The sequence below is a fragment of the Leifsonia sp. ZF2019 genome, assembly GCF_019924635.1.
In the GTDB taxonomy this organism is placed as follows: domain Bacteria; phylum Actinomycetota; class Actinomycetes; order Actinomycetales; family Microbacteriaceae; genus Leifsonia.
Genome location: NZ_CP065037.1, coordinates 2,714,889 through 2,769,864 on the forward strand (window position 1 = coordinate 2,714,889; position 54,976 = coordinate 2,769,864).

At 71.2% G+C, this 54,976-nt stretch carries 56 protein-coding genes and 4 pseudogenes (2 of these 60 only partly in view); 38 read left to right on the top strand and 22 right to left on the bottom strand.

The window, feature by feature from the left end:
• Together IT072_RS13235 and IT072_RS13240 are read right to left on the bottom strand one after the other, a co-directional pair.
• On the bottom strand, positions 1-1,022 hold the 5' portion of the coding sequence (locus IT072_RS13235) for an ABC transporter substrate-binding protein (protein ID WP_223357309.1). The gene continues 283 nt to the left of window position 1, outside the view; 1,022 of the gene's 1,305 nt are visible here — the first part of the coding sequence; it begins with the start codon at positions 1,020-1,022; its stop codon lies off the left edge, out of view.
• A 238-nt stretch (positions 1,023-1,260) separates the two neighbouring features.
• Positions 1,261-2,271: a LacI family DNA-binding transcriptional regulator gene (locus IT072_RS13240; protein ID WP_223357311.1), complete on the bottom strand. Its 1,011-nt coding sequence runs from the start codon at positions 2,269-2,271 to the stop codon at positions 1,261-1,263.
• Between the two features lie 116 nt (positions 2,272-2,387).
• On the opposite strand from IT072_RS13240, the gene IT072_RS13245 reads away from it, so the two are divergent.
• Together IT072_RS13245 and IT072_RS13250 are read left to right on the top strand one after the other, a co-directional pair.
• Positions 2,388-3,803 (top strand): NAD(P)/FAD-dependent oxidoreductase, encoded by a 1,416-nt coding sequence (locus IT072_RS13245; RefSeq protein ID WP_223357312.1) that lies wholly within the window; start codon positions 2,388-2,390, stop codon positions 3,801-3,803.
• Complete coding sequence (locus IT072_RS13250; protein ID WP_223357313.1) at positions 3,800-4,102, top strand: cupin domain-containing protein; 303 nt, start codon at positions 3,800-3,802, stop codon at positions 4,100-4,102. The genes IT072_RS13245 and IT072_RS13250 overlap by 4 nt, the downstream gene beginning before the upstream one ends.
• Here the strand turns inward: IT072_RS13250 and IT072_RS13255 are convergent.
• Complete coding sequence (locus tag IT072_RS13255) at positions 4,087-5,628, bottom strand: PucR family transcriptional regulator (protein WP_263282046.1); 1,542 nt, start codon at positions 5,626-5,628, stop codon at positions 4,087-4,089. The two genes, IT072_RS13250 and IT072_RS13255, sit on opposite strands and share 16 nt — an antisense overlap.
• Positions 5,629-5,810: 182 nt before the next feature.
• On the opposite strand from IT072_RS13255, the gene IT072_RS13260 reads away from it, so the two are divergent.
• The 5 genes from IT072_RS13260 to IT072_RS13280 all read left to right on the top strand — a co-directional run bounded on the left by IT072_RS13260 (position 5,811) and on the right by IT072_RS13280 (position 11,904).
• Positions 5,811-7,295: a CoA-acylating methylmalonate-semialdehyde dehydrogenase gene (locus IT072_RS13260; RefSeq protein ID WP_223357315.1), complete on the top strand. Its 1,485-nt coding sequence runs from the start codon at positions 5,811-5,813 to the stop codon at positions 7,293-7,295.
• Between the two features lie 28 nt (positions 7,296-7,323).
• The gene (locus IT072_RS13265; RefSeq protein ID WP_442786762.1) at positions 7,324-8,739 is read left to right on the top strand and encodes an aspartate aminotransferase family protein; all 1,416 of its coding nucleotides are present in this window, start codon (positions 7,324-7,326) and stop codon (positions 8,737-8,739) included.
• A 96-nt stretch (positions 8,740-8,835) separates the two neighbouring features.
• Entirely contained in the window at positions 8,836-10,020 is a 1,185-nt protein-coding gene (locus IT072_RS13270) for an NYN domain-containing protein (RefSeq protein WP_223357316.1), read from the top strand.
• A gap of 132 nt (positions 10,021-10,152) precedes the next feature.
• On the top strand, positions 10,153-11,088 hold the full coding sequence (locus tag IT072_RS13275; RefSeq protein ID WP_223357317.1) for a quinone oxidoreductase family protein: 936 nt from the start codon (positions 10,153-10,155) through the stop codon (positions 11,086-11,088).
• Positions 11,089-11,112: 24 nt separating this feature from the next.
• Entirely contained in the window at positions 11,113-11,904 is a 792-nt protein-coding gene (locus IT072_RS13280) for a nucleotidyltransferase domain-containing protein (protein WP_223357318.1), read from the top strand.
• A gap of 8 nt (positions 11,905-11,912) precedes the next feature.
• Here the strand turns inward: IT072_RS13280 and IT072_RS13285 are convergent, their stop codons facing one another.
• Both IT072_RS13285 and IT072_RS13290 read right to left on the bottom strand, forming a co-directional pair.
• Positions 11,913-12,233, bottom strand: a complete 321-nt coding sequence (locus IT072_RS13285; protein WP_223357320.1) for a DUF7882 family protein — start codon at positions 12,231-12,233, stop codon at positions 11,913-11,915.
• Entirely contained in the window at positions 12,233-12,598 is a 366-nt protein-coding gene (locus IT072_RS13290; protein ID WP_223357322.1) for a DUF7882 family protein, read from the bottom strand. The genes IT072_RS13285 and IT072_RS13290 overlap by 1 nt, the downstream gene beginning before the upstream one ends.
• A 78-nt stretch (positions 12,599-12,676) precedes the next feature.
• Here IT072_RS13290 and IT072_RS13295 point away from each other — a divergent pair, with 78 nt between their 5' ends.
• The 11 genes from IT072_RS13295 (at position 12,677) to IT072_RS13345 (ending at position 25,142) form a co-directional block, all read left to right on the top strand.
• Positions 12,677-12,922: a hypothetical protein gene (locus IT072_RS13295; RefSeq protein WP_223357324.1), complete on the top strand. Its 246-nt coding sequence runs from the start codon at positions 12,677-12,679 to the stop codon at positions 12,920-12,922.
• A gap of 23 nt (positions 12,923-12,945) precedes the next feature.
• A complete protein-coding gene (locus tag IT072_RS13300; protein ID WP_223357326.1) occupies positions 12,946-14,346 on the top strand; it encodes an MFS transporter in 1,401 nt (466 codons plus the stop codon).
• Between the two features lie 133 nt (positions 14,347-14,479).
• The gene (locus IT072_RS13305; protein ID WP_223357328.1) at positions 14,480-15,139 is read left to right on the top strand and encodes an alpha/beta hydrolase family protein; all 660 of its coding nucleotides are present in this window, start codon (positions 14,480-14,482) and stop codon (positions 15,137-15,139) included.
• Between the two features lie 67 nt (positions 15,140-15,206).
• Positions 15,207-18,311 carry a hypothetical protein gene (locus tag IT072_RS13310; RefSeq protein ID WP_223357330.1) on the top strand — a complete coding sequence of 1,035 codons (3,105 nt, stop codon included), beginning with the start codon at positions 15,207-15,209 and terminating at the stop codon, positions 18,309-18,311.
• A complete protein-coding gene (locus IT072_RS13315; protein WP_223357331.1) occupies positions 18,308-21,043 on the top strand; it encodes an ABC transporter permease in 2,736 nt (911 codons plus the stop codon). The genes IT072_RS13310 and IT072_RS13315 overlap by 4 nt, the downstream gene beginning before the upstream one ends.
• A 5-nt stretch (positions 21,044-21,048) precedes the next feature.
• Positions 21,049-21,954 carry an ABC transporter ATP-binding protein gene (locus IT072_RS13320; protein WP_223357333.1) on the top strand — a complete coding sequence of 302 codons (906 nt, stop codon included), beginning with the start codon at positions 21,049-21,051 and terminating at the stop codon, positions 21,952-21,954.
• Positions 21,950-22,705 carry an ABC transporter ATP-binding protein gene (locus IT072_RS13325; protein ID WP_223360981.1) on the top strand — a complete coding sequence of 252 codons (756 nt, stop codon included), beginning with the start codon at positions 21,950-21,952 and terminating at the stop codon, positions 22,703-22,705. Before IT072_RS13320 ends, IT072_RS13325 begins: the two co-directional genes overlap by 5 nt.
• A 173-nt stretch (positions 22,706-22,878) precedes the next feature.
• Positions 22,879-23,211: a PadR family transcriptional regulator gene (locus tag IT072_RS13330; protein WP_025158723.1), complete on the top strand. Its 333-nt coding sequence runs from the start codon at positions 22,879-22,881 to the stop codon at positions 23,209-23,211.
• A gap of 1 nt (position 23,212) precedes the next feature.
• Positions 23,213-23,584, top strand: a complete 372-nt coding sequence (locus IT072_RS13335; protein WP_223357334.1) for a DUF1048 domain-containing protein — start codon at positions 23,213-23,215, stop codon at positions 23,582-23,584.
• Positions 23,581-24,369: an ABC transporter ATP-binding protein gene (locus IT072_RS13340; protein ID WP_223357336.1), complete on the top strand. Its 789-nt coding sequence runs from the start codon at positions 23,581-23,583 to the stop codon at positions 24,367-24,369. Before IT072_RS13335 ends, IT072_RS13340 begins: the two co-directional genes overlap by 4 nt.
• On the top strand, positions 24,366-25,142 hold the full coding sequence (locus tag IT072_RS13345) for an ABC transporter permease (protein ID WP_223357339.1): 777 nt from the start codon (positions 24,366-24,368) through the stop codon (positions 25,140-25,142). Before IT072_RS13340 ends, IT072_RS13345 begins: the two co-directional genes overlap by 4 nt.
• 88 nt (positions 25,143-25,230) lie before the next feature.
• Here the strand turns inward: IT072_RS13345 and IT072_RS13350 are convergent, their stop codons facing one another.
• Entirely contained in the window at positions 25,231-25,797 is a 567-nt protein-coding gene (locus tag IT072_RS13350) for a GNAT family N-acetyltransferase (protein WP_223357341.1), read from the bottom strand.
• A gap of 57 nt (positions 25,798-25,854) precedes the next feature.
• Here IT072_RS13350 and IT072_RS13355 point away from each other — a divergent pair, with 57 nt between their 5' ends.
• From IT072_RS13355 to IT072_RS13365, 3 genes are read left to right on the top strand one after another with little or no spacing between them, the layout of a single operon-like run.
• Positions 25,855-26,322 (top strand): hypothetical protein, encoded by a 468-nt coding sequence (locus IT072_RS13355; protein ID WP_223357343.1) that lies wholly within the window; start codon positions 25,855-25,857, stop codon positions 26,320-26,322.
• Positions 26,323-26,348: 26 nt separating this feature from the next.
• Positions 26,349-26,903: a phosphoribosyltransferase family protein gene (locus IT072_RS13360; RefSeq protein WP_223357345.1), complete on the top strand. Its 555-nt coding sequence runs from the start codon at positions 26,349-26,351 to the stop codon at positions 26,901-26,903.
• 12 nt (positions 26,904-26,915) lie between these two features.
• The gene (locus IT072_RS13365) at positions 26,916-27,458 is read left to right on the top strand and encodes a sugar O-acetyltransferase (RefSeq protein WP_223357347.1); all 543 of its coding nucleotides are present in this window, start codon (positions 26,916-26,918) and stop codon (positions 27,456-27,458) included.
• 103 nt (positions 27,459-27,561) lie between these two features.
• Here the strand turns inward: IT072_RS13365 and IT072_RS13370 are convergent, their stop codons facing one another.
• The 3 genes and pseudogenes from IT072_RS13370 to IT072_RS13380 all read right to left on the bottom strand — a co-directional run bounded on the left by IT072_RS13370 (position 27,562) and on the right by IT072_RS13380 (position 28,921).
• Positions 27,562-27,900: a hypothetical protein gene (locus tag IT072_RS13370; RefSeq protein WP_223357349.1), complete on the bottom strand. Its 339-nt coding sequence runs from the start codon at positions 27,898-27,900 to the stop codon at positions 27,562-27,564.
• 336 nt (positions 27,901-28,236) lie between these two features.
• Positions 28,237-28,512, bottom strand: a pseudogene (locus IT072_RS13375) (WapI family immunity protein); the annotation flags it as partial.
• A gap of 16 nt (positions 28,513-28,528) precedes the next feature.
• The gene (locus IT072_RS13380; protein ID WP_223357353.1) at positions 28,529-28,921 is read right to left on the bottom strand and encodes a DUF2510 domain-containing protein; all 393 of its coding nucleotides are present in this window, start codon (positions 28,919-28,921) and stop codon (positions 28,529-28,531) included.
• A 220-nt stretch (positions 28,922-29,141) separates the two neighbouring features.
• Between IT072_RS13380 and IT072_RS13385 the strand changes: the two genes are divergently transcribed.
• Positions 29,142-29,489, top strand: coding sequence for a YciI family protein (locus IT072_RS13385; protein WP_223357355.1), 348 nt, complete (start codon positions 29,142-29,144; stop codon positions 29,487-29,489).
• A gap of 7 nt (positions 29,490-29,496) precedes the next feature.
• Here IT072_RS13385 and IT072_RS13390 read toward each other — a convergent pair whose 3' ends face one another.
• On the bottom strand, positions 29,497-29,838 hold the full coding sequence (locus IT072_RS13390) for a hypothetical protein (protein WP_223357357.1): 342 nt from the start codon (positions 29,836-29,838) through the stop codon (positions 29,497-29,499).
• 57 nt (positions 29,839-29,895) lie between these two features.
• Entirely contained in the window at positions 29,896-30,507 is a 612-nt protein-coding gene (locus IT072_RS13395) for an LON peptidase substrate-binding domain-containing protein (RefSeq protein ID WP_223357359.1), read from the bottom strand.
• 35 nt (positions 30,508-30,542) lie between these two features.
• On the opposite strand from IT072_RS13395, the gene IT072_RS13400 reads away from it, so the two are divergent.
• Positions 30,543-31,040 (top strand): DUF427 domain-containing protein, encoded by a 498-nt coding sequence (locus IT072_RS13400; protein ID WP_223357361.1) that lies wholly within the window; start codon positions 30,543-30,545, stop codon positions 31,038-31,040.
• 210 nt (positions 31,041-31,250) lie between these two features.
• On the opposite strand, the gene IT072_RS13405 is transcribed toward IT072_RS13400, so the two are convergent.
• The 3 genes from IT072_RS13405 to IT072_RS13415 form a co-directional block, all read right to left on the bottom strand.
• A complete protein-coding gene (locus tag IT072_RS13405) occupies positions 31,251-32,429 on the bottom strand; it encodes an SIR2 family protein (protein WP_223357363.1) in 1,179 nt (392 codons plus the stop codon).
• 112 nt (positions 32,430-32,541) lie between these two features.
• Positions 32,542-33,615, bottom strand: a complete 1,074-nt coding sequence (gene ychF / locus IT072_RS13410) for a redox-regulated ATPase YchF (RefSeq protein WP_223357365.1) — start codon at positions 33,613-33,615, stop codon at positions 32,542-32,544.
• A gap of 32 nt (positions 33,616-33,647) precedes the next feature.
• Positions 33,648-34,394, bottom strand: a complete 747-nt coding sequence (locus tag IT072_RS13415) for a class I SAM-dependent methyltransferase (protein ID WP_223357366.1) — start codon at positions 34,392-34,394, stop codon at positions 33,648-33,650.
• 97 nt (positions 34,395-34,491) lie between these two features.
• Between IT072_RS13415 and IT072_RS13420 the strand changes: the two genes are divergently transcribed.
• Both IT072_RS13420 and rmuC read left to right on the top strand, forming a co-directional pair.
• Complete coding sequence (locus IT072_RS13420; protein WP_223357367.1) at positions 34,492-35,073, top strand: exonuclease domain-containing protein; 582 nt, start codon at positions 34,492-34,494, stop codon at positions 35,071-35,073.
• Between the two features lie 183 nt (positions 35,074-35,256).
• Positions 35,257-36,663 carry a DNA recombination protein RmuC gene (rmuC, locus tag IT072_RS13425; RefSeq protein ID WP_223357368.1) on the top strand — a complete coding sequence of 469 codons (1,407 nt, stop codon included), beginning with the start codon at positions 35,257-35,259 and terminating at the stop codon, positions 36,661-36,663.
• A gap of 27 nt (positions 36,664-36,690) precedes the next feature.
• Here the strand turns inward: rmuC and glpX are convergent, their stop codons facing one another.
• Complete coding sequence (gene glpX, locus IT072_RS13430) at positions 36,691-37,692, bottom strand: class II fructose-bisphosphatase (protein WP_223357369.1); 1,002 nt, start codon at positions 37,690-37,692, stop codon at positions 36,691-36,693.
• Between the two features lie 205 nt (positions 37,693-37,897).
• Between glpX and fbaA the strand changes: the two genes are divergently transcribed.
• Both fbaA and IT072_RS13440 read left to right on the top strand, forming a co-directional pair.
• Entirely contained in the window at positions 37,898-38,926 is a 1,029-nt protein-coding gene (gene fbaA, locus IT072_RS13435; RefSeq protein WP_223357370.1) for a class II fructose-bisphosphate aldolase, read from the top strand.
• Between the two features lie 63 nt (positions 38,927-38,989).
• Positions 38,990-39,628, top strand: a complete 639-nt coding sequence (locus IT072_RS13440) for a DUF6264 family protein (RefSeq protein WP_223357371.1) — start codon at positions 38,990-38,992, stop codon at positions 39,626-39,628.
• Positions 39,629-39,669: 41 nt separating this feature from the next.
• Here the strand turns inward: IT072_RS13440 and IT072_RS13445 are convergent, their stop codons facing one another.
• Positions 39,670-40,542, bottom strand: coding sequence for an SDR family oxidoreductase (locus IT072_RS13445; RefSeq protein ID WP_223357372.1), 873 nt, complete (start codon positions 40,540-40,542; stop codon positions 39,670-39,672).
• A gap of 94 nt (positions 40,543-40,636) precedes the next feature.
• On the opposite strand from IT072_RS13445, the pseudogene IT072_RS13450 reads away from it, so the two are divergent.
• Together IT072_RS13450 and IT072_RS13455 are read left to right on the top strand one after the other, a co-directional pair.
• Positions 40,637-41,014 (top strand): annotated as a pseudogene (locus IT072_RS13450) (winged helix-turn-helix transcriptional regulator); the annotation flags it as partial.
• Positions 40,994-41,821, top strand: coding sequence for a PP2C family protein-serine/threonine phosphatase (locus IT072_RS13455; protein WP_442786807.1), 828 nt, complete (start codon positions 40,994-40,996; stop codon positions 41,819-41,821). The pseudogene IT072_RS13450 and the gene IT072_RS13455, both read left to right, overlap by 21 nt.
• 7 nt (positions 41,822-41,828) lie before the next feature.
• On the opposite strand, the pseudogene IT072_RS13460 reads toward IT072_RS13455, so the two are convergent.
• Positions 41,829-41,948 (bottom strand): annotated as a pseudogene (locus tag IT072_RS13460) (4-hydroxy-3-methylbut-2-enyl diphosphate reductase); the annotation flags it as partial.
• 302 nt (positions 41,949-42,250) lie between these two features.
• On the opposite strand from IT072_RS13460, the pseudogene IT072_RS21400 reads away from it, so the two are divergent.
• The 3 genes and pseudogenes from IT072_RS21400 to IT072_RS13475 form a co-directional block, all read left to right on the top strand.
• Positions 42,251-42,514: pseudogene (locus IT072_RS21400) on the top strand (hypothetical protein); the annotation flags it as partial.
• A gap of 58 nt (positions 42,515-42,572) precedes the next feature.
• On the top strand, positions 42,573-43,007 hold the full coding sequence (locus IT072_RS13470) for a hypothetical protein (protein WP_223361036.1): 435 nt from the start codon (positions 42,573-42,575) through the stop codon (positions 43,005-43,007).
• A 7-nt stretch (positions 43,008-43,014) separates the two neighbouring features.
• Positions 43,015-44,223, top strand: a complete 1,209-nt coding sequence (locus IT072_RS13475; protein ID WP_223357373.1) for an MFS transporter — start codon at positions 43,015-43,017, stop codon at positions 44,221-44,223.
• A gap of 11 nt (positions 44,224-44,234) precedes the next feature.
• Here IT072_RS13475 and IT072_RS13480 read toward each other — a convergent pair whose 3' ends face one another.
• Positions 44,235-45,275 carry a 4-hydroxy-3-methylbut-2-enyl diphosphate reductase gene (locus IT072_RS13480; protein WP_223360983.1) on the bottom strand — a complete coding sequence of 347 codons (1,041 nt, stop codon included), beginning with the start codon at positions 45,273-45,275 and terminating at the stop codon, positions 44,235-44,237.
• A 77-nt stretch (positions 45,276-45,352) separates the two neighbouring features.
• Between IT072_RS13480 and xseA the strand changes: the two genes are divergently transcribed.
• From xseA to IT072_RS13505, 5 genes are read left to right on the top strand one after another with little or no spacing between them, the layout of a single operon-like run.
• Entirely contained in the window at positions 45,353-46,654 is a 1,302-nt protein-coding gene (xseA, locus tag IT072_RS13485; RefSeq protein WP_223357374.1) for an exodeoxyribonuclease VII large subunit, read from the top strand.
• Positions 46,655-46,664: 10 nt separating this feature from the next.
• A complete protein-coding gene (locus tag IT072_RS13490; RefSeq protein ID WP_223357375.1) occupies positions 46,665-46,949 on the top strand; it encodes an exodeoxyribonuclease VII small subunit in 285 nt (94 codons plus the stop codon).
• Positions 46,946-47,602: a DUF4245 domain-containing protein gene (locus tag IT072_RS13495; protein WP_223357376.1), complete on the top strand. Its 657-nt coding sequence runs from the start codon at positions 46,946-46,948 to the stop codon at positions 47,600-47,602. The genes IT072_RS13490 and IT072_RS13495 overlap by 4 nt, the downstream gene beginning before the upstream one ends.
• The gene (locus tag IT072_RS13500; protein ID WP_223357377.1) at positions 47,603-48,271 is read left to right on the top strand and encodes a carbonic anhydrase; all 669 of its coding nucleotides are present in this window, start codon (positions 47,603-47,605) and stop codon (positions 48,269-48,271) included.
• 38 nt (positions 48,272-48,309) lie between these two features.
• Entirely contained in the window at positions 48,310-49,716 is a 1,407-nt protein-coding gene (locus IT072_RS13505; protein ID WP_223357378.1) for a class II fumarate hydratase, read from the top strand.
• 104 nt (positions 49,717-49,820) lie between these two features.
• Here the strand turns inward: IT072_RS13505 and IT072_RS13510 are convergent, their stop codons facing one another.
• The 4 genes from IT072_RS13510 to IT072_RS13525 all read right to left on the bottom strand — a co-directional run bounded on the left by IT072_RS13510 (position 49,821) and on the right by IT072_RS13525 (position 54,188).
• Complete coding sequence (locus IT072_RS13510; protein ID WP_223357379.1) at positions 49,821-50,453, bottom strand: prepilin peptidase; 633 nt, start codon at positions 50,451-50,453, stop codon at positions 49,821-49,823.
• A 107-nt stretch (positions 50,454-50,560) separates the two neighbouring features.
• Positions 50,561-51,910, bottom strand: a complete 1,350-nt coding sequence (locus IT072_RS13515; protein WP_442786808.1) for a PhoH family protein — start codon at positions 51,908-51,910, stop codon at positions 50,561-50,563.
• Positions 51,911-52,267: 357 nt separating this feature from the next.
• Positions 52,268-53,272 (bottom strand): aminotransferase class V-fold PLP-dependent enzyme, encoded by a 1,005-nt coding sequence (locus IT072_RS13520; protein WP_223357381.1) that lies wholly within the window; start codon positions 53,270-53,272, stop codon positions 52,268-52,270.
• Between the two features lie 121 nt (positions 53,273-53,393).
• Positions 53,394-54,188 carry an isoprenyl transferase gene (locus IT072_RS13525; RefSeq protein ID WP_223357382.1) on the bottom strand — a complete coding sequence of 265 codons (795 nt, stop codon included), beginning with the start codon at positions 54,186-54,188 and terminating at the stop codon, positions 53,394-53,396.
• A 72-nt stretch (positions 54,189-54,260) separates the two neighbouring features.
• On the opposite strand from IT072_RS13525, the gene trhA reads away from it, so the two are divergent.
• Positions 54,261-54,976, top strand: partial view of a PAQR family membrane homeostasis protein TrhA gene (gene trhA / locus IT072_RS13530; protein WP_223357383.1) — the 5' portion only. The gene runs 103 nt beyond the window's last position; only the first 716 of its 819 coding nucleotides appear in the window; the start codon lies at positions 54,261-54,263; the stop codon falls past the right edge of the window.

The window sequence follows — 54,976 nt, forward strand, 5'->3', positions numbered from 1 at the left end:
TGGGTGTCCTCGCTGGTCATGTACTTGACGAACTTCAGCGCCGCATCCTTGTTCTTCGTGTTCTTGAAGATGGACAGGTTGATGCCCGCGACGTGACTGGCGACGGGCTTGCCGCCGTCGGGCGCCGGGAACGGGACGACGCCGTACTGGTCGGACTTCATGCCGTTGGCGACGATCGACGAGTCGGCGTTGTTCTGGCTGAGGATCATCGCGACCTTGCCGGTGGCGAAGTCGTTGACCGCCTGCACCCCGTTGTCGTACTGGGCGTTGGAGGTGTTGACGACCTTGTCGGTCTGCATCAGGTCGAGGTACCGCTTGATCCCGTCGACGTTGGCGCTGGTGGTGAACGTCGGGTCGCCCTTGCTGTCGAACCACGCGCCGCCGTTCTGCGCCGAGTTGATGAAGGCGAAGTGGGCGTTCTCCGTGTAGCTGCCCGCGGCGAGCGAGAAGCCGTAGGTCGTGCCGTTGGTGAGCTTCTTCGCGTCGGTCACCAGCTCCTCCCACGTGGTCGGCGGCTGCACGCCCGCGTCGGTGAACATCTGCTTGTTGTAGTACAGCCCGTAGGCGAGGCCGTAGAGCGGGACGCTGGTGGGCGTCTTGCCGGCCGCGCCACCGGTCTCCAGCGCGGTCTTGACGAACTTGTCGCTGCCGCCGATGGCCTTCATCTCGCTGTCGCCGAACGGCAGGAACGCGCCGGTCGCCTGCAGCGAGGCCGCCCAGGTGTTGCCGATGTTCAGCACGTCGGGGCCCTGGCCGGAGGTGACCGCGGTCTGGATGCGGGTCTGGAGGTCGTTCCAGCCGATCACCTCGAGCTTGACCTTGACGCCCGTCTGCTTGGTGAACTCGTCGAGCACCGGCGTCAGGACCTCTTTGTCGTTGTCGAGGCTGGTGCCCTGGTTGCTCGCCCAGTACGTGATCGTCGACCCGCTGGACGAGGATCCCGATCCCGATCCGCTGCACCCCGCGAGTGCGAGTGCGGCCGTGGCGACCGCCGCGGCGACCGCGATGGCGCGTTTCCTCATGATGACTCCTTCGTCTCGTGATGTGCCCGCCGGCCCTGCTCGTCCGTCATCCTCGTACGGAGCGACGCGGCGTGCCACCGGCAGGATAACTGAACCGGTTCAGTAAAACCAAGCATTGAATTCTACCCTCGAACGAGGTAAGGGCCGCGCGACGATGTGGACCGAATGTGGCGAATGGCGACGTCAGAGTGCACATTCGGTCCAAATGTCACGGGGCGGGCGTCACGGGGCGGGGGCGTCACGGGGCGGGGACGCTCGTCGCGCGCGGGACCAGCACCGAGCGGCGGGCGCGCAGTGCGGGGGCGTCGCTGCGCTGGAGGCGGTCGAGCAGCATCCGGGTGGCGCGCCTCCCCTGCTCCTCCGGGAATCGGTCGAGAGCGGTGATCGGCCGCGAGCCGAGCCTGCACAGCAGCGAGTCGTCCCAGCTCGCGACCGCGACGTCGCGCCGCGCCACCCGCGCGACCGCCTCCTGGGCACCCAGCGCCAGGAGGTCGTTGGAGGTCACGACGGCGAACGGCTCCTGATCCTCCCCCAGTCGCTCGCCGACGAGACGGTCCCCCGCGTCCATCGAGTAGTCCGAGGCGACCGCGGCGACGCGGATCCCGTGCACTCGGGCGTGCCGCGCGATCGCGTCCCGGCGCTCCAGCTCGTGCTCGAACTCGTCCGGCCCGCTCACGTGGAGCAGCGACCGATGACCCAGGTCGGCCACGTGCTCCACCAGCAGACGGGCGTCCTCGTCGGCGTCGTAGAGGAGGACGTGCCCCGGCGCCACGTCGTCCCGGTTGCCGTGGACGACGAACTCGATCCCCAGGTCGTCGAGGAGCGCTGGGCGGGGATCCCGGACCGCGATGTCGAACAGCATCACTCCGTCGACGCGCCGCTCCGCGCTCCAGCGCCGGTAGGCGGCGCTGTCCTGACCGCCGTCCGGGCCGACCATCCGCAGCAGGAGCGACTGGCCGGTCGTCGCCAGCTCGGCCTCCACCCCGGCGAGCAGGCTCATGTAGTACGGCTCCGCGCCCAGCAGGCTCGGATCGCGCCGCAGGACGATGCCGATCGCATCCGACCGGGCCCGCGACAGCGCGCGCGCGGACGACGACGGATGCCAGCCGAGCTCATCGGCGAGCGCGAGCACACGGGCGCGGGTCTCCTCGCTCACGCCGGGCCGACCGTTGAGCGCGTACGAGACCGACGCCTTCGACAGACCGAGGCGGTCCGCGAGGCCGCTGATCGTCACGTGCGCTGCTGCCACGCGACAAATGCTAGTGCGCGCACGCCGGGACCCCCGGTCGCACAGCCGGACGGAATGCCCGAACCGACCGCGAAAAACTGACACCGAGACACCGGCGGGCGGGGCAGAATAGCGCCGTGCCCCGATCCGAGTCGACCGTCTTCGAACGCCACCGTCCCGACGCCTCCGTCGTGCGCCATGCCCTCGCGCCCACGCGCCAGGCGGTCTTCTGGACCGAGGACGCGCCGGGCGAGCGCTACCCGCGTCTCCAGGGCGACGTGAGCTGCGACCTCGCCGTCGTGGGCGGCGGCTACACCGGCCTGTGGACGGCGCTGCTCGCCAAGCAGCAGGACCCGGACGCCCGCGTGGTGCTGCTGGAGGGCCGGCGGATCGGCTGGGCCGCCTCCGGCCGCAACGGCGGTTTCTGCGAGGCGAGCCTCACCCACGGCGACGAGAACGGGCGCACCCGCTTCCCCGGCGAGTTCGACGAGCTGCAACGGCTCGGGATGCGGAACCTCGATGAGATCGAAGGCACCGTCGCCGAGCTCGGACTCGACGCCGGTTTCGAGCGCAACGGCGCCTTCGACGTTGCGACCGAGCCGCACCAGGTCGAGTGGCTCCGCGAGCTGGCCGGCGGCGACGATCCGGTCTTCCTCGACGCGGCGGCGATGCGCGCCGCGGTGCACTCGCCCACCTACGAGGGAGGCCTCCAGCGCTTCCGCGACTCGGCGCTCGTCCACCCCGCCAAGCTCGCACGGGCGCTGGCACGCGCCTGCGTGGAGGCCGGGGTCGAGATCTTCGAGAACACTCCGGTGCAGGCGCTGGGCGACGGCATCACCCTCTACACGCCGGACGGCGTCGTGCGCTCGCAGCGGACCGCGCTCGGCACCAACGTGTTCCCGAGCCTCCTGAAGCGCAACCGCCTGGCGACGGTCCCGGTCTACGACTACGTGCTCATGACCGAGCCGCTGACCCCGCAGCAGCGCGCCTCCCTGGGCTGGGAGGGACGGCAGGGCATCGGCGACTCCGCCAACCAGTTCCACTACTACCGGCTGACGGAAGACGACCGCATCCTCTTCGGCGGCTACGACGCCGTCTACCACTACGGCGGACGCGTGCGGGAACGCTACGAGGACCGCCCGGAGACATTCCGCCGGCTGGCCGCGCACTTCTTCACCACCTTCCCGCAGCTGGAGGGCGTGCGGTTCAGCCACAAGTGGGCGGGCGCGATCGACACCTGCAGCCGCTTCTGCGCCTTCTTCGGCACCGCACGCGCCGGCCGCGTCGCCTACGCCACCGGCTACACCGGCCTCGGTGTCGCCGCCACGCACTTCGGCGCCCGGGTCATGCTCGACCTCCTCGCCGGCCGCCGCACGGAGCGCACCGAGCTGGAGATGGTCCGCAGCCGCCCCCTCCCCTTCCCGCCCGAACCGGCCGCCGCGATCGGCATCAACCTCACCCGCTGGTCGCTCGACCGCGCCGATCACCGCCGCGGCGAGCGCAACGCATTCCTCCGCACCCTCGACGCCGTCGGCCTGGGTTTCGACTCGTGACCGCCCTCGACAGCACCACGCGCATCCCGGCGCTGACGGTGCCGCTGACCGACGGCGCCGCCGAGCTCGGCCGGTTCGGCGGCCTGGAGGTCGGCGTCTGGGAGATGGCGCCCGGAACCGACACCGACGTCGAGGCGGACGAGCTCTTCATCGTCATCGCCGGCCGCGCGACCATCGACTTCCCGCGCACCGGCCGCCGCCTCGAGCTGGCCCCGGGCGATGTGGTGCGCCTCAGCGCCGGCGACGAAACGGTGTGGACGGTCACGGAGACCCTGCGCAAGGTCTACATAGCGGGGTAGGCGCGGGAGCCCGCCCGCCGCGCGAGCACCGCCGCGTGCAGGGCGCTCACGGTCTCGCCGTCGTCGAGGTCCATGCCGAGCAGCTCCTCGATGAGGGCGATGCGCTGGTAGAACACCGAGCGCGAGAGGTGGCTGGCGGCGGCTGCTCGGGTGCGATTGCCGGGGTGGGTCAGGTAGGCGGCGAGCACCGGGACGAGGTCGCCGCCGGTGGTGAGGTCGTGTTCGATGAGGGGGCGGAGCATCTGCTCGGTGTGCTCGGCGAGGCGTGGGTCGCTGCCGAACGCGTTGACGAGGCGGAGGAGTGGGCGGCTGTCGACGCGCTGGACGCTCGGACGGCCACCGGCGCGGGCGGGTTCGGCGCGGCCCGCCAGCTCGACCGCCTCCTCGACCGAGCTCAGCAGGCCGGAGACGCTGCGCGCGTCCGAGCCGACCGCGACGGCGGTCGCACCGGTGTCGTCGGCGGCGCGGGCCAGCCCCTCGAAGAACACGTCGGCGGCCGGGCGGGAGGGCCGCGCCGACAGGGCGACCACGAGCACGCCCGGCTCCGTCGGATGCCGTCCGGCGACGGCGTCGGCACCGGCCGCCCGCGCCGCGTCGACGACCCGGGAGGCGGCGGACGCCCCGAAGGCGCCGGTCCGCGAGCGCAGCGCGACCCCGCAGAGCAGCCGATCACGGAGGGGGAAACCGGCGGCCTCGAATCGGGCGGCGAGACCCGCCTCCCCCGCGAACCGCCGACCGAGGAGGGCTCCGAGCAGTGCGTCGTGGCTGCGGCGGGTCCACTCGTCGGCGTCCCGGTCGGCGAGTCTGCTGAGCGCCAGCGCGACGGCCGCCTGCTCGACGACGTTGCTGCGACCGGCGGGATGCGGCTGACCGGGGAGGGCGATCAGCCGCCCCCAGCGCATGCCGCGCGCCTCGACCGGTGCGATCGTCCAGTCGCCCGCTCCCCGGTGTGCCGCGCGCGAGCGCTGCTCCCAGGCCGCCAGATCGCGCTCGTCCTCCGCCCCCGCCGCCGCGACGACCTGGTGACCGGTGTCCTCGAGCACGACGGGGCAGCCGAGCACCCGTGCCGCCTGGGCGACGATGAAGTCCGCGGGGCTGCCGCGCAGGCTCAGCTCGGTGAAGAGCGCGTGGATCTCGTCCCGGGCGCGCAGGGCGCCCATCTGGTCGGCGATGATGCGCGCGTGCACGGCCTCCGTGATCGCGACGAACCGCGCCTCCCGGTGCAGCACCACGAAGGGCAGCCCCGCGGCCCGGAACTCGGCCACCAGGGCCCCGGGGGCCGCGGGCATCCGCTCGCCCAGCTCCAGCACGAGCCCGGCGACACGACCGCCGACGAGCTGCCGGCCCAGGCGGCCGAGCGCGTCGTCGTCGGGTGGCCAGCCGATGCCGGTCGCGAGCAGCAGCTCCCCGCCGGAGACGAGGCGGGCGGCCTCCGCCGTCTCGGCCACGTGCACCCAGCGCACCGGGGCGTCGAGGGCGGCGGCGCCCGTCAGCAGTTCGGGCAGCGCGCGGGCGACGGCCTCCATCCTGAGCACCTCCCGCACGGTCGGGAGCACTGCGGGAGCACCATCCGGACGAACTGTACTGTCGCGGGACAAGCCCCGACGATCTGGCATCACCTGTCACACCTTCGCTCTGTGATCATGGGGACACAAGCTTACGCGCCGCTCCGGGCAATCCGTCCGGCGCGCATCCTCTGGAGGTTTCCGTGGCCCTGATCCGTCATCTCATCGCCGGCGCCGAGACCGGGGAGCCGGTACGCACCGGCCCGGTGTTCGATCCCGCGACGGGCGAACGGCAGCACGAGGTCGTGCTCGGCAGCCGCGCCGACGTCGAGTCGGCGATCGCGGCCGCACGTGCGGCGCTTCCCGCGTGGCGGGCGACGAGCCTGACCAAGCGCGCCGACGTGCTGTTCCGTCTCCGCCACCTGCTGACCGAGCGCAGGCACGAGCTCGCCGCCGTCGTCACGAGCGAGCACGGCAAGGTGCTCTCCGACGCCGCGGGCGAGATCGGACGCGGGCTCGAGAACGTGGAGTTCGCCTCCGGACTGATCGACAAGCTCAAGGGCGAGTTCAGCGAGCAGGTCTCGACGGGCATCGACGTGCACAGCGTCAAGCAGCCGGTCGGGGTCGTCGCCTGCATCACCCCGTTCAACTTCCCGGTGATGGTGCCGCTGTGGATGGTCGCCAGCGCGATCGCGTGCGGCAACACCGTGGTCCTCAAGCCGAGCGAGAAGGATCCGTCCGCCTCCGTCTTCCTGGCGAGGCTGTTCCAGGAGGCCGGCCTCCCCGACGGCGTGCTCAACGTCGTCCACGGCGACAAGGAGGCCGTCGACACCCTGCTCGACAGCCCCGAGGTCGCCGCCGTCAGCTTCGTCGGCTCCACGCCGATCGCCCGCTCGATCTACCAGCGGGCGAGCGCGAACGGCAAGCGCGTCCAGGCGCTCGGCGGCGCGAAGAACCACATGGTCGTGCTCGAGGACGCGGACATCGAGTCGGCGGCCGACGCCGCGGTCTCGGCGGCGTACGGCTCGGCCGGCGAGCGCTGCATGGCGGTCAGCGTGCTCGTCGCCGTCGGCGAGGTCGGCGACCGCCTGGTGCCCGCCATCGAGCGCCGGCTCGGCGCCCTCGCCATCGGGCCGGGCACCGACCCGGCCAGCGAGATGGGCCCGCTCATCACCCGCGAGCACCGCGACAAGGTCGCATCCTATGTATCCGGCGCGGCCGCCGAAGGTGCGACCGTTGTCGTCGACGGTACCGCGCAGCGCTTCGAGGGCGACGGCTTCTTCGTGGGCGTCAGCCTCGTCGACCACGTGAAGCCCGGGATGCGCGTCTACGACGACGAGATCTTCGGGCCGGTGCTCTCCGTCGTGCGCGTCGACACCTTCGAGGACGCGATCGCCCTCGTCAACGCCAACCCGTACGGCAACGGCACGGCGATCTTCACTCGCGACGGCGGAGCGGCCCGGCAGTTCGAGTTCGAGATCGAGGTCGGGATGGTCGGGGTCAACGTGCCCATCCCCGTCCCCGTCGGCGCCTACTCGTTCGGCGGCTGGAAGAACTCGCTGTTCGGCGACTCGCACATCTACGGCCCCGAGTCGTTCCACTTCTACACCCGCAGCAAGGTCGTCACGACGCGCTGGCCCGACCCGGTGCAGTCGAGCATCCAGCTCGCCTTCCCCGGCAACTCCTGACCCGCCCCACCAGACCGAGGAGCCTCCCGTGACCGACACCCTCCCCACCACAGCCCGCACCGGCTTCGACGACCGCCGCGGCGTGCGGCACCCGTTCGGCGACACCGACGCGGAGACCCAGGTGCGCAGCGACGACCGCAGCCACGTGTTCCACTCCTGGAGCGCGCAGGCGCAGATCGACCCGCTTCCCATCGCCGCAGGTTCCGGGTCGACCTTCTGGGACTATCAGGGCAACGCGTACCTGGACTTCAGCTCGCAGCTGGTGAACCTCAACCTCGGCCACCAGCACCCGGACCTCGTCGCCGCCATCCAGCAGCAGGCGGGACGGCTCGCGACCATCCAGCCGTCGATGGCGAACGACGTGCGCGGGGAGCTCGCGCGCCGCATCGCCGGCGTCGCGCCCGGCAGCCTCGACAAGGTGTTCTTCACCAACGGAGGCGCGGACGCGAACGAGTACGCCGTGCGCCTCGCCCGCCGGGTCACCGGCCGGCGCAAGGTGCTGTCGATGTACCGCTCCTACCACGGCGGCACGTCGACGGCCATCTCGCTGACCGGGGATCCGCGCCGCTGGCCGAACGAGCCGAGCGACCCCTCGGTCGCCCACTTCTTCGGGCCGTACGCCTACCGCTCCGCCTTCCACTCGACCACGCCGGAGGAGGAGACGCAGCGCGCGCTCGAGCATCTGGAGAGCGTCATCGTGCTGGAGGGGGCCGCCACGGTCGCCGCGATCATCATCGAGACGGTCGTCGGCACCAACGGGGTGCTCGTACCGCCGCCCGGCTACCTGCCCGGCGTGCGGGCCCTGTGCGACAAGTACGGGATCGTCTACATCGCCGACGAGGTCATGGTCGGCTTCGGGCGCATCGGCGAGTGGTTCGCCGTGGACGCCTTCGACGTCGTGCCGGACCTCATCACCTTCGCCAAGGGCGTCAATTCGGGCTATGTGCCGCTGGGCGGCGTCGTCATCTCCGCACCGATCGCGTCGTACTTCGACGATGTCGCGTTCGCGGGCGGACTCACCTACTCCGGGCACCCGCTGGCGTGCGCCGCGGGCGTCGCGACCTTCGAGGTGTTCGAGCGGGACGGCATCCTGGAGCGCGTGCGCGATCTCGGCGAGCGCGTCGTGGAGCCGGAGGTCACCTCCTGGCTCGACCGGCACCCCTCGCTCGGCGAGGTGCGCGGGCGCGGCCTGTTCTGGGCGCTCGAGCTGGTGCGCGACCGCGGGACGCGGGAGCCGCTCGTGCCGTTCAACGCCGCGGGCGCCGACGCCGCGCCGATGGCCGCCGTCGCCGCCGCCTGCAAGAAGGCGGGCGTCTGGCCGTTCACGCATTTCAACCGCGTGCACATCGCGCCGCCACTGGTGATCGAGGAGGACGAGCTGCGCCGCGGCCTCGCCGCCATCGACGCGGCGCTCGACGTCGCCGACACGTACGTCACCGCCTGACCCCGGGCACGATTTGGACCGAATGTGGGGAAAGCGTGACGCTTTCCCCACATTCGGTCCAAATCGCGCACCGCTCAGGCGGGATATCGTGGGGCCATGAGTGAACCTGGGCACGGCCGCGTCGCGGTCTACATCGACTTCGACAACATCATCATCTCGCGGTACGACCAGGTGCACGGGCGCGGGCAGTTCATGCGCGACCGCCAGAAGTCCGCGGGCGACAAGCCGAAGCCCACGTTCGCGGCGAAGCTCGAGGAGGCACGGGTCGACCTGGGCGCGATCATCGACTTCGCGTCGTCGTTCGGCACCCTCGTGCTCACCCGGGCGTACGCGGACTGGTCCGCGACCGTGAACGCGGAGTACCGCGGGCAGCTGGTGGGCAGGGCCGTCGACCTCGTGCAGCTCTTCCCCGCCGCGGCGTACGCGAAGAACGGCGCCGACATCCGGCTCGCGGTGGACGCTGTCGAAGACCTCTTCCGCCTCCCGGAGCTGACCCACGTGGTGGTCGTCGCCGGCGACTCGGACTACGTGCCGCTCGCCCAGCGCATCAAGCGCCTCGGCCGCTACGTCATCGGGATCGGGGTGGCCGGGTCCACCGCCAAGTCCCTCGCCGCGGCGTGCGACGAGTTCGACAGCTACGACGACATCCCCGGTGTTGCGCACGACGACGCGACCGACCCGGACGACGCGGACGACACGGAGGCCGGGGCCGAGGCGGCGACCGTACCGGCGCGCACCGCCGCAGCCGGTTCACGTGCCGCCGCCGCGGACCAGCGCCCGGCCCCCACGGAGTCGGCCGACACACCCGATGTACGCGCGGCCGGTGCCGCCGACGCGGCCGGTGCCGCCGACGCGGCCGCACCCGCCGACGACGCCGCGACCGCCGACGACGCCGCACCCGCCCGGGGCCGCGGCTCCCGCCGCAAACGCCCGGCCGCGACTCCGGCCGCGGAGGCCGCGGAACCGGCCGACGGCGAGCAGTCCGACGACGAGCTGCAGGCGGAGGCCACCCGGCTGCTCACCCGCGCCCTGCAGCTCGGCCACGAGAAGGACGACACCGAGTGGCTGCACAGCTCGTCGGTGAAGGGCCAGATGAAGCGGATGGACCCCTCGTTCAGCGAGAAGGCGCTCGGCTATCGGTCGTTCAGCGATTTCGTGAAGTCCCGCAGCCCCCTCGTCGAACTGGACGACAGCTCCACCGCGCAGATGCTGCGGCTGGCCCGCACCCGTTCTCGCCGCGCACGTCACAGCGGCCGCGCGACGGACCCGGTCTCCTCCTGACGGCGCCGTCTCGTCCTGACGGCGCCGTCTCGTCCTGATGGCGCCGTCTCGTCCTGACGGCGCCGTCTCCTCCCGACGGCGCCACGCGACGACACGGAGCCGGCACACAGCCTCCGGGCGTTGACTGGCCGCATGGCACGACAGTGGATCGCGACGCAGTGGGGTGAGCCGGAGGGCTGGGAGTTCGTGGATCGGGAGGTCGCCGCACCGGGTCCGGGAGAGGTGACGATCCGGGTGCGCGCCGCCGGGGTCAATCCGGCGGACTACAAGCACGTCTCCGCTCCGCGCCCGGGCGTGGAGCTGCCGATCCCGATCGGCTACGAGGTCGCCGGAGTCCTGACCGCGATCGGCCCCGGGACGAGCATCGGCTCCGGCGACGCGCAGGTCGGCGACGCCGTCGTCGCGTTCCGCATCCAGGGCGGATACGCGGAGGAGCTGACCGTGCCCGCGAAGGACGTCTTCGCCAAGCCGGACCGGCTGCCGGACGAGGAGGCCGCGAACCTTCTGCTCGCCGGAACGACCGCGGCGCAGATGCTGCACACGGTCCGGGCCCGTGCCGGAGAGACCATCCTGGTGCACGGCGCCTCCGGCGCGGTCGGCGTCAGCGTCCTGCAGCAGGCCGGCGAGCTCGGCGTCCACGTCGTCGGAACCGCCAGCGAGGCGAGCTTCGCCCGGGTGCGCCGCTTCGGCGGAACGCCCGTGGAGTACGGCGACGGGCTCGCCGAACGGGTCAGGCACGCCGCCCATGCGCCCATCGTCGCGGCACTCGACACGGTCGGCACGGACGAGGCCGTCGACGTCTCCCTCGAACTCGTCGCCGACCGCTCCCGCATCGTCACGATCGTCGCTGCGGCACGCGCCGAGCAGGAGGGGTTCGCTGCGGTCTTCGGCGCCCAGCCCGAGAGCCAGGCCTACCGCGACTCGGTGCGGTCGCCGCTGCTCGAGCTCGCAGGAAGCGGCCGCCTGCAGGTGCCGATCGCGCGCACCTACCCGCTGGCCGAGGCTCCCGAGGCGCTGCGCTTCCTCGCGGAGGGGCACCCCGGCGGGAAGATCGCGCTGATCCCCTGACGCGCGGCCGATAGCATCGGGCTCATGCGCGCCGTCCCCGACACCCTCGACGTCTCCGTCGTCGCGAATATCGACGCCCGCCTCGCCCGCCTCGCGGAGGAGGAGGGTGTCGTCATCCCGTGGGCGATCGAGAGCGGGAGCCGCGCCTGGGGTTTCCCGTCACCCGACAGCGACTACGACGGCCGGTTCCTCTACCTGCGCTCGACCGCCGACTATCTGCGCCTCACCCCGCTGCGCGACGTCATCGAGACCCCGCTCGACGCGATCTACGACGTCAACGGCTGGGACGTCCGCAAGGCCCTCTCGCTCCTCGTGGGTGGCAACGCCACCGTCGTCGAATGGCTGCGCTCCCCCATCGTCTACACCGGTGACGCGGCGTTCCGCGACGGGATGCTCCGACTCGCCGCCGACGCGCTCGACCGCGAGCGGGTGCTCGACCACTACCTCCACATCGGCGTCCGGCACCGTGACGGTCTGGACGGCCGCCTCAAGCGGTTCTTCTACGCGCTCCGCCCCGCGGCGGTGCTGGGATGGCTGCACGCCCACCCCGCCGAGTCCGTCGCGCCGATGGACCTGCCCACGCTGCTGGCCGAGTCGGAGCCGCCCGCCGGAGTCGCGGAGGCCGCGACGGAGCTGATCGCGCAGAAGGCCGTCACCCGCGAGCTGGGAGCGGGCGAGCCGCCCGCGGTGCTGCGCCGCTACGTCGACGACGAGCTGCAGCGGGCGGCGGAGCGCCCCGCACGCCCCCGATCGGACCGGGTTGCCGCGCAGGCGGCCGCCGACGCGTTCTTCCTCGAGCTCAACGGGCTCGCCTGAGGGCGGTCCTACTCGTCGATCCGCCCGGCCTCCGCCTCCTCCTCGCGCATGACGACGATGCCTCCGGTGCGCTGACTGGAGTGCAGGAGGGCCTCCATCCAGCGCTCGTTGAGGGCGGGAGGGCGGCTGCCGGCGAAGAGGAACGCCAGCGGGACCTCGTGGCTGATCCACAGGCTGATGCGGCCTCCGCCCTGCTCGGCGGGAACCTGCCAGTTGAGCAGGAAGCTCTCGTGGCGGCGGAGCTTGGTGACGACGGCGATCTTGACGTGGGCGAGAGTGCGGTCGTCGAACTCGTACTCCTGCGCACTGCCGTAGAGGAGCGTGCCCATCAGGCGTCCCTCCGGTGCGCCCGCGCGGCCGCGAAGCTGCCGGCCGGGACCTCTTCACGGATCTCGGCGCGGAGGGCGTCCTCCAGGACCAGCCCGCTGTTGCCGTTCGCGCGCTCGGTGAGCAGCCCCAGCCAGTCCCGGTTGAGCTCGGGGAGCTCGGGATGCGCGAAGACGAACTGCAGGCTGATCGACGGGTCGAGCCAGATCGAGCGCAGGGTGCCCTCGATGCCGCTGGTGCGGTCGGTCCAGATCAGGAGGAAGCCCTCCCGGCGACGGAGCTTCGTCGCGATGACGGCCTGCAGGTGGGCCAGCACGCGGTCGTCGAACGCGAATCCGTCTGCGCCGTCGTAGATCAGTGTGCCCATCGGTTCCTCCGGTCCCACTTTCGCGGCGAGCGGGCGCGCCGTCAAGTGATCCGCCACGTGCGGCGTAGAGTCCGCCGCATGGACGCTCTCACGCGAACCATCAAAGCGGCTCTCCTCTACGAGGACGGCCAGACCCTGGACAGCGTCGTGGTCGTGCCCCTGATCGGCGGATGTCCGCCGGGCGAGATCCGCGTCGCCACCCTCTTCGCCGGTGCTCTCGCGTACGACGTGTACGAGCTGGCGGACGAGGAGGAGTACGGCGGAGTGCCGGCGTACCCCTACCGCTCCACCATCCCGATGACGACAGCCGACCTCGACGGCTGACGCCGGCTGATTAGGCTGGGCGGGTGACTCCTCCCGCCCAGCCGCCGCGCCCCCGCGGGAGCCGGGTGGGCGCGGCTGTCGCCGCGCTCAGCGTCGGGACGGTGCTCAACCCGCTCAACTCGTCGATGATCGCGGTCGCGCTGGTGTCGCTGCAGCGCGACTTCCGTGTCGACGTGACGACGGTCACCTGGGTCGTCACCTCGTTCTACCTGGCGTCGGCCGCGGGGCAGCCGCTCATGGGCCGGCTCGCCGACCGGTTCGGTCCGCGCCGGCTGTTCCTGTTCGGGATGATCGTGGTCGCGATCTCGTGCGCGGTCACGCCGTTCGCGCAGTCGTTCGCCGCGGTCTGCGCCGGACGTGTGGCGCTCGCGATCGGCACGGCGACCGCGTTCCCGTCGGCCATCGCGATGCTGCGCCCGCTCTCCGCGGGCACCGACGTCGGCACCCCGCGGCTGCTCGGGAGGCTGCAGATCGCCAACACCTCGGGCGCGGCGATCGGGCCCGTGCTCGGCGGGGCGCTCGTCACCTTCCTCGGCTGGCAGGCGATCTTCTGGGTGAACGTGCCCCTGGCGGTGCTCGCGTTCGCCGGCGTGTGGCTGTTCGCGCCCCGGGACGCCGACCGCGAGCGCGTGCCCCTGTCGCGCACCCTGGCGGAGTCCGACATCCCGGGCATCCTGCTCTTCGTCACGACGCTGAGCGCCGTGCTCGTGTTCCTGCTCGATCTGCATCCCGCGCCGCTCTGGTGGCTGATCCCCGTGTTCGTCGCGGCCGGCGCGCTGTTCGTGTGGCGCGAGCTGCGCACCGCCCACCCGTTCCTCGACCTGCGCCTGCTCGCCGCCAACCGGCGGCTGATGATGGTCTACCTGTCCTTCGCGATCTTCAGCGTCGTCTACTACTCGGCGTTCTTCGGACTCCCGCAGTATCTGCAGGCCCACGCCGGATACCCTGCGGGCGTCGCGGGGCTGCTGATGTTCCCGCTCGCCGCCGTCACCATCGTCGCCACTCCCCTGGCGGCACGCGCGATCGAGCGGGTCGGCTTGCGCACCACCCTGCTGTGGGGCGCGTCGGCGCTGATCGTCGGAGCGGGGCTCCTCGCCGTCGCATCGGCGTCGACGGCTCCCTGGGTTGTGCTCCTGCTCACGGCCGCCCTGGGCGTTCCGTACTGCGTCGTGAGCATCGCGATGAACCAGGCGCTGTACGCCTCCGCCCGCCCCCAGGACAGCGGCGTCGCGGCGGGGATCTTCCAGACCTCCCGCTACGTCGGGGCGATCGTGGCGACGACCGTCCTGGGCCTGCTCTTCAGCGGCGGCACCACCTCCGGCAGCTGGCTCACCGCCGTCACCGTCGCGACGGGCCTGGCCGTGGTGCACCTGGCGCTGCTGGTCTTCGTGCGACCGCAGCGCGCCGCCGCCGCCGGCGGCTGAGCCGCATCGGCGCGCGCAGAGGGGTCGCATTCCGCCGCTTCGGCGCGCTCGAAGCGGCGGAATGCGACCCCGCTGTGCTCGCCCGGCAGCACCGGCGTCGCACCTCCCCGAGGCGTCCGGTACCGTCGGACCGATGGACCTCTCCGCCCCCAGCTCGCTCGGGCCCGGCCGCCTCGTCGTCGCCGCGGCCGCCTCGCCGCGCGCCTTCCTCTGGCTCGGGCACGGTGCGGGTGGCGGGATCGACGCACCGGACCTCGTCGCCCTCGCCCGCGCGCTGCCGGAACGGGGTGTCACGGTGGCCCGGTACGAGCAGCCGTGGCGTGTCGCCGGCAAGCGCGTCGCATCCCGACCCGCGGCCCTCGACCTCGCCTGGCGCGAGACCGCCGCGCTGGTGCGCTCGCTCGCGGAGGGCCTCCCGCTCGTCGTCGGCGGTCGCAGCGCCGGCGCCCGCGTCGCCTGTCGCACGGCGGAGGAGGTGGAGGCCGTCGGGGTCGTGTGCCTCGCGTTCCCGCTCCACCCGCCGGGGCGACCCGAGCGCTCGCGGCTCGACGAGCTCCTGCTCCCCGAGGTTCCGGTGCTCGTCCTGCAGGGCGACCGGGACACGTTCGGCACCGCGGCGACGGTCGCCGACGAGGTGGCGGGACGACCAGGCGTCCGGGTGATCCCGGTCCCGGGCGCCGATCACGGGATGAAGCCCCTGAGATCCTCGCCGCTCGACGCGCACGGCGTCGCGGACCTCGTCGTGACGGGCGTCGCCGGCTTCATCGACGCGATCGTCCGTTCGGAACACTGACGATCACCCTGACAGGCGCGCTCGTCCGCGCGCGAATTCGCCGTCCCGTCCGCGATACGGTGTGTGGATGCGCGTGGGGGCTCCGACCGAAGAACGCCTCCGCGCGTTCTGGCCGCAGCGCTCGCTCGCACAGACCGGGGTGCTCGCGTCCTCGGCCCTCACGGTGCTGGTCATCGCCTTCCTGGCGTGCACCATGGCCGGGCTCGCCGTGCGTGCACCGAACAACGCCGTGCGGCAGACGGTGCAGGCGGGACCGGCCGCCACCGTCGCCGAGACGTACCAGGCGGCTCTCGATCCGCGCGAGGCCGGCGAGCAGGACCGCACGGTGCGGTCGGTGCTGTCGCGACTGTTCCACGGGGCACCCGTCACCGTCGACCGCACCGCCTTCGCGTCCGGTGTCGACCTGGGCGACGGCCGCTCCGCCCTCGTGCTCTCCGACGACGCCGAGCTGCGAGACCGGGTCACGCTGCGCTCCGGAGGCTGGCCCGCTGCCACCGACGAGATCGCCGTGGACGCGACGCTGGCCCGGGAGGCCGGCCTCGCCCCCGGATCGCGCCTCCGGCTCAGCGCCGACGCGGACACCGGCACGGGCGGCACCCCCGTCGTCGTCTCCGGCGTCTGGTCGCCCACCGATGCCTCCGCACCGGCTTGGCTGGGGGTGACGGCGGGAGTCGACGGCACGGACGGCCGCGCGATCGGGAGCGCCGCGCTGCTCGCGCAGGTCACGGACTCGGCGACGGCCCAGTGGGCGATCGCACCGGATCCCCAGCGCGTGACGGCGGCCGACCTCCCACACCTGCGGGCCGGTTTCGCGGGCGCGTCCGACGCGCTCACCGAGGCGGACGCCTCCTCCTCCCCTTTCTCGTCGCTCGGCGAGGCCGCGTCGACGACGGCCGACATGCGGCGGTCGATCGGCGCGCTCGCGGCCGTGCTGCCGGCGCCCCTCGCGCTGCTCGCCGTGAGCGCGGTGGCGGCCCTGGTGCTGCTGGCGCGGCTCCTCGCCCGCTCCCGCCTGCTCGAGACCCGCGTGCTCCGCGCCCGCGGCGCCTCCGTCGGGAGGCTCGTCCGTGCCGATGCCGTCGAGGCCGCGCTGGTGGCGACCATCGCCACCGCGATCGGCGCGGCCCTCTCCGTCGTGCTCGTGGAAGCCGTCGCCGGAGCGTCGGGGACCCCGATCCAGGAGGTCGTGCTCGCGACCGTCGTGCCCGCCCTCGGGGTCGTCGTGGCCGCCGTCTCCGTGGCCGCCGTCGTCACGGCCTTCACCGCCCGCGCTGCCGACGGGGCCCTCGGTCCCGCCGAGGCGGGACGTGCCCGCTCGGCCGCCCCGCTGAGCCTGGGGGTGCTCGCCCTCGCCGCCGCAGCCGTCTCGCTCTGGCGGTTCCTGGCGTTCGGCGCGCCGGACGCCGACGGCCGCGTCGATCCCGTCGGGACCATCGCTCCGGCGGCGGTGCTCTGCGCCGTCGCCGTGCTCGCGCTGGTGCTGCTCGGACCGGCTGCAGGCGTGCTGGAGCGGTTGGCCGCCCGCCGGCGTCGGCTGTCCGGCGTCCTGCCCGCGCGGCAGGTGAGCCGCGGCGTCGGTCTCGTCGCCGCCCCGGCGGCCCTCATCGTCCTGAGCGTCGGCGCGGCGACGTTCGCCGCCGGCTACGCCGGCACCTGGTCCGGGTTCCTGCACGACTCCTCCCGGCTCGTCACGGGAGCGGACGTACGGGTGGACAGGAGCATCGCGGGGAGCGTCCGGGGCCCGGAGGACCTGCCGGACACGGCGCGGCTCGGAGGGATCCCGACGGTGACGTCCGCCGTCCCCGCGCTGATCTCCGACGCCACGCTCGGCCAGGCCGATGTGACGGTGGTCGCGGTTCACGCGCCGACGCTCGCGCAGCTCTTCGACACCGGGTCGTACATGTTCGACGCCTTCACCGCCCAGGAGGAGCTGGGCTCCGGCGACCCGTTCCCCGGCGCTCCGCTCGGCGCCGATGCCCGGACGATCTCGGTCGTGGCCACCGCGACGACACCCGACGCGTCCGTTCCGCCTCCCGCCCTCCGCGTGATCTTCTGGATCGCCGACGACGACGGCGCCCTCGCTCCCCTGCCTGCCGCTCCGTCGGCCGGAAGCGCGCCCGGCACGGTCTCGGCGACACTCCCGACGACCGGCGGCCCCTGGCGCCTGCGGGCGGTGGACGTGCAGCTCGACCCCGGCGACACCGCCTCCACGGCGCAGGTGCGGCTCACCGGCCTGACGTCCGGGGCGACCGTGGCGACCCCGGGCTGGCGGCCGGAACCCCAGGCGTTCCGGGATTCCGGGACCGGGACTCAGGCGACCGCGCTGGACGACGGCGGGCTCGGCTTCGACGCGCCCCTCGTCGCTGCCGGACGGGAGAGCGTCGTGCGCCTCCTCCCGAAGGCCGCCGACGAGCTGCCCGTGCTGGTCACCCGCGCCGCGGCCGAGGCCTCCGGGCTCGGGAGCGGCTCGCGCATCGACATCGACGCCCCGTGGGGATCGGTCACTGGCACCGTCGCCGGAGTGGTCGACGCCGTCCCCGGCACCGCCGACCAGAACGCCGTGCTCATCGATCTGCCCGCGCTCGACGATCGTCTCCTCAGCACGTCGCCCACGATCCCCCGCCTGGGCTCCGTCTGGCTCGCCGCCCCCGACCCGCAGCGCGTGGCCCGGGCGGCGGCGCAGGCCGCGGGGCCCGACGCCGTCGTCACCGACGCCTCCGGCGCCTTCGTCGCTCGCTTCCTGGGGAGCGCCGTCGCCGCCCTCTGGCTGGGGGCCGCGGGATGCGCGCTGCTCGCGGTGGTCGCCCTCGCCGCGACCGCGCTCTCCGCATTGCGCTCCCGCCGCGGGGAGGTCGTGGTGCTGCGCGCGGTCGGCGTCGGCTCCCGCCAGCAGGCCGCCGCCCGGCGGTGGGAGCTCGGAGGCGTGGTCGCGGGTGCGGCGATCGTCGGCGTGCTCGGCGGCCTCGCCGTCGTCCTGCTGGCGGGCAACGCGCTGGCCCGCCTCTCCGTCGTGACCGCTCCGAGCACGCTGTCGGTCCAGGGGCGCATCGATGCGGCCCTGCCGGCGGCGCTGGGTGCCCTCGCGCTCGCCGTCGGCGTCGTGCTCTGGCTCTACGGGCGTGCCGTGCGCGCCCAGGTGCTCGACACCGCGCACCGGGAGGAGACCCGATGAGCCGGCGCTCGCTCCTCTCCGGCACCGGTCTCGCCGCCCGCGCGTTCGCAGCCTCGCGGGGCGCGCTCGCGCTGCTCGGCGTGGTCGTGCTCATCGCGACGACCGCCGTCTCGGCCTGGCCGCGGTTCGCCGAGGGCTTGCTCGGCGCCGAGCTGCGCTACCGCGTGGAGGAGGCGACACCGGTCAACCGCGACCTGCTCACCTCCACCATCACCGGCACTGTGCAATCGGCGGGAGGCGGATCGTTCGGCGGGACCGCCGAGCCGGGCGCGGTCTGGCAGGGCATGCCGGGAGCGCTCGCCTCGGCGCGTTCGGCCATGGCGCCCGCGCTGCGCGCGGTGACCGGCACCGGGGACTACGCCTCCCGCAGCGACGACGCCACGACCACCGGGCCGCCGGATGCGGCCTCCGACAGCCGCTACGTCACGGTCGTCGAGTCGTACGCGCGCCTCCGCGCTGCCGCCGCCCTCGACGCGGGAGCCTGGCCGTCCCCCATCGCGACCGTCGGCACGACCGCAACCCCACCCACCGTCGACGTCGTCCTGACGACGGACGCCGCACGCCTGGTCGGTTGGACGGTCGGCCAGACGCGCACCGCCTCCTCCGGCTCCGCGTTCCGGCTCCGGCTCTCCGGCACCGTCCGCCCGCTCGACACCGGCTCCGACTTCTGGTCCCTCGAGACCGTTCGCGCGCACGGAAGCTATGTCGACCGGGGCGACGCGGGCAAGCTCTACCGCGCCGTCGCCTGGGTCGATCCCGGGTCCTGGACGCGCGTCGCCCCGCTGTTCGCCGGAACCTTCACCCAGGGCTGGTTCCCCGTCGCCCCGTCGGCTCTGTCGGTCTCCCTGCTCGACCCGGTCCGCTCCGCGCTCGGCCGCTTCCTCTCCGCCGCGCCGACCCCGTCCTTCGGCGGCGTGCCGACGACCCTGCGCTTCTCGACGTCCCTCGACCGCACCCTCGACGCCTACAGCGCCCGCGCCCAGCCGGCGAACACCCTGTTCGCGATCCTGGCCGCTGGACCGCTCGGCGTGGCGCTCGCCGTCCTCGTGCTCGGCGTACGCCTGCTGCTCGGGCGGCGACGGGAGGCGCTGGCCCTGCTCGCGGCGCGCGGCGCCTCGCCGGCACGCCTGCGACGCGATCTCGCGATCGACACCGCGCTCGTCTCGGTGCCGGGAGCCGGTCTCGGGCTCGTCGCCGCCCTGCTTCTCACGCCCGGCGCCGACAGCCTCCTGCGTCCCGTCGCGCTCGCCCTCGCGTGCGCGCTCGCACCTCCGGCGCTCAGCGCGGCGGCGGCCGGGCGCCTCGGCCCGGGCGACGACCTGCGCGGCGGACGGACGGCCCGGCGCCGCTGGGGGTGGGTGCTGGAGGTCCTCGTGCTCGGCCTCGCCGCGCTGGGCGTCGCCGCACTGTTGCAGCGCGGGCCTGAGCCGGCCTCCGCCGGCCTGGGCGTCGACCCTCTGCTCGCCCTCACCCCGGTGCTCCTCGCCCTCGCTGCGTGCGTCGTGGTGCTCCGGGTCTACCCGGTTCCGCTGTCGTGGCTGACACGCGCGCTGCGCCGCCGCCGAGGGCCCGTCGCCTTCATCGGCGCGACCAGCGCGCTCCGCTCCCGCGCGGGCAGCCTGTGGCCGGTGTTCGCGGTCGTGACCGGGGTCGCCATCGCGGTCTTCTCCGCCGGCGTGCTCAGCACGGAGCGGGCGGGCATCGAGAGCGGCGCCCTCGCCCGCGTCGGAGCCGACCTGAGCGTGACGGCGCCCACGACCTTCACGGACGAGCAGGTCGAGCGTCTGCGTTCGGTGCGGGGCGTCGCGGCGAGCGCCGTCGTGGAGTGGGCGGGAGGGGTGCGCGTACAGGCGGGGTCGCAGGGCGGCGACCTCTCCGGCTACCTCGTCGACCCGGCGGAGCTCGCCCGGGTGCAGTCGGGCATCCCGGAGGCCGCCCGCGTCTCCTCCGCGCTGGTGCAGAAGGATCGGGCGCGTACCGGCGCCGTCATCGGCGGCTTCGACCCGACCATCCCTGTCACGAGCGCGATCCTCTACGCCGGCACCGCCGTGCATCTCGGCGTGACGGAGTTCGATTTCGCACCCGGCGTCTACGTCCGGGACGCCCAGTGGGTGATCATCGACCGGACCGCGCTGCCCGCGTCGGCCGGGCTCACGGGGCGCCCGCAGACCGTGCTGGTCTCCCTCGCACCGGGCGCCGACGCCGCGACGGTGCACGACGAGCTCGCCGCGATCGCCGGCACGGGCGCCACGATCGGCGACGCCCAGCGAGAGCAGCAGACCTTGCGGGCGGCTCCCCTCGTCGCAGGCCTCGAGACCATCGCCCTCCTCTCGATCACGCTCTCCGCACTGATGTGCGTGGGGGCGCTCCTGCTCGCCCTCGTCATCGGCACGGCCTCCCGTACCCGGCTGGTCGCGACACTGCGCACCATCGGCTACACCGCGCGCCAGACCGGCGCACTGCTGGCGTGGGAGCTCGGCCCCCTGCTCGTCGCGGGGCTGGTCGCCGGCATCGCGGTCGGGCTCGCGCTCCCGGCGATCGTGCTCGCCCCGATCGACCTCAGCGGCTTCACCGGCGGACCGATCGCTCCCGCGGTCGTCGTCGACCCGCTGCTCATCGCCGCCGCGGCCGGAGGGTTCGTCCTCGTGACCCTCGCCGTCACGCTCATCGCACTCGCCGTCGCACGGCGCCGCTCGCCGGCCGCGGTGCTCCGGGCAGGAGGGGAAGAATGACAGCCATGACATCGGGCAGGACGGACGCGAGCATCGAGTGCTCCGACCTCGTGCGCATCTTCACCGCGGAGGGCGTGGAGGTGCAGGCGCTCCAGGGCCTCACCCTGCGGGTCCGCAGCGGCGAGCTCGTCGCCATCGTCGGCGCCTCGGGCTCGGGCAAGTCGACGCTGCTCGGCATCCTCTCCGGACTCGACAAGCCGACCGCCGGCGCGGCGTCGGTCGCCGGTCGTGACCTCCTGACGATGACGGCGAAGCAGCGCGTCGACTATCGACGCCGCACGGTCGGATTCGTCTGGCAGCAGACCTCCCGCAATCTCCTCCCGTACCTGACCGCGCGCGAGAACATCGCCCTCACGATGACGATCGCCCGCCGCCCCGACCGCGTCGCCCGCAGCCGCGATCTGCTCGACCTGCTCGAGGTCTCGCACTGCGCCGACCGCCGGCCGGCCGAGATGTCCGGCGGCGAGCAGCAGCGCGTCGCGATCGCCGTCGGCCTGGCGAACGAGCCTGCTGTGCTCCTCGCGGACGAGCCGACCGGCGAGCTCGACGAGCACACCTCGGCCGACGTGCTGGAGGCCATGCGCGGCGTGAACCGGGAGCTCGGCGTCACCACGCTCATCGTGACCCACGACCCGGCCGTGTCGGAGCACGTCGCCCGCACCGTGCAGATCCGGGACGGACGCACGTCGACCGAGGTGCTCCGCCGCACCGGGGTCACCGCGGCCGGGGACGAGCACACCATCGCCGAGGAGTTCGCGGTGCTCGACAAGGTGGGCCGCCTCCAGCTGCCGCCCGAGTACCTCAGCAGCCTCGACCTGCGCGACCGGGTGCGGCTCGCGCTCGAGACGGACCACGTGGGCGTGTGGCCGCACGCCGACGACCACGAGGAGGGGGCCTCCGGTGAGCATTGACGACGCACTGGGCGCACCCGTCTCCGGCGCGGCGCGCGACGGCGAGAGGCTCGTGCCGCTGCTGCGCGCGGACGGCGTCGGCCGCATCTTCCCCACCGCCGCCGGCCCCGTCACCGCGCTCGACGCCGTGTCGCTGGACGTCCACCCCGGCGAGCTGCTCGTCGTGCGCGGCCGCTCCGGCTCGGGCAAGACCACCCTCCTGAACGTGCTCGGCGGGCTGGACACCCCCACCTCCGGCACCGTGCGGCTGGGCGACCTCGATCTCACCACGGCGAGCGAGTCGCAGCTCGTCGCCGTGCGACGCTCCCGTGTCGGCTTCGTGTTCCAGGCGTTCGGCCTCGTGCCCGTGCTGTCCGCCGCCGAGAACGTGGAGGTGCCACTGCGCCTGCTCGGCGTCGACCCGGCCGTGCGCGACGCCCGCGTGGCCGAGCTCCTCGATCGCGTCGGCCTCGGCGGTCATGCGGCTCAGCGTCCCGCCGAGCTCTCGGGCGGCCAGCAACAGCGCGTCGGGATCGCCCGCGCGCTCGCCGCCCGCCCCCAGGTGCTGCTCGCCGACGAGCCGACCGGCCAGCTCGACAGCGTGACGGGTGCCGCGATGATGGACCTGCTCGTCGAACTGGTCCACGACGCGGGGGTCGCGGCCGTGGTCACCACGCACGACCCGATCCTCATGGCACGCGCGGACCGTGTGATCGAGCTGCACGACGGACGCACCGTCCCGCGGCGGCGCGGGGCGCACGTGCGGGAGTAGCGGCCTCCCGTCGCCGGCCCGGGCTCGCGCCCTCGCCGCACGCTCCGGCTGCTTCTGATGCGGCCCTCGAGCCGCGTCGCAGAACTCTTGCTATTCAGTGTTGCTATCTACCGGTACTCGGCGTTACTATCTAGCAGTACCAAGCAACACTGAGTAGCTGGAAGGAGCGTCCGATGAGCAAGCAAGCGACGGAGATGCTCAAGGGAACCCTCGAAGGCATCGTCCTCGCCATCCTCCAGGCCCGGCCCGCGTACGGCTACGAGATCACCTCGTGGCTGCGTGATCAGGGCTTCACCGACATCGCCGAGGGCACCATCTACGCGCTCCTCGTGCGGATCGAGCAGCGCGGCCTCGTGGACGTGGAGAAGGTCCCGTCCGAGAAGGGCCCGCCGCGCAAGGTGTACTCGCTCAACCGGGCGGGTCACGAGTACCTCGACGAGTTCTGGAGGACGTGGAGCTTCCTCGCAGAACGACTGGAACAGCTCCGACACGAAGGGGAGAACTGAGATGGCGGCCAAATGGGTCGAGGCGATCACGGGATCGCTCGAGCAGAAGAAGCAGTACCGGCAGTACCGGGCGCGGCTGGAGGCCCTGCCCGAGCCCTACAACGCCGTCGCGAAGGCCGTGCAGCGGTACTTCATGTACAACGGCGGCGTCGAGGACGGCGACACTCTCCTCACCATGATGGGCGACTTCGTCGAGCTCTGGGAGCGCGCCGCGGCCGATGGGACCCCCGTCCGCGACATCGTAGGCGACGACCCGGTCGAGTTCGCGGAGGCGTTCGCCGAGGCCTACACCGGCAAGCGCTGGATCGACAAGGAGCGCGCCCGCCTGAACGCCGCCGTCGAGGCGGCCAAGAAGAAGGGGACGGACCAATGACCGCCACCACCCTCGACCGCGGCCCGGCCATCCGGGTGCACGGTCTCGAGAAGTCCTACAAGAAGCTCAGCGTCCTGCGCGGCGTCGACTTCGAGGTCGAGCGCGGCAGCATCTTCGCCCTGCTCGGCTCCAACGGCGCCGGCAAGACGACGGCGGTCAAGATCCTCTCGACCCTGTTGAAGGCCGATGCCGGGGAGACCGTCGTGAACGGCTTCGACGCCGCCACCGAGGCGGCGGAGGTGCGCGACTCCATCAGCCTGACCGGGCAGTTCGCCGCGGTCGACGAGATCCTGACCGGGAGGGAGAACCTCGTCCTCGTCGCCGAGCTGCGCCACCGGAAGAAGCCCGGCGCGATCGCGGACGAACTGCTCTCCCGCTTCTCGCTCAGGGAGGCCGGAGGGCGCAGGGTCTCCACCTACTCGGGCGGCATGCGCCGCCGGCTCGACATCGCGATGAGCCTCATCGGCGACCCGCCGGTGGTCTTCCTCGACGAGCCGACCACCGGTCTCGACCCGCAGGCCCGCATCGAGGTGTGGGACGCGGTGAAGGAGCTCGCCGGGCGCGGCACCACCGTGCTGCTCACCACGCAGTACCTCGACGAGGCCGAGCAGCTCGCCGACCGCATCGCCATCCTGCACGAGGGCCGCATCATCGCGAACGGCACCCTCGCCGAGCTGAAGCAGCTGCTCCCGCCGGCGCAGGTCGAGTACGTGGAGAAGCAGCCCAGCCTCGAAGACGTCTTCCTCGCCATCGTCGGCGAGCCCACCCCGAAGGAGGAGTCATGAGCACCGCGACCTTCATCAGCGACACCACCGTCCTCACCGGGCGGTCCATGCGCCACATCACGCGCAGCCTCGACACTATCATCACCACCGCCCTCATGCCGATCGCGTTCATGCTGCTGTTCGTGTTCGTCTTCGGCGGCGCGATCGACACGGGCTCGTTCTCGGGCTCGTACGTGGACTACCTGCTGCCCGGGATCATGCTGATCACGGTGGCGACGGCGGTCTCGTACACCTCGTACCGGCTGTTCATGGACCTGAAGGGCGGCATCTTCGAGCGCTTCCAGTCCATGCCGATCACCCGGTCGAGCGTCCTGTGGGCCCACGTGCTCACGTCGCTCGTCTCCACGATGATCTCGGTGGTCCTGGTCGTGCTCGTCTCCCTGCTGGTCGGCTTCCGCACCGGCGCGAGCGTGCTCGCCTGGCTCGGCGTCGCCGGCATCCTGATCCTGTTCAGCCTGGCGCTGACCTGGATCGCCGTCATCGCCGGCCTGTCGGCCACGACGGTGGACGGGGCGGGCGCCTTCGCCTACCCGATCATCTTCCTGCCGTTCATCAGCTCGGCGTTCGTGCCCACCGAGAGCATGCCCGGTCCCGTCCGCTGGTTCGCGGAGAACCAGCCCGTGACCTCCATCGTCGACTCGATCCGCGCCCTGTTCGCCGGCCAGCCCGTCGGCACCGACATCTGGATCGCCCTCGCCTGGTGCGTCGGCATCCTGGTGGTCGCCTACGCCTTCGCCATGGTCGCCTACCGCCGCCGCATCACCGCCGGGTGAGCACTCTCCCGGCACCGACTCCCGCCGCCCCGCTCGGGCCGGCGGTGGTCGTGTTTAACCGCGACGCTCGTCTCCGGGCCGGCCAGTGTCAGCGCAGCGTCCGCCGCATCACCCACCGGTCCGCTCCCCCGGAGTGCGCGTTCGTCTCGGCGTAGCGCTCGAACCCGTGCCGTTCGAACAGCGCGACCGTTCCCACGTACCCGCTGATCACATCCACTTTCTTCCCGTCGGTGTCGACGGGGTACCCCTCCACGATCGCCGCTCCGGACGTCCGCGCGTGCTCCACCGCCCCGTCGAGCAACTCGTGCATCAGCCCCCGCTTGCGGAACCCGCCACGCACCACGAAGCACACGATCGACCACGGGTCGAGCTCCTCGTCCAGGTGCGGGATCGTCCGCGAGTTCAACAGCCGCCGGTAGGTCGACTTCGGCGCGACCGAGCACCACCCCGCCACCTCCCCGTCGAGGTAGGCCAGCACCCCGGGCCCGGGCTCCTTCTCGCACTCGGCGCGCATGTAGTCGATCCGCGCGGGCATGTCGAGCCGCGCATCCCGGTACGACATGCACACGCATCCCCCGCCTCCGGGCTTGCGCGGAACCATGAACGTCGCGAAATCGTCCCAGCGTCCGGTCGCAGGCAGCACTTCGATGGACATGCGGGAAGCGTAGCGGGAGGGGGCGACATCGGGGCTGCGGGCCGCTAGGTTGTCGCTGTGGACGATCCCGTGGAGTACCTCACGACCGTCGTCCGGGTCTTCCCGGACTACGCGGACTCGGTGATCTGGTTCTCGCCGGGGCCGGTGGCGTACGAGGATGCGCACATCAGCCCGGAGCTCGCCAGAGAGCTGCAGACCTGGGAGGACCGCTACTACCTGATTCTCGACGACCACCACGAAGTGCGCGAGGAGTTCAGCGCGGCGTTCGACGCCGACGGGCTGTCGTTGGCCGGCCGGCTGTCCGACGAGCTCGGCGACGCGTTCGCCGTCGAGTATCTGTCCACCGGGGGCGACCGGACGACCCTCCACCGGGACCATCCCGGAAGCAACCCGGTGGCCGTTGCCGCCTTCGCACGGATGGCCGAGCGCACACGTGCTGGCCATGCCCGCATCGTCGAAGCCCAGCGCAACGGCGCGGTCTTCCGTTGGGTGGCCAGCCACGGGACGGATGATTCCATCCGGTGACGTCGCGTGGCGGTAGTCTCGTCGCCGTGACCTCTTCGGCTTCCCCCGTCCGCGCGCGGATGGCTGACCTCTTCGAATGGGTCACCGACGACGGCACGCGCTCGAGCTATGTCGAGTTCCAGCGGTTGTGGCGCGATCCCGAGATCCTCTCCGGGATCGGGCCCCTGCTCGCCGCACCGTTCGCGGAGGCCGCGCCGACGGTCGTGATCGGTCCACCGTCCAGCGGACATCTCCTCGGCCCGCTGGTCGCCGCCGAGGTGGGGGCGGGCTTCGGCGCGGTCGTGAAGGACCCGGTCCGGCTGATCGACAGCGACGACTGGGTCACCGTCACGACGCCGCCTGACTACCGCGACCGCCACCTGACGATGGGACTGCGCCGTGGAGTCGTGACGAGCGCGGACCGGGTGCTCGCCGTGGACGACGTCGCGGACACCGGGAGCCAGCTGCTGGCGCTCAAACGACTGGTGGAGCACATCGGAGCCACCTGGGTCGGCAGCTCGGTGGTCCTCGACCTCCTCTCGCTGAACACCACCCGTCGGGAGCTCCGACTCCAGGCCGTCTTCCACTCCCGCGAGCTCTGAGAGGCCCTCCCCATGCCCGGCGACCTCCTCATGCGCATCCACAGCCCCGAGTTCCAGGCCATGTCGCAGCGCGTCCTGGAGGTGACCGCCCTGACCTCCCGCCTCAACGTCCTCCCCTTCGACGACGAGGCCGGCAAGGCAGGGCTGCTCGCGCAGATCCTCGGCAGCCCCGTTCCCGACCGCACGACCATCTACCCGCCGTTCTTCACCGACCACGGGCTGAACCTCGAACTCGCCGAACGTGTCTTCATCAACCAGAACTGCACCTTCCTCGACTACGCCGGCATCCGCCTCGCCGAACGCGTCATGGTCGCCCCGAAGGTCACCTTCATCACCGTCGGCCACCCCGTCGACACCGACGACCGCCGCACCTGGCTGACCGGCGGCCCCATCACCGTCGAGGAGAACGCGTGGATCGGCGCCGGCGCGACCATCCTCCCCGGGGTGACGATCGGCCACGACGCGGTGATCGCCGCCGGGACCGTGGTGGCGGAGGATGTGCCCGCCGCGAGCCTGGTCGCCGGCCCGAAGGGCGCGATCAAGCGACGCTGGTGATGCGCGCGCCTCGCACGGCGACTGCTACGCCACGCAACGTATGCCACTGAGCGCCGCGCCGCGAACGTCCGGACGGACCGCAGACGACCGCGCGGCGGGCCCGTCAGTCCAGCGTGCGGATGAACTCGACCTTCGGGGCTGCCGGATCGCCCGAGGCGACACACAGTGCAGAGAACGCGAACGCATCGCCATCGAAATACTGGACGTTGACGTACAGGGCGTTGGGATCGCCGTTCGTGTGGTCGGCCGCGTACCCGTCGGAGGCGGCAGGCCCGAACGAGTCGTCGACGATGGGCCCGGGCGGCAGCGGCGCCTGCCCACCCCAGGTGTCGGCCGGCACGGCGGCGTCGCACGCGGCGTAGATCGCCGCCCGGTCGAATCCCGCGGCCGTGGGGCTGGGCGTGGAGGTGACCGAGGAGTCGGAGGTCGCGGTCGACGTCACCTGGGGCGATGCGCTCTCCCCCGCGGTCGGGCTCGTGGTAGCGGAGCACCCCGCTACGGAGACTGCGATGGCCGCGCCGAGAAGGACGACGGGAACGAGGGCAGCGTGACCGGCTCTCCGGCTGGCATGGCGCGGCATCTGTTCTCCTCGCGATACGCGGCGGGATCCGCGGAGCAGCCTGTCCCCCCGTCTCAGTCTAGCGAAGAGTGACGCGTGCATGAGCACCCTCAGACGGCGACGATGGCGACCATCCCGGTGGCTTCATCCATGCCCAGATCGGCGAGTTCGCCGCGGCGGACAGTCTTTCGCGTCGCGCCCGTTCTGCAGCAGACGACCCTACCTCGGCGGGAACGGAGCGATGTCCCTCTCCCATTCCGCAGCGGCGCGTCCAAGCTCCTCGATCGGCAGCGCGAGTGTGATCCCGACCTCCCTGCCATCGGTGCCGGGAGGAGCTGCTTCGAGGAAGAATTCGACGGCGATGGTCGCGGTCGCTTCGTCCACGCTTTCGAGCTCGAAAGCCAGGTTCGGTTCGATGAACCACAACGACGTCGGGGTGCGCGCGGCCTCGACCTCCCGAAGCCACGCGCCTAATTCGTCGGCTTCGCCAGTCGTGAGGCCGACGGCCGCGTCACCCCAGCCGTTCGAACACCATCGTGGCCTGGATGCGGTCGCCTCCGCCGATTCCCTTGCTCCCCGATGCGGCCGTCGAGATGGTGTGCAGCCGGTAGCCGAGCGCCGCCTGCGCGTTGATCGCCCGCTCGAGCTCGGTGAGGTTGCCGGATCCGGTCCCCCAGAGCTTCTCCTTGAGGATGACCTGCAGCACCACATAGCTCATCCCGGTCGGCGCCGGCCGCGGCTGGCCACCGGAGACAGCATCCGCCTCGATGCGATCGATCATCCCCCCGATACCGCCGGCGCGCGGGGGCGGCGGTTGCGCCTTGTCCGTCCACACGGCGCCGTCCCACCACCGCATCGTCCCGGAACCGTCGTCGTACCAGCCTGCTTGTGCCGCTGCTGCCATCGTGTCGCCCTCCTCGAATCTTCTCTGCCGATCCTGGCGGAGCCTGCGGGATGCCGCATCAGCCCCGAAGGGGTGGCAGCGGTGGGCCGGCGAGCGCGCTTTCTCGGGACGACCGCCGCTTCGCGCCCTGCAGCGGTTGTCCCGAACGACGGCGGACGCCATGGTCCCCGGTGCCGCGTGTACGGTCGAGTCCGTCGAGTCCGTCGAAAGGACCACCCTCGTGCCCCAGTACGCCGTCCTGATCTACGCGAACGACTCCGCCCACCGCCTCGACGCCACCCCCGAGGACCTCGCGGAGCCGAACGGCCACGGTGACGAGCTCGCCGCCTCCGGCGCCATGCGGGCCGCCTACGCGTTCACTCCACGCGACCTCGCCCGCTCCGTGCGTGCCGATGGAGTGACCGACGGCCCGTTCGTGGACGCCCCCGTCGCCGTGGCGGGCGTCTACGTCATCGAGGCGGACGACCTGGATGCGGCACTGGCGATCGCCGCGACGAACCCGGCCATCCGCGGGGACGGCGGTGTGGAGGTGCGGCAGGTGCACAGCGGCGGGGTGGTGGAGCCGTAGGCAACGCTCAGAACATCGACGGGATGCCGAACCCTCCCGAGAACAACACGGCCCCAAGGCCCACGACCGCCAACCCCACGAGCACGGTGTACGAGAGGCCCCGCACCCAGCCCGCGGAGCATCGTCCGCGAGCGGTGAGGAGCAGGCTCGCCGTCGGCACGAGCATGAGCCCGCCGAAGAGCAGTGCCGGAGCGACACGGACGTCGGGATCGGGGCACGGATACGCGAGCGCACACACCGTGGGAACGCTCTGCGCGAGCCACAGGAGCACCCAGGTCGTGAGCAGAATGCAGAGCGCCGGCACGACCCGTGGTGCCGGGCTCACACGTCGAGTGGCGTCAGTCGTCACAGCAGCACTCTGGCAGATATGTCGAAGCGTGGCTATGGCCTCACATTCGGCACGTGATCAGACACCTCCCCCTGCTGCCCAGAGCTCCTCCGCGTCGAGGGTCAGGTCGATCACCTGACGCAGCAGACCTCCCACCGACGTCGCCCGCAGCAGCGTGTACCTGTCGTACTCGCCGAGCGGGGCGAGCGCCGCCAGCTGCCACGCGGCCGCGACGGGATCGTCCGACAGCTCGATGTCGGCGTCGGACGACGGCTCCGCGGCGCGGGCGATCGAGCGGCGGACGATCGCTTCGGCCTCGGCCAGGAGGGGTGCGAGCGCCTCCGACCACTCCAGCTCCGGCAGCATCGCGAGCTCGGCCCGCGGATACGGGTCGTCGTCGACCCAGCGTTCGACCGTGAACCGCCGGGTTCCCACGCCGACGATGAGAAGGTCGTCCGCGCCCGCGGCGGCGCTCACCAGACGCGCCATCGTCCCGACGGCGGCGCGCTGGTCGCCGCCCCCGGCTTCGGACCCGCGCTCGATGAGGACGACGCCGAATTCGAATCCCGGTTCGTCCTCATCGAGCAGCCGTCCGACCAGGGTCAGATACCGCGGCTCGAACACCCGCAGCGGGATGGGCACGAAGGGGAACAGCACGGATCCGAGCGGGAACATCGGGGAGACGGCCATACTCCAGTGAAGCACCGCAGGCATAGAGTGAACAGGTGCCCCGACCACGTCCCGAGACCCCAGGACCGGGGCAGGAGTCTGTCTGGGACTACCCGAGACCGCCACGCATCGAGCGCGTCACCGCCGCTGCCACCATCCGTCTGGGCGGGCAGCTCATCGTCGACACGAACGACGTCGTCCGCGTGCTCGAGACCAGCCATCCGCCGGTCTACTACCTCCCGATAGCGGACTTCGCACCCGGCGCGCTGGCCGACGCCGACGGTTCGTCGTTCTGCGAGTTCAAGGGCACCGCACGCTATCTCGACGTGCGCGGCGGAGGCGAGGTGCGGCCCGCGTGCGCCTGGAACTACCCGCATCCATCGCCCGGATACGAGTCGCTCCGAGACCGCGTCGCCGTCTATGCGCAGCAGATGGACGAGTGCACGGTCGACGGGGAGGTCGTCACTCCGCAACCCGGAGGCTTCTACGGCGGCTGGATCACGAGCGCCGTGGTCGGGCCGTTCAAGGGGGCGCCGGGGTCGCTGGGGTGGTGAGGGACTAGCTTCGGTGGCGCCACCGAAGGAGTTCTCGCCCGACACCCCGGACGGAAACAGGCAACGGAGGAGTTCTGACCGGGAATCGGCCGAATCCCCTCCGTTAGCTACCAGCGGGCGCGAGCGACCACCTATACGTTCAACCGGAACTCCTATACGTTCAACCGGAACTCGACCACGTTGCGTCGCACACAAGCATAAGTCTGGTCATCAACTCCCGTGTAGCTGGGCCAGCCCTGTCGCGGCGGTCTCAGAAAGAAAATCGGACTCGATGGGAGTCCACGAGTGTCGTTCAAACGGCTCTGGTGCGCGCGTCGCCCTCTGTAGGTAGTACCAATAGTCAGGACCCCGACGATCCCACTTCGAAACGCCCCAAGTGGCGAGCGATGGATCGATAACCGAGATTCGCTTGGCTCGGTCTCCGTTAAGCCATCGTGTGAGGGCCGCGTTGATGTGGTCGTCGCGGAATGAGTAGCCGACGACTGTTAACCATTCCGTTTGAGAAAGCAGCCGATCGAACTCGACGAGCATAGCGAGGAATGGTCCGTCTGAACGCAGCTTTGACCCTTGGCCAAACACCATCGCAGGCACTCCGCCAACGAGCTGCCCCTGGCGATCCTCACCGAAGTTGGTTAGGCGATCTCCGGGCACCCGCTCGCCATCCTGGTCGCCCTGCCCCAAGACGTAGTCAAGCGATCCGTGCAGCTTCAGGAGCTTAACGTCCGCTTGGGGGGTTGCCCACTCCCACTCGTAGCCTCCACGCCACGTTTCAAGGCCGGTGTCCACGGTTAGACCAGCAGCATGACATGCCTTTTCAACAGCAAGGTCATAGTTGAGTGTGGCGATGCCAGTGAGCGAGTTGGACCTAATCATCGGCTCGAAATATCCAACTCGGCTCTCATCAGCGCGCAGGATATGGATCAGGGCGTCGAGCATCGCTGACTCTAGTTGACCAAAGAGGTCTCCATTCGACGTTTGCACTACAGCACGAACGCCTGCTTCGAACTCTTTCTCAACCTTGTGATCCCAAGTGTCGAGCATTGCCTTCTTGAAGTTGCGTGCCCATAAACCGGGGAATGAAACTCGACCGTTTGAGGCGTCCAGGTTCCGATTCCACGTCTCAACGAAGGCCGACAGGTCGATCGAGTCGCGGTCCTTCAGCGCTTTCACCGCAGCGAACACACGCTCGACATCTACTCCTTCAAACGCGCTCTTGCCACGTCCGGTGTCATGTTGCACCATCGCGCCGATAACGCCGTGCAGTAGAGGGCGAACATAGAAGTGGCCGGAGGAGCCGTCGATGTAGTCAGCGACAGCTCGCGTCAGGCCAAAGCTACCGGGAAGCCCCGCGTCGATTGATGCGCCTGCGCCAAGAAGGAAACTCTTCACGCCTAGTGTCTAGCACGACTAACCACCCACCCCACTTGTGTTGTAGCGGCGCCGCCCTTTCATCTCAACCCCGACGACCACAGAAGCCAATTCAGGACGACTAGAACCCAATTCAGTTTGAGAACCGGAACTCCACCACATCCCCGTCCTGCATCACATAATCCTTCCCCTCCATGCGCGCCTTTCCACGCGATCGCGCCTCGGCGACGCTCCCGGATTCGACCAGGTCGTCGAAGGAGATGACTTCGGCTTTGATGAAGCCCTTTTCGAAGTCGGTGTGGATGACGCCGGCGGCCTGGGGGGCCTTGGCGCCCTTGGGGATGGTCCAGGCGCGGGTTTCTTTGGGGCCGGCGGTGAGGTAGGTCTGCAGGCCGAGGGTGTCGAAGCCGATGCGGGCGAGCTGGTCGAGGCCGCTCTCGGTCTGGCCGGTGGAGGCGAGGAGCTCGGCGGCGTCTGCGGCGTCGAGGTCGATGAGCTCGGACTCGAGCTTGGCGTCGAGGAACACGGCCTGCGCGGGGGCCACGAGGGCGGCGAGCTCGGCGCGGCGGGCGTCGTCGGTGAGGATGTCCTCGTCGACGTTGAACACGTAGATGAAGGGCTTGGCCGTCAGCAGCCCGAGCTCGCGGATCGGCTCGAGGTCGATCGTGGAGGTCGAGAGGGGCTTGCCGGAGTTGAGCCACGCGGTGGCCTCCCGGGCGGTCTCGAGAACGACGGGCTCGAGCTTGCGGCCCTTGACCTCCTTCTCGTACCGGGCCTCCGCCTTCTCGAGGGTCTGGAGGTCGGCGAGGATGAGCTCGGTGTTGATGGTCTCCATGTCGCCGGCGGCGTCGACCTTTCCGGCGACGTGCACGACGTCGGGGTCGCTGAAGCCGCGGACGACCTGCGCGATGGCGTCGGCCTCGCGGATGTTGGCGAGGAACTTGTTGCCCAGGCCCTCCCCCTCGCTGGCGCCCTTGACGATGCCAGCGATGTCGAGGAACGACACCGGTGCCGGGAGGATGCGCTCGCTGCCGAACAGCTCGGCGAGCTTGTCGAGCCGCGGATCGGGGAGGTTCACCACGCCGACGTTCGGCTCGATGGTCGCGAACGGGTAGTTCGCGGCGAGCGCGTCGTTCTTGGTCAGCGCGTTGAACAGGGTGGACTTGCCCACGTTGGGGAGTCCGACGATACCGATAGTGAGAGCCACGGTCGTCCATTCTACGGTGCGACCGCGTGCCCTCAGCCCGCGAGGTCCGCCCGGTAGCAGTGCGTCACGTACGGCAGCGCGATCGTCTCCGCGCCGGCGAGCTCGGGATGCTCGGCGTGCAGCCTCCGCACGGACGCGATGACCGCCGCCTGCGCCTCGGGGTCCTTGGTGATGAAGTAGCTGCGCGACCGCACCAGGTCGAGCAGGCCGTCGAGGTCGAGCTGCTGCGTCCACGGCACGTCGTGGCGCTCCAGCGGACCGAAGGGGGCGCCGACCACAGGCTGCTCCTCCCCTCCCGTGTACGCGTCGCCCGCGCCGATCAGCTCGCTCAGGAGGCGCACCCATTCGACGCGCTCGTCGCGGTAGTTCCAGACGAGGCCGAGGCGACCGCCCGGTGTCAGCACCCGGGCGACCTCCGGAACGGCCCGCGCGGCATCGACCCAGTGCCACGCCTGCGCGACGGTCACCAGCCCCTGCGACGCGTCCGCCACGGGGATGCGCTCCGCCGTGCCGAGCAGCGCCTCGACCCCGGGCAGCCTGCTCCCGAGCACCCGCAGCATCTCCGGAGACGGATCCACCGCCGTGACGTCGAACCCCCTGTCCACGAGCGCTGCGGTCAGCTTGCCGGTGCCCGCGCCGAGGTCGAGCGCCGCCCCTTCCCGACCGTCGGTGAGCCAGGCCACCGCTTCGGCGGGATAGCTCGGCCGCGACGCGTCGTAGACGTCGGCGGCGCGGTCGAAGGAAGCGGCGTGCAGGTCGCGGTCGTGACGGGAGCGCATGCGCCGATCGTACGCGCGCGGTGCCGCGCGGTCCGGATGCTGCGGCGCGCCCGACGTGTGACCGGGCCGTGTCGGCGGCGCGTGCGAGCATGACTGCGTGACCCTGGACTTCACCGCCATCGACTTCGAGACCGCGAACTCGTCCGCGGCGTCCGCCTGCTCCGTCGGGCTGGTGAAAGTGAGGGACGGCCGGGTCGTCGACCGCGCGGGCTGGTTCATCCAGCCGCCGTTCGGGCACGACCACTTCCAGGAGTGGAACATCCGCATCCACGGCATCCGGCCCGCCGACGTTGTCGGCGCCGCGGGTTGGGAGGAGCAGCTCGCCGACCTGGTCGAGTTCGCGGAGGACGACCACCTCGTCGCGCACAACGCCGGCTTCGACATGGGCGTGATCCGGGCGGCATGCGCCGCGACCGCGATCGCCTGCCCGGAGTACCGCTATTTGTGCAGCCTCCAGGTCGCACGCCGCACGTACACGCTCGACTCGTACCGCCTGCCCGTCGCGGCGATGGCCGCCGGCTTCGAGGACTTCGCCCACCACGACGCCCTCGCGGACGCCGAGGCGTGCGCCGCGATCGTCGTCCACGCGGCGAAACGCCACGGCGCGGGCACCATCGACGACCTCGCGGCGCTCACCGGCGCCCGCGTCGGCCGCATCGGGATGGCCGCCGCCGCCTGATCCCTCGGCTCGCCTGGCCGTCGGCAACGGAGGAGTTCCCGACCGCTCCGCGCCGCATCTCCTCCGTCGCCCGCCGTCCGTCGGCGTGGCGCACCCGATCCCCTCCGTTCCCGCCGCCCACCACGGCGCCGGACCGCGGCGCGGGACCACCGCAGTGTCGGACCCCCCTGGCACACTGACGGCATGGACTTCCTCGCGCTGCTCATCGGTCTCCTCCTCGGGCTCGTCGTCGGCGCCGCCGGCGCGGGGTTCGCGGTGGCGAAGCTGCTGCGCGACCGCGCGGCGAGCGCCGCACCGACGGCGCCCGTCGTCGACCCGGCGGTCGTCGAGGCGCGTCACGCGGCGGCCCTTGCCGAGCTGCGCGCGGCCGAGCAGGCGGTGCAGGCGGAGATCCGCGCCGACCTCGCGGCGGCGCAGTCCCGGGTGGACGCCCTCGCCGAGCAGCTGCGCGGCGCCCAGGAGCTGCAGCGCGAGACGGTGGAGCGCCACCGCGCCGAGCTGCAGGCCCAGACGGAGCGCGAGCGGGCGGAGAGCAAGGTGCTCCAGGCGCTCGCGCCGGTCGCCGAGAGCCTCACGGACATGCAGCGCAAGGTGGTCCAGCTGGAGTCGCAGCGCAGCGAGCAGCACGGTCAGCTGACGCAGCAGCTGCGCACGGCCGCGGAGTCGGAGGAGCGGCTGCGCAGCACCGCGGAGGCGCTGGCGTCCGCCCTGCGCTCCAACAGCACCCGCGGCGTCTGGGGCGAGACTCAGCTGCGCAGCGTGGTGGAGGCGGCGGGCCTGCTCGAGCGGGTGGACTTCGACGTGCAGTCCAGCATCCACTCGGAGTCGGGCGCGGGCCGGCCGGACATGATCGTGCGCCTGCCCGGCGGCAAGAGCATCGCGCTCGACGCGAAGGTGCCCTTCAACGCCTACCTGGAGGCCAGCCAGATCCCCGCGACGGCGACCGGAGCCGAGGGCGCCCGCCGCGAGGCGCTGATGAAGCAGCACGTGAAGGCCGTCCGCGACCACATCACGACCCTCGGCACCAAGGCGTACTGGACGGGCCTGGAGTCGTCTCCCGAGCTGGTGATCGCCTTCATCCCGAGCGAGTCGCTCGTCTCGTCGGCGCTCGAAGCGGATCCGTCGATCATGGAGTTCGCGTTCGGCAAGCGGGTGGCGCTGGCCTCCCCCGTCACCCTGTGGTCGGTGCTCAAGACCGTCGCGTTCAGCTGGCAGCAGGACGTCCTGACCCAGGAGGCCAAGCAGCTCTTCGATCTCAGCCGCACCCTGTACAGCCGCCTCGCCACCACGGCCACTCACATCGAGAAGCTCGGCCGCTCGATCGAGCGCACCGTGAAGGACTACAACGGTTTCGTCGGCTCGTTCGAGCGGCAGGTGTTCCCCGCCGCGCGCAAGCTCGGGGCCCTCGACGAGTCCAAGGTCATCGGCGTCAACGAAGGCATCGAGGAGGCTCCACGCGAACTCACCGCCTTCGAGCTGACGAACGAGCTGGAGCCGCGCGACATGCACGGCATCGACAAGCTCGCGATCGAGGAGCAGGAGCGCGCCCACGCGCACGACGCGGATGCCGAGGAGTCCGGCGCCGCCTGACGCGCGCGAGCGCGCCGGCGCTCTGCCCTACAGCTGCTCCGGCTCCAGCCACTTCTCGGCGAGGTGGTCCGCGATCACGCGGCGGATCGTGCCCGACTTGGAGCGCAGCACGATCGACTCGGTGCGGATGATCGGCCCCTTGCGGCGCACGCCCTCGACGAGCCCGCCATCGGTCACGCCGGTCGCCACGAAGAACGTGTTGTCGCCCTTCACCAGGTCGTCCGCGCCATAGATCCGGTCGACGTCGAGACCCGCGGCGATGCCGCCGGCTCGCTCCGCATCGTCCTTCGGGGCGAGCTTGCCCTGCATGAAGCCGCCGAGCGCCTTGACGGCAGCGGCGGTGATGACGCCCTCAGGGCTTCCGCCGACTCCCACGCACATATCGATGCGCGACTCGTAGCGAGCCGCGTTGATCCCCCCGGCGACGTCACCGTCGAAGAGCAGGCGCGTCCCGGCCCCCGCGGCTCGGATCTCCTCGATCAGCTCCGCGTGACGCGGCCGGTCCAGCACCGCCACGCGGATCTCGCCGACCGGCTTGCCCTTGGCCTTCGCCAGCTCCCGGATGTTGTCCCCGATCGACTGAGACAGGTCCACGACGCCGGCGCCCTCCGGCCCGGTCACGATCTTCGACATGTAGAAGACGCTGGACGCGTCGAGCATGCTGCCGCGATCCGACACGGCGATCACCGAGAGCGCATTCTGCCGGCCCGCGGCGGTGAGGGAGGTGCCGTCGATCGGGTCGACCGCGATGTCGCAGGCCGGGCCGCGCCCGTTGCCGACGTGCTCGCCGTTGAACAGCATGGGCGCGTTGTCCTTCTCGCCCTCGCCGATGACGATCAGACCGTCGAAATTGACCGTGCCGAGGAACTTGCGCATCGCGTCCACCGCGGCACCGTCTGCCAGATTCTTCTCCCCGCGCCCGATCCACGGCGTCGCCCGGATCGCCGCCGCCTCGGTCGCTCTCACCAGCTCCATCGCCAGGTTCCGATCGGGGTGCAAATACAGGGACGCGGTGTCGGTGCTGGTCATGAGTGGGTCCTCCCGGACGGAATCGAACGACGGTGTCAAAGCCGCCCGCGGCGGCGCTGCCAGTGTATCCGCGCGGTGCGCCGACGCACCGGAATGCGCACGAACGTTCATCCGACGTGCGCGATCCGTCCACGCGGCGGGCCGAGTGCGAGGCCGCGTCGGTATGATGAGACCCGTTCGACACCCCGATTCCCAAGGAGCTGCAATGCCCATCGCCACGCCGGACCAGTACGCAGAGATGCTCGACAAAGCGAAGGCCGGCGGCTTCGCCTATCCCGCGTTCAACGTCTCGTCGTCGTCGACGATCAACGCGGTGCTCCAGGGCCTCACCGAGGCCGGCTCGGACGGCATCATCCAGGTCACCACAGGCGGCGCCGACTACTTCGCCGGCCAGTCCGTGAAGGCCCGCGCCACCGGTGCCCTCGCCTTCGCGAAATTCGCCACCGAGGTCGCAAAGAACTACCCGATCACGGTCGCGCTGCACACCGACCACTGCCCGAAGAACGCACTCGACGACTTCGTGCTGCCGCTCATCGCCGCCTCCGAGGAGGAGGTCCGCGCCGGCCGCAACCCGATCTTCCAGTCGCACATGTGGGACGGCTCCGCTGTGCCGCTCGACGAGAACCTCGAGATCGCCCAGGAGATGATCAAGCGCACCAAGGCCATCAACGCCATCCTCGAGGTCGAGATCGGCGTCGTCGGCGGCGAGGAGGACGGCGTGCGTCACGAGGGCTCCAACGAGGCCCTGTACACCACCCTCGCCGACGTCGAGAAGGCCGTCGAGGCCCTGGGGCTCGGTGAGAACGGCCGCTACATGGCCGCCCTCACTTTCGGCAACGTGCACGGCGTCTACAAGCCGGGCAACGTCAAGCTGCGCCCGGAGCTCCTCAAGGAGATCCAGGACGGCCTGGCCGCCAAGTACGGCACCGGCCCGAAGCCGCTCGATCTCGTCTTCCACGGCGGCTCCGGCTCCACCGACGAGGAGATCGCGGAGGCGGTCCGCAACGGTGTCATCAAGATGAACATCGACACGGACACGCAGTACGCGTACACCCGCGCGATCGCCGGCTACATGCTCTCGAACTACGACGGCGTGCTCAAGGTCGACGGCGAGGTCGGCAACAAGAAGCTGTACGACCCGCGCGCGTGGGGCAAGGTGGCGGAGACGGCGATGGCCGCCCGCGTCATCGAGGCCACGCAGCAGCTCGGCTCCGCCGGCCACTCCGGCAAGTAGTCCCCGAAGCGGCGGCCGGCTCCGGCCGGCCGCCGCTTCCCCTTTCGCAAGGAGGCGGCCGCCGTGGCCGATCACGAACCGCAGCCGGACGAACGGCCGCGCCCCAAGTTCGGGGAGCTCGCGCCGCCCGGCTGGGTCTGGACGCCGCCGGAGGACGTCGACCGGCTCGACACCGCACGCCCCAACCCGACCGCCCCGGACGAGGCCACGGCACCGCCCTCCCCCGCGCCGTATGGTTCGACGCCGGGGCCCGGCCATCCGTCCGCGGGTCCCCACGGCGCCACGCCGGGTACGACGACCCCGCCGCGCTGGAACACGACGTTCACCGTCCTGCTGATCGCCTTCGGCTTCTTCGGGATGGCGTACTCGGTCGTCGTCCTGCAGGGCTTCCCGGCGTCGATGGCGATCCTGCACAGCTCGCAGGGGCTCGGGGATTTCCACCCCGAGCCGCTGGTCGGCACGCTGGTGACGATCGGCACGCTGACCATGACCGGCCTGTGGGCGGTCTCCACCGGCCTCGCCGTGTGGCAGTTGCTGCGACGGCGGATGTCGTTCTACATCCCTCTCGTGGCGGGAATCGTCGCGATGGTCGCGCTCTTCGTGTTCCTCGCCGTCATCCTCACGACCGACCCGGTGCTGCTCGACTTCTACAGCGGCCTGATGCCGGCGTCGCCGGCGCCCTCGGCACCGGCGACGCCCTGAGGCACGGACCGCATGACCTCCTGAACCGCTGAGGCTCCCGGTCAGGCCGCGGCCTGCGCCTCGCGCGCCTCGGCGAGCCCCTGCGCCAGCGGGGTGGTGGGGCGGCCGATGAGCCCGCTGAGCGTGCTGGTCGCGTCGGCCAGCGCACCGTCGCGGATGTTCCCGTCGAGCGCGACCACGAAGCCCACGGTGCCCTCGTCCAGACCCGCGCCGCTCAGGATGCTCGCGTGCTCCTCCGCGGTCACCGACCGGTAGACGACCTCGCGGCCGACCAGGGCGCCGATGGTGGCCGCCAGCTCGTCGAAGGTCCACGCGGTGTCGCCGCTCAGCTCGTAGACGGCGCCCTCGTGGCCCGACTCGATGAGCACGACCGCCGCGGCCTCCGCGTAGTCCTTGCGGGAGGCGCTCGCGACGCGGCCGGTTCCCGCGCTGCCGACCAGCTCGCCGGTCGCCTCGGCCTGGTCGATCAGGCCGACGTAGTTCTCCGTGTACCAGTTGTTGCGCAGGATCGTGACGGCGAGCGACGAGGCGGCGAGGATCTCCTCGGTCGCCTTGTGCTCCGGCGCGAGCACGAGGTCCGTGTCCGTCGCCTTCGGCGCGCTCGTGTAGACCAGACGGCTCACGCCCGCGGCTTCGGCGGCCTCGATCGCGTTACGGTGCTGCGCGACGCGCTTGCCGACGTCCGAACCGGAGACGAGGAGGACGGCGTCGGCGCCGGAGAACGCGGCGGCGAGCGTCTCGGGCTGCTCGAAGTCGATGACCGCCGTCTGGACGCCGAGCGCGGCCAGCGGGGCCAGGCGGTCGGCGGAGCGCCCGGCGGCGCGGATGTCGGAGGCGGCGACGCCGCGGGCGAGGAGGGAGTCGACGGTGAGGCGGCCGAGGTGGCCGGTGGCGCCGGTGACGACGATGGTCATGAAGTGTTTCCTTTCGATCGGACACCCACTCCAACCGCCGCTCCTTCCTGTTACTTCCCGATCGAAGGTACCCACTTTTTGGTAAGTTACTGACGTGGACACCAGTCTTTCGACGCTCAACGGGTTCGGCTTCACCGACGGCGTGCTGCCCTCGGCCTGTCCCACCCGGATCGTGCTCAACCACGTCACGAGCACGTGGGGCGTGCTCGTCCTCGTCGCGCTCTCCCAGAGCGACCTCCGCTGGGGCGAGCTGCGCCGCACGGTGCAGGGCATCAGCGAGAAGATGCTGGCCCAGACCCTCCGGACCCTGGAAGCCGACGGCTTCGTCCTCCGCACGGCACAGCCGACCATCCCCCCGCGCGTCGACTACAGCCTCACGTCGCGCGGCCACGAGCTGACCGAGCATCTGCTGCCGCTGATGACCTGGATCGCGGCGAATGCGGACGACATCCTGGCAGACGAGCCGGTCACCGCTCCCACTCCGCTCGGCCTCGCGACGGGACAGGCGTCGACGACGGGCGACTTCCGTGACGGGAATGAGGATTCGCTGTACGCGTCCGCGTGGTCCGCGTTCGTCGCCGACGGCGTGGGCGGCCACGCGGCAGGCGAGGTGGCCTCCGCGACCGTCGCCATCCGGCTCGCGTCCATCCTCGACGCCACCCGGGGACGCGTCCCGTCCGAGGAGCGCCTGCGCGAGCTGATCGCGATCGCGAACGCCGACCTCGGCCTGCGGGTGCGGGTCGACCCCGCTCTGGCGGGGATGGCGACCACGCTGGTCGGCCTCTTCGCGGACGGCACACACCTGCGGGTCGCGCACACCGGCGACTCCCGTGCCTACCGGCTGCGGTCCGGCCGCCTGGAGCCGCGAACGCAGGACGACTCCCTCGTCGCCGAGCTCGTCGCCTCCGGCGCGCTCTCCGACGACGATGCGCGTTCGCACCCCCTGCGCTCCGTCGTCACGCACGTCCTCGGCGGAGCACCGGAGGACGCCGCCGCCCTGCATATCAGCGTCGAGGCCGCCCGTCGCGGGGACCGCTGGCTCCTCGCCAGCGACGGGCTCACCGACTACGTCACCGTCGAGGCGATCACGGCGACCTTGGCCTCCGGGTCGCCGCAGGATGCCGCAGACGCGCTCCTGGAGCTGGCGCGGGCGCACGAGACGCGGGACAACGTGTCGGTGATCGTCGCGGACGTCGTGGAGTATCCCGAGGACCCCGCCTACGCACCCGTCTTCGGCGGCTCGGCGGCCGACGATCCGGCCTCCTCGCGAGAGCTCTGACGGCGCCTCAGCGCCCGCGGCCGCCCAGCGCGCGGGAGTCCTGCTTGCCCGAGATGTCCTTGCGGAGCTCCTTGGGCAGCGAGAACATGAGGTCTTCCTCGGCCGTCTTGACCTCTTCGACGTCTCGGCCGATGGCATGGATCGCGGCGACCGCGGACGAGAGAGTGGCCGAGAACTAAGGCCGTCACACGCGTTAATATTCTTCTTTCAGATTCGGGGTTCTGATTCCATATTTCTGATCGTCAATCAGAAATGGGAATCATGTCACTCCTTCTTCCGCTCGATTTCGCTCACGTGTCGTTCACACGCCCCGGGTGGGAAGCGGATCCCTGGAAGCTCCTGGACGCTGCTCGACGTTGGCATGCGATGGACTCGCTCACTCTCCCCGCATACGACGTGCGGTCGTTCCAGGCTCGCCACACGCTCCGCATGAGCCTGTCACACCTCCCTCCGACGACTGAGAGCGTCGTGCACGTACTGAACGATCCGCTCTTCCGCAAAGGCTCCGCCGAGCACACGGAGCATCCCGGCGGTCCGGTGTATCGGCAGATCGACCGTGCAGTTCGCCGCAACGCTTCGATCGAGATCGTGCTCCCATCGTTCGCCGGGAGGCCACACAACCCCGCCGCCCACCGTCGAGTCGGTCCCGATCTCGGTGAGCTCTACGCGCTGCAATGGCTCAAGAACATCGCCGACGCCGTGAAGAGCTTCTATGAACCCGGCGTGATCTTCACCCTCATCCTCGACGGTCGTGCGCGCGCTGCGGCAGGGCACCGAGACCACAGCGATCTCCGCTGCCGTGATCGAGCTCTACAAGAGCGGGGCTCACGAGCACATCGACCTCCGACGCTTCTTCGGGGAGGCGGAGACCGCGATGCAGGAGCGCGCCGAGCACACCGCCTTCGAATATGCCGTCCTGATGACGAAACTCCGCGAGCTCAACGTGATCGCCGAAGCGTTCGAGGGCGCCGTCCGAGGCACGGTGCACCCCAAGCCGGGCCAGTACTCGCCCCGACTGAGCGATCCCCGGACGACGATCTCTCCGTGGCACGGAGTCGCCATCGAGCAGCCCGATGGGAGCATCGTCACGCGGTACGAGGCGGTTGTCTACCAGGATTTCGAGGACTTCACGGCGGTCTTCGTCGACGGGGATGAAGCGCCGTTCTACTACAAGCGGCGTCGGTGAGCACGGCGTGACCCGCTGTGCACTCGCCCCGCTCATGGTTGCGCAGGCGCTCGGTGCTGCCGCAGCGGGAGCATCGGTCACCGTCAGCGCCATGACGGCGTCACGACTCTCCGGTGCGGCATGGTCTGCAGGACTCGCACAGAGCGCAACGGTCGTCGGCGCCGCAGCGCTCAGCATGCCGATCGCGCGATTGGCAGCGCGCCACGGGCGCCGAACCGCTCTCATCGTCGCCTATGCCGTTGCCACCGTCGGCGCGCTTGCGGCAGCGACAGGCGTGACGATCGGATCGCTCGCACTCTTCTTCGCAGCTCTTGCCGCTCTCGGCGGAGGCACGGTCGCGGGACTCGCGCTTCGCTTCGCTGCGGCCGAACTGCAGACCGATCCGACCCGGCGCCCGGGAAGCATCGCGCTGGTGCTCTGGATGGCTGCGGTAGGCGGTCTCGTTGGACCCAACATCGCGTCGATGCTCGACACGCAGTGGGGTCGGGCCGCTCCGTTCGTGATGATCGCCGCAACCTACACCGCCGACATCGCGGTCGTCTCCACTCTGCGACGCCCACCACAGGCGATGGCTCCTGACCCTCGCTCGCGCCCGATCGAACCCGAGAGCGCTGCGCCGCCCACAGCGCTTGTCAACGCCTCCATCACAGCGGTGGCGGGTCACATGGCGATGACCGGACTCATGGGATTGGCTCCGCCTTTCCTGGCATCGGCCGGCGCGTCGGGAGCGATGATCGGTGCCGTGATGAGCGCCCATCTCGTCGCGATGTACGCGGCCAGCCCGCTCATAGGTGTGGTCGTCCGGCGTCTGACTGCCCAGCACTCGTGCGCAGTGGCGTTGATGGTGTACGCGGGAGCATGCGCTCTCATCGTCGTCGGCACGGGGTCGACGATGACCTTCGCGATCGGCCTCACCCTGCTCGGTCTCGGCTGGTCGTTCGGGATGATCGCGAGCTCCGCCATCCTCGCGTCGGCGCCCCCACCCAAACGCCTCCAGGCACAGGGACGGCTCGACACCCTGATCAACGTCGGAGGAGCCACGGCCAGCGCGCTGACCGGCATATCCGTCTCAGCGGCCGGATACCCGACTGTCGCGGCGTGGGTCGGCGCCTGTGTCGCGGTTCTCGCGGTCGGGATGGCTCTGCGGGGAACCATACGGAGACAGCTGAGTCAGCGATTCGTCGAGTCGTCCATCGAGGATCGAGCGGATTCGTGACCCAGCGGCCCTCAGCGCCCGCGGCCGCCCAGCGCGCGGGAGTCCTGCTTGCCCGAGATGTCCTTGCGGAGCTCCTTGGGCAGCGAGAACATGAGGTCTTCCTCGGCCGTCTTGACCTCTTCGACATCGCGGTAGCCGGCGCCGGAGAGATCGTCGAGGACTTCCTGCACCAGCACCTCCGGCACGGACGCGCCGCTGGTGACGCCGATGCTGGCGACGCCGTCGAGCCACTCCTGCTTGATCTCGCTGGCGTAGTCGATGCGGTAGGCGGCCTTCGCGCCGTACTCCAGGGCGACCTCGACGAGGCGCACCGAGTTGGAGGAGTTGGCGGAGCCGACGACGATGACCAGCTCGGCCTGCTCGGCGACCTTCTTGATCGCGACCTGACGGTTCTGGGTGGCGTAGCAGATGTCGTCGCTGGGCGGGTCCTGGAGGTTCGGGAAGCGCTCCCGCAGGCGGCGCACCGTCTCCATCGTCTCGTCGACGGAGAGCGTGGTCTGCGAGAGCCAGACCACCTTGTCCGGGTCCTTCACGACGATGTTGTCGACGTCGTCCGGGCCGTTGACGAGGGTGACATGGTCGGGGGCCTCCCCCGCGGTGCCCTCGACCTCCTCGTGGCCCTCGTGGCCGATGAGAAGGATCTCGAAGTCGTCGCGGGCGAAGCGCACGGCCTCACGGTGCACCTTGGTGACGAGCGGGCACGTCGCATCGATCGCGTGCAGCCCGCGGTCGGAGGCCGCGTTGACAACCGCCGGGGAGACGCCGTGCGCCGAGAACACCACGTGCGCGCCCTCGGGAACCTCGTCGACCTCGTCGACGAAGATCGCGCCCTGCTTCTCCAGAGTGGAGACGACATGCACGTTGTGGACGATCTGCTTGCGCACGTAGACCGGCGACCCGTAGTGCTCGATCGCCTTCTCGACGGCGACGACCGCGCGGTCGACCCCGGCGCAGTAGCCGCGGGGCGCGGCGAGCAGCACGCGTTTGCTCCCGGCGACCGGGTTATCCTGAAGCCGGCCGCGCGCACCGGGGGTCCGCGGGATCCGGGGCATCGGCAGGCTGATTGTCGCGTCGCTCACCCTTCGATCGTACGGGAGAGCGCTGAGGAACGGATGGGAGGCTCCCGAGCGTGACGGAGACGACGAACGCACCCTCGTTCACCCCGGGCCCGCCGACGCTGGACGCGCCGTGGCCCGTCTCGGTGCTGGCCGGCAAGATCAAGGGCTGGATCGACCGGCTGGGCACGGCGTGGGTGGAGGGCGAGATCACCCAGTGGGGCGTGTCGGGCGGCAACGTCTACGGCAAGCTCAAAGACCTCGAGGGCGATGCCACGATCAGCTTCACCATCTGGTCGTCGGTCAAGGCCCGCATCCCCGCCGACCTCACGCAGGGCGACCGGGTCATCGCCGCCGTCAAGCCCAACTACTGGGTCAAAGGCGGCACGCTCACCATGCAGGTCTCCGACATGCGCCACGTCGGCCTGGGCGATCTGCTGGAGCGACTGGAGCGCCTCCGGCAGCAGCTGACCGCGGAGGGGTTGTTCGCTCCCGAGCGGAAGAAGCGCCTCCCGTTCCTCCCCCACACCATCGGCCTGGTCACCGGCCGCGACTCCGACGCCGAGAAGGACGTGCTGCGCAATGCGCAGCTTCGCTGGCCTCAGGTGCGGTTCCGCACCATCTACGCGGCGGTGCAGGGCGACCGCACGGTTCCGGAGGTGGTCGCGGCGATCCGTGCGCTCGACGCCGATCCCGAGGTGGAGGTCATCATCGTCGCGCGCGGCGGCGGCGACTTCCAGAACCTCCTGGGCTTCAGTGACGAGACGCTGGTGCGGGCCGCAGCCGCAGCGACGACACCGCTGGTCAGTGCGATCGGGCATGAAGCCGACCGCCCGCTGCTCGACGAGGTCGCCGATCTCCGCGCCTCCACGCCGACCGACGCCGCCAAGCGCGTCGTCCCCGACGTCGCCGAGGAGCTCGCGCGGGTGCATCAGGCCCGCGCGCGCATCGGCGCGCGGCTCACGCACATGATCGGGCACGAGATCGACCGGATCGGGCACCTGCGCACGCGTCCCGTCCTCGCCTCGGCCGGGTGGATCGTCGACTCCCGCGCGCAGGAGCTGACCCGGTACGTCGCCCGCGGCGTCGAGCTCGTCGACCGCGGTGTCGAGCGCGAGACGCGCCGTGTCGCCGAACTGCGCGGTCACCTGCGGGCGCTCTCACCGCAGGCGACTCTCGACCGCGGCTACGCGATCGTGCAGGATGCCACGGGCCGTGTCGTCACCTCGCCGGCGGAGGCCGTGCCCGGAAGCCCGCTCCGCGTGACCGTCTCGGGCGGCGCGTTCGCGGCGACCGCGGGCGACGAGGTGCCCTCGCCCGCCCATCCGGACGCCGATGCCGGCCCGGACTCAGCGGGCACTCGGCAGGGCAAATAGAATGGGTGCCATGCCGACTTCCCAGACGACCCCGGCCGCGGGGTCGACCCCCGGCGCGGACCCCCTCGGCGAGCTCAGCTACGAGGAGGCGCGCGACGAGCTGGTCCGTGTCGTGACCGAGCTCGAGCAGGGGTCGGCGACCCTCGAGGAGTCCATCGCCCTCTGGGAGCGCGGCGAGGCCCTCGCCCGCCGGTGCGAGGAGTGGCTGATCGGCGCGAAGGCCCGGCTCGACGCCGCACGCTCCGGCGATGCGGCGGCGGTCGGCACGGGCGCGGGAGCCGCTGACAGCGAATGAGTCCCCGCACCAAGCCTCCGGCGGTCGTCGCCGAACTCGGGCGCCCCGAGACCCCCGAGGAGACGGCCGCGCGCAAGGCGCAGAACTCTGCGAACCATCGCAACCGGCAGACCATCAACAACCTCGTCTACTCGCTCCTCGCGACGGTCGCGCTCGTCATCGTGATCGTCCTCGTCGTGCCGCGCGGCAACCCCACCGCGACGACCCCTCCCGTCGACTACACGACCATCGCGCAGGAGGCGCAGGGCAGCGAGCCCGATCGCCTCGTCGTGCCGAGACTGCCCGACGGCTGGAAGTCGAACAGCGCCGAGCTGCGCACCAAGACCGCCGACAAGGTCGACTCCTGGTACATCGGGCTGCTCACCCCGAAGGGTGAGTACATCGGCATCACGCAGGGCTTCGACGCCAACGACAGCTGGGTCGCCGATCAGGTCGCGAAGTCGCGCATCGCCGGCACCCGCGACATCGACGGCGTCACGTGGGACGTCTACGACAACCGCAAGTCCGGCACCGTCCCGGGCGATGTCGAGTACGGCCTGACCACGAACGCCGGCCGCAGCTCCATCGTCCTCGTCGGCACCGCAGACGACTCCGAGTTCCGCACGGTCGCCTCGGCGCTGGCGGAGCAGATCACCGCACTGAAAGGCGAATAGATGCCCACCACCCGGCCCGGACGGATCTGGAGCGCGATGCTCGCCGGAAACGAGCGCTTCATCGCGGGCACCCCACAGCACCCGCGGCAAGACGTCGAGCGCCGACAGTCGGTCGCGGGCGGGCAGGCGCCGGTCGCCGCCATCTTCGGCTGCGCGGACTCGCGTCTGGCCGCGGAGATCATCTTCGACATGGGTCTCGGCGACGCCTTCGTGGTGCGCAACGCGGGCCAGGTCGCCTCCGACTCCGTCATCGGGTCGCTGGAGTACGCGGTCGCCGTGCTCAAGGTGCCGCTCATCCTCGTGCTCGGCCACGACTCCTGTGGCGCCGTCGCATCGGCGATCGCCTCCCAGGCCCCGGACGCCGAGCCCCTCCCCCCGCACATCGCGAACCTCATCGCGCCGATCGTCCCCGCTGTGCACCGGGTGACCGGGACCCCGGAAGGCGAGGCGATCGACGTCGCCGCCGCCGACCCGTCGGAGGTGGGCCGCGAGCACCTGCGTGACACCGTCGCCGAGCTGCTCGCGCGCTCGGAGATCATCAGCACCGCCGTCGCCGAGAACATCCTCGCGATCGTCGGCGCGAACTACCGTCTTCAGGAAGGTCGGGTCGTCCCCGACATCGTCGTCGGCATGGCCGATCCGGTCGCCGAACAGCAGTCCGAGCGCTGAACCGCAGCGTCGTCGGCATCAGAAAGGAAGAACACACCGTGGTGGACACCCAGGCGGACGCCGAGTACCGCATCGAGCACGACACGATGGGCGAGGTGCGCGTCCCCGCGGCCGCGCTCTACAGCGCGCAGACGCAGCGGGCCGTCGAGAACTTCCCGATCTCGGGATCGGTGCTCGAGCCGGCACAGATCGCCGCGCTCGCCCGGATCAAGAAGTCGGCTGCGCTCGCCAACGCGCGTCTGGGGGTCCTCGATCAGGAGATCGCCGACGCCATCGCCGCCGCCGCGGACGACGTCGTCAGCGGAGCGCACGACGGCGAGTTCCCGATCGACGTCTACCAGACCGGTTCGGGCACCTCCTCCAACATGAACATGAACGAGGTGCTGGCGACGCTCGCGTCGCGCCGCCTCGGTGCGCCGGTGCACCCGAACGACCACGTCAACGCGTCGCAGTCGTCGAACGACGTCTTCCCGACCTCGGTGCACATCGCCGTCACCGGCGCCCTCATCGACGATCTCATCCCGGCCCTGGACCACCTCGCGGTTGCTCTGGAGGAGAAGGCCGAGCTGTGGGCGACCGCGGTGAAGTCCGGCCGCACCCACCTCATGGACGCCACCCCGGTGACCCTGGGCCAGGAGTTCGGCGGGTACGCCGCGCAAATCCGTTACGGAATCGAGCGCGTGCAGTCCTCGCTCACCCGCGTCGCGGAGGTCCCGCTCGGCGGCACGGCGGTCGGCACCGGCATCAACACTCCCCTCGGCTTCCCGCAGCTGGTCATCGAGCTGTTGACCGCGGAGACCGAGCTGCCGATCACCGAGGCCCGCAACCACTTCGAGGCCCAGGCCAACCGCGACGCCCTGGTCGAGGCCTCCGGAGCACTCCGCACGATCGCCGTCAGCCTGACCAAGATCTGCAACGACCTGCGCTGGATGGGCTCCGGGCCGAACACCGGCCTCGGCGAGATCCACATCCCGGACCTGCAGCCCGGCTCGTCGATCATGCCCGGCAAGGTCAACCCGGTCATCCCGGAGGCCGTGCTCATGGTCGCCAGCCGCGTCGTCGGCAACGACGCCACCATCGCGTGGAGCGGCGCTTCCGGCCTGTTCGAGCTCAACGTCGCCATCCCGGTCATGGGCACCGCGCTGCTCGAATCCATCCGCCTCCTCACCCAGGCCAGCCGGGTGCTCGCCGACAAGACCGTCGCCGGTCTCGAGGCCAACCTCGACCGCGCGCGCGCCTTCGCCGAGTCGAGCCCGTCGATCGTCACCCCGCTCAACCGCGTGATCGGCTACGAGGCGGCCGCCAAGGTCGCCAAGCATTCGGTCGCCCAGGGGATGACCGTCCGCGAGGCCGTCATCGACCTCGGCTTCGTCGACCGAGGCGAGGTCACCCTCGAGCAGCTCGACAAGGCCCTCGACGTCCTGAGCATGACCCACCCGGGCTGACCCGCCCTCGGCCACACAGCCCTCGGCCATACAGGGGTCGCATCCCGCCGCTTCGCCACCGCGATACCGGCAGAATGCGACCCCTGTGGTGTTTCCACAGCACCTCACGCGAGCAGCACCACCGCCCAGAAGCACCCGAGCAGCACCGGACCGAACGCCACCTCCCGCCCGGGAGCGCCGAGCCCGCGACCGCGGACCCCGGTGCCGGACCCGGCATCGGATGCGGCCGTCGCCCGCACGCCGCACCGCGCCGCTCTGCTCGCGGCCCATTCGACCGCCCCGACCATGGCCACGGTCGCGAACGCCGCCCCAAGCCACGCTGAGACCGCGACGTTCGCTGATCCGTCACCGTGATCCAGCAGCGCGGAGAGGGCCGCAGCGAGCAAGCCGGCCAGCTTCACATCCCCCATCCCCACACCACCGGCCGCCCATAGCACCGCCATCACCGCGAGGACGACGAGCGCACACACGACCGCCTCCACCCCCGTACCGGCCTCCACCCCGGCCGCGGCACGTGCTCCCGTCCCGGAACCGAGACCCACGGCCGCCACCGCGTACCCCGGCAGCACCAGCGCGTCGGGCAGCCGCCGCTCGCGCACGTCCGTCGCGATCAGCGGTGCCGTCACCGCGGCGATGTACAGGCCGACGACGGCGGCCGGTGCGGCGCCGCGTACGAGCAGCAGCGCGGCGCCGAGACCGACCGCTGTCGCGGCCGTGATCCCCCTCCACTCCCCCATGGCTCCACGCTAGGAGACGGCGAACGGGGTGCTCCCCTCCCGGACGATCCCGTGGAGAGAGCACCCCGTCCACACTCCGGCATGCGCCGCGTGCGCGGCGCGCCCACTCAGGCGAGCTCGTTGGCCTCCAGCATCTCCGTCACGAGCGCCGCGATCGCCGATCGCTCCGAGCGCGTCAGGGTGACGTGCCCGAACAGCGGGTGCCCCTTCAGCGTCTCGATCACCGACGCGACGCCGTCATGGCGTCCGACACGCAGGTTGTCGCGCTGGGCGACGTCGTGCGTGAGCACCACCCGCGAGTTCTGCCCGACGCGGCTGAGCACCGTGAGCAGCACGTTGCGTTCCAGCGACTGCGCCTCGTCCACGATCACGAAGGCGTCGTGCAGGGAGCGTCCGCGGATGTGGGTGAGCGGGAGCACCTCCAGGATTCCGCGGTCCAACACCTCGTCCAGCACATTCTGCGAGACCAGGGCCCCCAGAGTGTCGAACACCGCTTGGCCCCACGGGTTCATCTTCTCGCCCTGGTCGCCCGGCAGGTAGCCGAGCTCCTGGCCGCCGACCGCGTAGAGCGGGCGGAACACCATGATCTTCTTGTGCTGCTGCCGCTCGAGCACCGCCTCCAGCCCGGCACACAGTGCCAGCGCCGACTTGCCGGTGCCGGCACGTCCGCCGAGCGAGAGGATGCCGACCTCCGGGTCGAGCAGGAGGTCGATCGCGAGCCGCTGCTCCGCCGACCGGCCGTGCAGGCCGAACACGTCGCGGTCGCCGCGCACGAGCTTGACCTCGCCCTCGGCGACGACGCGGCCGAGGGCCGAGCCGCGATCCGAGTGGATGACGAGGCCCGTGTTGACGGGGAGGCCGTCGACCAGGGGGGTGCGCATCCACTCGTTCTCGTACAGGTCGCTCATCTGGTCGCTGCCCAGCGCGATCTCGGAGAGCCCGGTCCAGCCGGAGTCCACGACCTGCTCGTGCCGGTACTCCTCGGCGGCCAGCCCGATCGAGGCGGCCTTCACGCGCAGCGGGAGGTCTTTGGAGACGACCGTCACGTCGAGGCCGTCGTTCGCGAGGTTGAGCGCCACGGCGAGGATGCGGGAGTCGTTGTCGCCGAGCTGCAGCCCGCTGGGGAGCACTCCCATGTTGGAGTGGTTCAGCTCCACCCGCAGCGAGCCGCCGTCGCCGATCGGGATCGGGAAGTCGAGCCGCTCGTGCTCCACCCGCAGGTCGTCCAGGTTGCGCAGAGCCTGACGCGCGAAGTACCCGATCTCCGGGTCGTTGCGCTTACCCTCCAGCTCGCTGACGACGACCACCGGGATGACGACGGAATGCTCCGCGAACCGGTGGATCGCCTTGGGATCCGACAGGAGGACCGAGGTGTCGAGCACGTACGTGCGCTCGGCCTGCTTGGTTCCGTCGGGTGCCGCCTCGAACTGCCCGGTCTTTGATTCAGCCACGACCACTCCCACCCCGCAGCCCCCGCGAGGGCTGCGGATCAACTTGGCGAGTCGGCCGCTGGGTCCCGAAACGAACTTATGTGGCCGTCTCGACCGGGCGCCATGCCCGATGCCACGAAACTACGCCGCACGACCGACACGGGCAGTCGCGGGGGCCGCGTGTCGTGTTTCCATCGGGTGAACAATCGCCCCCAGTTGTGGGAACTGGACAGCACCGCCGTCGCGGAGTGCGCGTTCGGCCGCCGACCCGGCGTCAGATCGCGGACGCGTAGGAGGTGAACGCCGCGCGCAGCATGTCGAACGTCTCCTCTGTGGTGCCCGCGTGGACGCTGAACCGCACCGACGTCTGGCGCACCGACGCGCTCACGCCGTGGTTGAACAGGGAGGCGCTGAGCGCGGTGAGGCTCTCCGGCGGCTCCACCACGACCATGCCCGCGCGCTCGGCCGGATTGCGGGGCGAGACCACCGGCAGGGCGAACTCGTCCGCCAGGTCGATGACACGCTCCACTCCGTCGGCGATCGCCGCGTTGACGTCCGCGACCCCTCGGCCGCGATCTCCTCGAGGGCCGCCGCGAAGCGCGCCTGAGCCACGGAGTCCGGATTCGAGATCGAGAACGCCTGCGCACCGTGGGCGGGCTCGACGACCTCGTCCCAGGTGAGCCCCTGGCCGGTGCCGGTCCAGCCGCTGAAGACAGGGGTGAGGTGGTCGATCGCGCGGTCGCTGAGCGCGAGGAAGCCGGTCCCCCATCCCGCGCGCGCCCACTTCTGACCCCCGGCGAGTACGACGTCGGCCACCTCGTACGGGGCGTCGACCACGCCGAAGCCCTGGATGGCGTCGACGATCAGCAGCCGGTCGCCGATGACCTGACGGATCCCGTCGATGTCGGCGAGGTAGCCCGTGCGCGAGTCGACGAGGCTCACCATCACGGCGGCCGTGGCCGAGGTGATCTGGTCGCGGATCTGAGCGGGCGTCACGCGTCCGTGGTCGGTCTCCAGCCAGGTCGGCGTGATCACGCGCATCGCCTGCGCGGCGCGGACGGCAGCGTAGGTGACCGACGGGAACTCGGCGCTCGACAACAGCACCTCCCCTCCCGTGAGCCCGAAGGCGGCGTGCATGAGACCGAGGGAGGCGTTGGGCTGGAACGCGACCTGATCTGCCGGGAAACGGGTGAGGGCCGACACGGCCTCGCGCACCCGGGCGTCCTCGCCCTGCAGCCGGTCGACCGTCCCGTAGCGCGCCCGCGCCAGGATCTCGTACTGGGCCGTGGCCTCGGCCCGGACGGCGCCCGAGATCGGCCCGACCCGCCCGTAGTCCAGGTATCCCGGCTCCTCGCCGAACCCGCGCGCGAACTCTTCGACTGGCGTCATCCGAACCTCCCGTACGATTCTGGCGGCAACGGAGGAGTTCTGCTGCCGCACACGGCGTGTTGGCGGTGAAGGGAGGGGATCCTCGCCGGCGGCGCGTATCTCCTCCGCTGACGACGGAGGCTCAGCCGCCGAAGCGCCGCTGACGTCGGGAGTAGTCGCGCACCGCGCGCAGGAAGTCGACCTCGCGCAGGTCGGGGCCGAGCGCTTCGACGAAGTAGAACTCGGAGTGCGCGCTCTGCCAGAGCATGAAATCGCTGAGGCGCTGCTCGCCGGAAGTGCGGATCACGAGGTCGGGGTCGGGCTGGCCGCCGGTGTAGAGGTGCTCGCCGATCATGTCCGGGGTGAGGAGGTCGGCGAGCGTCTCGAGGCTGCCGCCCTCGGCGTGGTGCGCGGCGACGATGCTGCGCATGGCGTCGGTGATCTCCTTGCGGCCGCCGTAGCCGACGGCGAGATTGATGTGCATCCCGGTGTTGCCGGCGGTGCGCTGCTCGGCGCCGGAGAGGGCGGCGACCAGCGGCTCCGGCAGCCCGGCGGTCGAGCCGACGTGCTGCACGCGCCAATCGCGGTACCGGCTGAGGTCGTCGGCGAGCTCCGCGATGATCTCGATGAGATCGGAGAGCTCGGTGCTCTCGCGGTTCGTCAGGTTGTCGCTCGACAGGAGGTACAGCGTGGCGACCGAGACGCCGAGGTCGTCGCACCACTCGAGGAACTCGCGCATCTTCGCGGCGCCCGCGCGGTGGCCGTGCGCCACGGTGGTCAATCCGGCCTGCCGCGCCCACCGGCGGTTGCCGTCGATGATCATCGCGACGTGCTTCGGAAGTGCCTGCTCCCCCCGTCCCGCCAGCTCACGGCGCAGCCGCTTCTGATAGAGCCCGTAGAGCAGGCCGCTGCCGGGGGCCGAACTGCGTTTGCTCACGGGGATACGTTAGCGCCCCCGGTCCCGTGCGGCTCTCAGCATCCCGCCACCCTCGTCCCCTACGCTTGGGCCATGTCGTCCCGAAACCGTCATCAGCCCGAGGATGTCGCCGAGCTCCTGCACGAGCCCGCGACCGAGCTCGACGCGTCGGACGCCGCGGTCCAGGCTGACGACGCCGCCGCTCGCTCGCACGGACGCGACCTCCCGAACATCCCGCTGCTCGACGCGTCTCCGGCCAACGTCGCCGACATCAAGCCGACGTGGCGCGGCTGGATCCACGCGGGGACGTTCCCCGTCACGATCGCCGCGGGCATCGTCCTCATCTGCCTCGCGCAGGGAGCGCCCGCCAAGTGGGCGTCGGCGGTGTTCATGCTCACGTCGATGCTGCTGTTCGGCAACTCGGCGCTCTACCACCGGTTCAACTGGAAGCCGCGCACCAAGGTCGTGCTCAAGCGCATCGACCACGCCAACATCTTCCTGCTGATCGCCGGCACCTACACCCCCCTCGCGATCCTCGCGCTGCCTCCGGAGAAGGGCATCCTGCTGCTCTGCCTCGTGTGGGGCGGCGCACTGCTCGGGATCGGCTTCCGGGTGTTCTGGATCACCGCGCCGCGCTGGCTGTACGTGCCGATCTACGTCGCGCTGGGCTGGGCGGCGATGATGTACATCGTCGACCTCGTCGAGGCGAACGTCGCCATGATGGTGCTCGTGCTCGTCGGCGGCGTGTTCTACACGGTCGGCGCCGTGATCTACGGGCTCAAGCGTCCGAACCCGTTCCCGGGGAAGTT

Excerpts from the sequence above, each read along its gene's own strand:
- IT072_RS13315 (WP_223357331.1), top strand. The coding sequence starts at position 18,308 with ATGAGCCGGCGCTCGCTCCTCTCCGGCACCGGTCTCGCCGCCCGCGCG.
- IT072_RS13350 (WP_223357341.1), bottom strand. The coding sequence starts at position 25,797 with ATGTCCATCGAAGTGCTGCCTGCGACCGGACGCTGGGACGATTTCGCG.
- IT072_RS13305 (WP_223357328.1), top strand. The coding sequence starts at position 14,480 with ATGGACCTCTCCGCCCCCAGCTCGCTCGGGCCCGGCCGCCTCGTCGTC.
- IT072_RS13340 (WP_223357336.1), top strand. The coding sequence starts at position 23,581 with ATGACCGCCACCACCCTCGACCGCGGCCCGGCCATCCGGGTGCACGGT.
- glpX (WP_223357369.1), bottom strand. The coding sequence starts at position 37,692 with ATGACCAGCACCGACACCGCGTCCCTGTATTTGCACCCCGATCGGAAC.
- IT072_RS13285 (WP_223357320.1), bottom strand. The coding sequence starts at position 12,233 with ATGGGCACGCTCCTCTACGGCAGTGCGCAGGAGTACGAGTTCGACGAC.
- IT072_RS13380 (WP_223357353.1), bottom strand. The coding sequence starts at position 28,921 with ATGGCAGCAGCGGCACAAGCAGGCTGGTACGACGACGGTTCCGGGACG.
- IT072_RS13255 (WP_263282046.1), bottom strand. The coding sequence starts at position 5,628 with ATGGAGGCCGTCGCCCGCGCGCTGCCCGAACTGCTGACGGGCGCCGCC.
- rmuC (WP_223357368.1), top strand. The coding sequence starts at position 35,257 with ATGGACTTCCTCGCGCTGCTCATCGGTCTCCTCCTCGGGCTCGTCGTC.
- IT072_RS13290 (WP_223357322.1), bottom strand. The coding sequence starts at position 12,598 with ATGGGCACACTGATCTACGACGGCGCAGACGGATTCGCGTTCGACGAC.
- IT072_RS13275 (WP_223357317.1), top strand. The coding sequence starts at position 10,153 with ATGGCACGACAGTGGATCGCGACGCAGTGGGGTGAGCCGGAGGGCTGG.
- IT072_RS13500 (WP_223357377.1), top strand. The coding sequence starts at position 47,603 with ATGCCCACCACCCGGCCCGGACGGATCTGGAGCGCGATGCTCGCCGGA.
- IT072_RS13415 (WP_223357366.1), bottom strand. The coding sequence starts at position 34,394 with ATGCGCTCCCGTCACGACCGCGACCTGCACGCCGCTTCCTTCGACCGC.
- IT072_RS13330 (WP_025158723.1), top strand. The coding sequence starts at position 22,879 with ATGAGCAAGCAAGCGACGGAGATGCTCAAGGGAACCCTCGAAGGCATC.
- IT072_RS13490 (WP_223357375.1), top strand. The coding sequence starts at position 46,665 with ATGCCGACTTCCCAGACGACCCCGGCCGCGGGGTCGACCCCCGGCGCG.
- IT072_RS13480 (WP_223360983.1), bottom strand. The coding sequence starts at position 45,275 with ATGCCCCGGATCCCGCGGACCCCCGGTGCGCGCGGCCGGCTTCAGGAT.
- IT072_RS13295 (WP_223357324.1), top strand. The coding sequence starts at position 12,677 with ATGGACGCTCTCACGCGAACCATCAAAGCGGCTCTCCTCTACGAGGAC.
- IT072_RS13510 (WP_223357379.1), bottom strand. The coding sequence starts at position 50,453 with ATGGGGGAGTGGAGGGGGATCACGGCCGCGACAGCGGTCGGTCTCGGC.
- IT072_RS13365 (WP_223357347.1), top strand. The coding sequence starts at position 26,916 with ATGCCCGGCGACCTCCTCATGCGCATCCACAGCCCCGAGTTCCAGGCC.
- IT072_RS13320 (WP_223357333.1), top strand. The coding sequence starts at position 21,049 with ATGACATCGGGCAGGACGGACGCGAGCATCGAGTGCTCCGACCTCGTG.
- IT072_RS13395 (WP_223357359.1), bottom strand. The coding sequence starts at position 30,507 with ATGGCCGTCTCCCCGATGTTCCCGCTCGGATCCGTGCTGTTCCCCTTC.
- IT072_RS13445 (WP_223357372.1), bottom strand. The coding sequence starts at position 40,542 with ATGACCATCGTCGTCACCGGCGCCACCGGCCACCTCGGCCGCCTCACC.
- IT072_RS13345 (WP_223357339.1), top strand. The coding sequence starts at position 24,366 with ATGAGCACCGCGACCTTCATCAGCGACACCACCGTCCTCACCGGGCGG.
- IT072_RS13270 (WP_223357316.1), top strand. The coding sequence starts at position 8,836 with ATGAGTGAACCTGGGCACGGCCGCGTCGCGGTCTACATCGACTTCGAC.
- IT072_RS13310 (WP_223357330.1), top strand. The coding sequence starts at position 15,207 with ATGCGCGTGGGGGCTCCGACCGAAGAACGCCTCCGCGCGTTCTGGCCG.
- IT072_RS13280 (WP_223357318.1), top strand. The coding sequence starts at position 11,113 with ATGCGCGCCGTCCCCGACACCCTCGACGTCTCCGTCGTCGCGAATATC.
- IT072_RS13335 (WP_223357334.1), top strand. The coding sequence starts at position 23,213 with ATGGCGGCCAAATGGGTCGAGGCGATCACGGGATCGCTCGAGCAGAAG.
- IT072_RS13520 (WP_223357381.1), bottom strand. The coding sequence starts at position 53,272 with ATGACGCCAGTCGAAGAGTTCGCGCGCGGGTTCGGCGAGGAGCCGGGA.
- fbaA (WP_223357370.1), top strand. The coding sequence starts at position 37,898 with ATGCCCATCGCCACGCCGGACCAGTACGCAGAGATGCTCGACAAAGCG.
- IT072_RS13495 (WP_223357376.1), top strand. The coding sequence starts at position 46,946 with ATGAGTCCCCGCACCAAGCCTCCGGCGGTCGTCGCCGAACTCGGGCGC.